57 protein-coding genes (2 of these 57 only partly in view) are annotated in these 55891 nt (G+C 71.0%); 33 read left to right on the forward strand and 24 right to left on the reverse strand.

What is annotated here, in order from left to right:
* Positions 1 to 338 carry the 3' end of an NAD(P)/FAD-dependent oxidoreductase gene (locus RM445_RS20260; protein ID WP_311558347.1) on the forward strand. 1126 nt of this gene lie to the left of the window's left edge, so only the last 338 of its 1464 coding nucleotides appear in the window; its start codon lies off the left edge, out of view; its stop codon occupies positions 336 to 338.
* Positions 335 to 2554: a cytochrome P450 gene (locus tag RM445_RS20265; protein WP_311558348.1), complete on the forward strand. Its 2220-nt coding sequence runs from the start codon at positions 335 to 337 to the stop codon at positions 2552 to 2554. Before RM445_RS20260 ends, RM445_RS20265 begins: the two co-directional genes overlap by 4 nt.
* A gap of 300 nt (positions 2555 to 2854) precedes the next feature.
* On the opposite strand, the gene RM445_RS20270 is transcribed toward RM445_RS20265, so the two are convergent.
* On the reverse strand, positions 2855 to 4267 hold the full coding sequence (locus RM445_RS20270) for a sugar porter family MFS transporter (protein ID WP_311558490.1): 1413 nt from the start codon (positions 4265 to 4267) through the stop codon (positions 2855 to 2857).
* Between the two features lie 225 nt (positions 4268 to 4492).
* The gene (locus tag RM445_RS20275; RefSeq protein ID WP_311558350.1) at positions 4493 to 5509 is read right to left on the reverse strand and encodes a LacI family DNA-binding transcriptional regulator; all 1017 of its coding nucleotides are present in this window, start codon (positions 5507 to 5509) and stop codon (positions 4493 to 4495) included.
* Between the two features lie 172 nt (positions 5510 to 5681).
* Between RM445_RS20275 and RM445_RS20280 the strand changes: the two genes are divergently transcribed.
* The 3 genes from RM445_RS20280 (at position 5682) to RM445_RS20290 (ending at position 8411) form a co-directional block, all read left to right on the forward strand.
* The gene (locus RM445_RS20280) at positions 5682 to 6047 is read left to right on the forward strand and encodes a helix-turn-helix transcriptional regulator (protein ID WP_311558351.1); all 366 of its coding nucleotides are present in this window, start codon (positions 5682 to 5684) and stop codon (positions 6045 to 6047) included.
* 92 nt (positions 6048 to 6139) lie between these two features.
* Positions 6140 to 7381, forward strand: coding sequence for a Gfo/Idh/MocA family protein (locus RM445_RS20285; protein WP_311558353.1), 1242 nt, complete (start codon positions 6140 to 6142; stop codon positions 7379 to 7381).
* A gap of 31 nt (positions 7382 to 7412) precedes the next feature.
* Positions 7413 to 8411, forward strand: coding sequence for a sugar phosphate isomerase/epimerase family protein (locus tag RM445_RS20290; protein ID WP_311558354.1), 999 nt, complete (start codon positions 7413 to 7415; stop codon positions 8409 to 8411).
* Between the two features lie 88 nt (positions 8412 to 8499).
* On the opposite strand, the gene RM445_RS20295 is transcribed toward RM445_RS20290, so the two are convergent.
* The 3 genes from RM445_RS20295 to RM445_RS20305 form a co-directional block, all read right to left on the reverse strand.
* Complete coding sequence (locus tag RM445_RS20295) at positions 8500 to 9285, reverse strand: SDR family NAD(P)-dependent oxidoreductase (protein ID WP_311558355.1); 786 nt, start codon at positions 9283 to 9285, stop codon at positions 8500 to 8502.
* Between the two features lie 161 nt (positions 9286 to 9446).
* Positions 9447 to 9929, reverse strand: coding sequence for a heme-degrading domain-containing protein (locus RM445_RS20300; protein WP_311558356.1), 483 nt, complete (start codon positions 9927 to 9929; stop codon positions 9447 to 9449).
* A 32-nt stretch (positions 9930 to 9961) separates the two neighbouring features.
* Positions 9962 to 10369: a DUF2000 domain-containing protein gene (locus RM445_RS20305; RefSeq protein ID WP_311558357.1), complete on the reverse strand. Its 408-nt coding sequence runs from the start codon at positions 10367 to 10369 to the stop codon at positions 9962 to 9964.
* A 50-nt stretch (positions 10370 to 10419) separates the two neighbouring features.
* On the opposite strand from RM445_RS20305, the gene RM445_RS20310 reads away from it, so the two are divergent.
* Positions 10420 to 11193, forward strand: coding sequence for a helix-turn-helix transcriptional regulator (locus tag RM445_RS20310; protein WP_311558358.1), 774 nt, complete (start codon positions 10420 to 10422; stop codon positions 11191 to 11193).
* A 105-nt stretch (positions 11194 to 11298) separates the two neighbouring features.
* Here RM445_RS20310 and RM445_RS20315 read toward each other — a convergent pair whose 3' ends face one another.
* The 7 genes from RM445_RS20315 to iolC form a co-directional block, all read right to left on the reverse strand.
* Positions 11299 to 12117, reverse strand: coding sequence for an ATP-binding cassette domain-containing protein (locus RM445_RS20315; RefSeq protein WP_311558359.1), 819 nt, complete (start codon positions 12115 to 12117; stop codon positions 11299 to 11301).
* A 32-nt stretch (positions 12118 to 12149) separates the two neighbouring features.
* Positions 12150 to 13139: an ABC transporter permease gene (locus tag RM445_RS20320; RefSeq protein WP_311558360.1), complete on the reverse strand. Its 990-nt coding sequence runs from the start codon at positions 13137 to 13139 to the stop codon at positions 12150 to 12152.
* Between the two features lie 154 nt (positions 13140 to 13293).
* A complete protein-coding gene (locus RM445_RS20325; protein WP_311558361.1) occupies positions 13294 to 14295 on the reverse strand; it encodes a substrate-binding domain-containing protein in 1002 nt (333 codons plus the stop codon).
* Between the two features lie 215 nt (positions 14296 to 14510).
* Positions 14511 to 16007, reverse strand: a complete 1497-nt coding sequence (locus RM445_RS20330) for a CoA-acylating methylmalonate-semialdehyde dehydrogenase (protein ID WP_311558362.1) — start codon at positions 16005 to 16007, stop codon at positions 14511 to 14513.
* Positions 16004 to 16939: a 5-deoxy-glucuronate isomerase gene (iolB, locus tag RM445_RS20335; protein WP_311558363.1), complete on the reverse strand. Its 936-nt coding sequence runs from the start codon at positions 16937 to 16939 to the stop codon at positions 16004 to 16006. The genes RM445_RS20330 and iolB overlap by 4 nt, the downstream gene beginning before the upstream one ends.
* On the reverse strand, positions 16939 to 17820 hold the full coding sequence (locus tag RM445_RS20340) for a Cgl0159 family (beta/alpha)8-fold protein (RefSeq protein WP_449619188.1): 882 nt from the start codon (positions 17818 to 17820) through the stop codon (positions 16939 to 16941). Before RM445_RS20340 ends, iolB begins: the two co-directional genes overlap by 1 nt.
* Positions 17807 to 18829 carry a 5-dehydro-2-deoxygluconokinase gene (iolC, locus tag RM445_RS20345; RefSeq protein WP_311558365.1) on the reverse strand — a complete coding sequence of 341 codons (1023 nt, stop codon included), beginning with the start codon at positions 18827 to 18829 and terminating at the stop codon, positions 17807 to 17809. Before iolC ends, RM445_RS20340 begins: the two co-directional genes overlap by 14 nt.
* Positions 18830 to 18983: 154 nt before the next feature.
* Here iolC and RM445_RS20350 point away from each other — a divergent pair, with 154 nt between their 5' ends.
* Complete coding sequence (locus RM445_RS20350) at positions 18984 to 19742, forward strand: GntR family transcriptional regulator (RefSeq protein WP_311558366.1); 759 nt, start codon at positions 18984 to 18986, stop codon at positions 19740 to 19742.
* A 279-nt stretch (positions 19743 to 20021) separates the two neighbouring features.
* On the opposite strand, the gene RM445_RS20355 is transcribed toward RM445_RS20350, so the two are convergent.
* Positions 20022 to 20963: a pseudouridine synthase gene (locus RM445_RS20355; protein ID WP_311558367.1), complete on the reverse strand. Its 942-nt coding sequence runs from the start codon at positions 20961 to 20963 to the stop codon at positions 20022 to 20024.
* A gap of 135 nt (positions 20964 to 21098) precedes the next feature.
* On the opposite strand from RM445_RS20355, the gene RM445_RS20360 reads away from it, so the two are divergent.
* The gene (locus RM445_RS20360; RefSeq protein WP_311558369.1) at positions 21099 to 21908 is read left to right on the forward strand and encodes an IclR family transcriptional regulator; all 810 of its coding nucleotides are present in this window, start codon (positions 21099 to 21101) and stop codon (positions 21906 to 21908) included.
* A gap of 18 nt (positions 21909 to 21926) precedes the next feature.
* Here the strand turns inward: RM445_RS20360 and RM445_RS20365 are convergent, their stop codons facing one another.
* The 3 genes from RM445_RS20365 to RM445_RS20375 all read right to left on the reverse strand — a co-directional run bounded on the left by RM445_RS20365 (position 21927) and on the right by RM445_RS20375 (position 23555).
* A complete protein-coding gene (locus tag RM445_RS20365) occupies positions 21927 to 22691 on the reverse strand; it encodes a hypothetical protein (protein WP_311558370.1) in 765 nt (254 codons plus the stop codon).
* A gap of 116 nt (positions 22692 to 22807) precedes the next feature.
* Positions 22808 to 23038 (reverse strand): DUF2795 domain-containing protein, encoded by a 231-nt coding sequence (locus RM445_RS20370; RefSeq protein WP_311558371.1) that lies wholly within the window; start codon positions 23036 to 23038, stop codon positions 22808 to 22810.
* 130 nt (positions 23039 to 23168) lie between these two features.
* On the reverse strand, positions 23169 to 23555 hold the full coding sequence (locus RM445_RS20375; RefSeq protein WP_311558373.1) for a hypothetical protein: 387 nt from the start codon (positions 23553 to 23555) through the stop codon (positions 23169 to 23171).
* 223 nt (positions 23556 to 23778) lie between these two features.
* On the opposite strand from RM445_RS20375, the gene RM445_RS20380 reads away from it, so the two are divergent.
* The 3 genes from RM445_RS20380 to RM445_RS20390 all read left to right on the forward strand — a co-directional run bounded on the left by RM445_RS20380 (position 23779) and on the right by RM445_RS20390 (position 27228).
* Entirely contained in the window at positions 23779 to 25188 is a 1410-nt protein-coding gene (locus tag RM445_RS20380; RefSeq protein ID WP_311558375.1) for a cytochrome ubiquinol oxidase subunit I, read from the forward strand.
* Positions 25185 to 26294, forward strand: coding sequence for a cytochrome d ubiquinol oxidase subunit II (locus tag RM445_RS20385; RefSeq protein WP_311558376.1), 1110 nt, complete (start codon positions 25185 to 25187; stop codon positions 26292 to 26294). Before RM445_RS20380 ends, RM445_RS20385 begins: the two co-directional genes overlap by 4 nt.
* Positions 26295 to 26478: 184 nt before the next feature.
* Positions 26479 to 27228 carry a class I SAM-dependent methyltransferase gene (locus RM445_RS20390; RefSeq protein WP_311558377.1) on the forward strand — a complete coding sequence of 250 codons (750 nt, stop codon included), beginning with the start codon at positions 26479 to 26481 and terminating at the stop codon, positions 27226 to 27228.
* 23 nt (positions 27229 to 27251) lie between these two features.
* Here the strand turns inward: RM445_RS20390 and RM445_RS20395 are convergent, their stop codons facing one another.
* A complete protein-coding gene (locus RM445_RS20395) occupies positions 27252 to 28124 on the reverse strand; it encodes a shikimate dehydrogenase (protein WP_311558378.1) in 873 nt (290 codons plus the stop codon).
* Positions 28125 to 28263: 139 nt separating this feature from the next.
* Between RM445_RS20395 and RM445_RS20400 the strand changes: the two genes are divergently transcribed.
* Positions 28264 to 28911, forward strand: a complete 648-nt coding sequence (locus RM445_RS20400) for a hypothetical protein (protein WP_311558379.1) — start codon at positions 28264 to 28266, stop codon at positions 28909 to 28911.
* Positions 28912 to 28927: 16 nt separating this feature from the next.
* Here the strand turns inward: RM445_RS20400 and RM445_RS20405 are convergent, their stop codons facing one another.
* Complete coding sequence (locus tag RM445_RS20405; RefSeq protein WP_311558380.1) at positions 28928 to 29767, reverse strand: IclR family transcriptional regulator; 840 nt, start codon at positions 29765 to 29767, stop codon at positions 28928 to 28930.
* Positions 29768 to 30041: 274 nt separating this feature from the next.
* Here RM445_RS20405 and RM445_RS20410 point away from each other — a divergent pair, with 274 nt between their 5' ends.
* The 9 genes from RM445_RS20410 to RM445_RS20450 all read left to right on the forward strand — a co-directional run bounded on the left by RM445_RS20410 (position 30042) and on the right by RM445_RS20450 (position 38560).
* Positions 30042 to 30557 carry a MaoC family dehydratase gene (locus RM445_RS20410; RefSeq protein WP_311558381.1) on the forward strand — a complete coding sequence of 172 codons (516 nt, stop codon included), beginning with the start codon at positions 30042 to 30044 and terminating at the stop codon, positions 30555 to 30557.
* 70 nt (positions 30558 to 30627) lie between these two features.
* Positions 30628 to 31497 (forward strand): alpha/beta fold hydrolase, encoded by an 870-nt coding sequence (locus RM445_RS20415; protein ID WP_311558382.1) that lies wholly within the window; start codon positions 30628 to 30630, stop codon positions 31495 to 31497.
* 21 nt (positions 31498 to 31518) lie between these two features.
* The gene (locus tag RM445_RS20420; protein ID WP_311558383.1) at positions 31519 to 32520 is read left to right on the forward strand and encodes a thiamine pyrophosphate-dependent dehydrogenase E1 component subunit alpha; all 1002 of its coding nucleotides are present in this window, start codon (positions 31519 to 31521) and stop codon (positions 32518 to 32520) included.
* 28 nt (positions 32521 to 32548) lie between these two features.
* The gene (locus RM445_RS20425) at positions 32549 to 33553 is read left to right on the forward strand and encodes an alpha-ketoacid dehydrogenase subunit beta (protein WP_311558385.1); all 1005 of its coding nucleotides are present in this window, start codon (positions 32549 to 32551) and stop codon (positions 33551 to 33553) included.
* Between the two features lie 13 nt (positions 33554 to 33566).
* Positions 33567 to 34982 (forward strand): dihydrolipoyl dehydrogenase, encoded by a 1416-nt coding sequence (lpdA, locus tag RM445_RS20430; RefSeq protein ID WP_311558387.1) that lies wholly within the window; start codon positions 33567 to 33569, stop codon positions 34980 to 34982.
* Positions 34983 to 35004: 22 nt separating this feature from the next.
* Positions 35005 to 36708: a 2-oxoglutarate dehydrogenase, E2 component, dihydrolipoamide succinyltransferase gene (gene sucB / locus RM445_RS20435; protein ID WP_311558388.1), complete on the forward strand. Its 1704-nt coding sequence runs from the start codon at positions 35005 to 35007 to the stop codon at positions 36706 to 36708.
* Positions 36705 to 37289 (forward strand): antibiotic biosynthesis monooxygenase, encoded by a 585-nt coding sequence (locus RM445_RS20440; RefSeq protein ID WP_311558491.1) that lies wholly within the window; start codon positions 36705 to 36707, stop codon positions 37287 to 37289. The genes sucB and RM445_RS20440 overlap by 4 nt, the downstream gene beginning before the upstream one ends.
* 64 nt (positions 37290 to 37353) lie before the next feature.
* Positions 37354 to 37926, forward strand: coding sequence for a hypothetical protein (locus tag RM445_RS20445; RefSeq protein ID WP_311558389.1), 573 nt, complete (start codon positions 37354 to 37356; stop codon positions 37924 to 37926).
* Between the two features lie 133 nt (positions 37927 to 38059).
* Positions 38060 to 38560 carry a hypothetical protein gene (locus RM445_RS20450; RefSeq protein ID WP_311558390.1) on the forward strand — a complete coding sequence of 167 codons (501 nt, stop codon included), beginning with the start codon at positions 38060 to 38062 and terminating at the stop codon, positions 38558 to 38560.
* A 230-nt stretch (positions 38561 to 38790) separates the two neighbouring features.
* On the opposite strand, the gene RM445_RS20455 is transcribed toward RM445_RS20450, so the two are convergent.
* Positions 38791 to 40083, reverse strand: a complete 1293-nt coding sequence (locus RM445_RS20455) for an MFS transporter (RefSeq protein WP_311558391.1) — start codon at positions 40081 to 40083, stop codon at positions 38791 to 38793.
* 79 nt (positions 40084 to 40162) lie between these two features.
* On the opposite strand from RM445_RS20455, the gene RM445_RS20460 reads away from it, so the two are divergent.
* On the forward strand, positions 40163 to 41185 hold the full coding sequence (locus RM445_RS20460) for a LacI family DNA-binding transcriptional regulator (RefSeq protein ID WP_311558393.1): 1023 nt from the start codon (positions 40163 to 40165) through the stop codon (positions 41183 to 41185).
* A 3-nt stretch (positions 41186 to 41188) separates the two neighbouring features.
* Here the strand turns inward: RM445_RS20460 and RM445_RS20465 are convergent, their stop codons facing one another.
* On the reverse strand, positions 41189 to 42223 hold the full coding sequence (locus RM445_RS20465) for an amidohydrolase family protein (protein WP_311558395.1): 1035 nt from the start codon (positions 42221 to 42223) through the stop codon (positions 41189 to 41191).
* 151 nt (positions 42224 to 42374) lie between these two features.
* On the opposite strand from RM445_RS20465, the gene RM445_RS20470 reads away from it, so the two are divergent.
* From RM445_RS20470 to RM445_RS20480, 3 genes are read left to right on the forward strand one after another with little or no spacing between them, the layout of a single operon-like run.
* A complete protein-coding gene (locus RM445_RS20470) occupies positions 42375 to 42668 on the forward strand; it encodes a hypothetical protein (RefSeq protein WP_311558397.1) in 294 nt (97 codons plus the stop codon).
* Positions 42656 to 43549: a DODA-type extradiol aromatic ring-opening family dioxygenase gene (locus tag RM445_RS20475; RefSeq protein WP_311558398.1), complete on the forward strand. Its 894-nt coding sequence runs from the start codon at positions 42656 to 42658 to the stop codon at positions 43547 to 43549. The genes RM445_RS20470 and RM445_RS20475 overlap by 13 nt, the downstream gene beginning before the upstream one ends.
* 33 nt (positions 43550 to 43582) lie before the next feature.
* On the forward strand, positions 43583 to 43879 hold the full coding sequence (locus RM445_RS20480; RefSeq protein WP_311558400.1) for a hypothetical protein: 297 nt from the start codon (positions 43583 to 43585) through the stop codon (positions 43877 to 43879).
* Between the two features lie 96 nt (positions 43880 to 43975).
* Here RM445_RS20480 and RM445_RS20485 read toward each other — a convergent pair whose 3' ends face one another.
* The gene (locus tag RM445_RS20485) at positions 43976 to 44875 is read right to left on the reverse strand and encodes a 3-hydroxybutyryl-CoA dehydrogenase (RefSeq protein WP_311558402.1); all 900 of its coding nucleotides are present in this window, start codon (positions 44873 to 44875) and stop codon (positions 43976 to 43978) included.
* 253 nt (positions 44876 to 45128) lie between these two features.
* Between RM445_RS20485 and RM445_RS20490 the strand changes: the two genes are divergently transcribed.
* The 6 genes from RM445_RS20490 (at position 45129) to RM445_RS20515 (ending at position 52002) form a co-directional block, all read left to right on the forward strand.
* Positions 45129 to 45962, forward strand: a complete 834-nt coding sequence (locus tag RM445_RS20490; protein ID WP_311558403.1) for a shikimate dehydrogenase family protein — start codon at positions 45129 to 45131, stop codon at positions 45960 to 45962.
* A gap of 54 nt (positions 45963 to 46016) precedes the next feature.
* The gene (locus RM445_RS20495) at positions 46017 to 47027 is read left to right on the forward strand and encodes an MBL fold metallo-hydrolase (protein WP_311558492.1); all 1011 of its coding nucleotides are present in this window, start codon (positions 46017 to 46019) and stop codon (positions 47025 to 47027) included.
* Positions 47028 to 47100: 73 nt separating this feature from the next.
* Positions 47101 to 48579, forward strand: a complete 1479-nt coding sequence (locus RM445_RS20500) for an NAD(P)/FAD-dependent oxidoreductase (protein ID WP_311558404.1) — start codon at positions 47101 to 47103, stop codon at positions 48577 to 48579.
* Positions 48580 to 48582: 3 nt separating this feature from the next.
* Positions 48583 to 48762: a hypothetical protein gene (locus RM445_RS20505; protein ID WP_311558405.1), complete on the forward strand. Its 180-nt coding sequence runs from the start codon at positions 48583 to 48585 to the stop codon at positions 48760 to 48762.
* 183 nt (positions 48763 to 48945) lie between these two features.
* Positions 48946 to 50442, forward strand: a complete 1497-nt coding sequence (locus tag RM445_RS20510) for an MFS transporter (protein WP_311558406.1) — start codon at positions 48946 to 48948, stop codon at positions 50440 to 50442.
* A gap of 156 nt (positions 50443 to 50598) precedes the next feature.
* Positions 50599 to 52002 (forward strand): MFS transporter, encoded by a 1404-nt coding sequence (locus RM445_RS20515; protein WP_311558408.1) that lies wholly within the window; start codon positions 50599 to 50601, stop codon positions 52000 to 52002.
* A 68-nt stretch (positions 52003 to 52070) separates the two neighbouring features.
* Here the strand turns inward: RM445_RS20515 and RM445_RS20520 are convergent, their stop codons facing one another.
* On the reverse strand, positions 52071 to 52337 hold the full coding sequence (locus RM445_RS20520; RefSeq protein ID WP_311558409.1) for a hypothetical protein: 267 nt from the start codon (positions 52335 to 52337) through the stop codon (positions 52071 to 52073).
* Positions 52338 to 52349: 12 nt separating this feature from the next.
* The gene (locus tag RM445_RS20525) at positions 52350 to 52841 is read right to left on the reverse strand and encodes a DUF3043 domain-containing protein (RefSeq protein ID WP_311558410.1); all 492 of its coding nucleotides are present in this window, start codon (positions 52839 to 52841) and stop codon (positions 52350 to 52352) included.
* A gap of 158 nt (positions 52842 to 52999) precedes the next feature.
* On the opposite strand from RM445_RS20525, the gene RM445_RS20530 reads away from it, so the two are divergent.
* Entirely contained in the window at positions 53000 to 53209 is a 210-nt protein-coding gene (locus tag RM445_RS20530) for a dodecin family protein (protein ID WP_311558411.1), read from the forward strand.
* A 9-nt stretch (positions 53210 to 53218) separates the two neighbouring features.
* Complete coding sequence (locus tag RM445_RS20535; RefSeq protein ID WP_311558412.1) at positions 53219 to 54238, forward strand: MBL fold metallo-hydrolase; 1020 nt, start codon at positions 53219 to 53221, stop codon at positions 54236 to 54238.
* Positions 54239 to 54337: 99 nt separating this feature from the next.
* Here the strand turns inward: RM445_RS20535 and RM445_RS20540 are convergent, their stop codons facing one another.
* Positions 54338 to 55891, reverse strand: partial view of a bifunctional sugar phosphate isomerase/epimerase/4-hydroxyphenylpyruvate dioxygenase family protein gene (locus RM445_RS20540; RefSeq protein WP_311558413.1) — the 3' portion only. The gene runs 339 nt beyond the window's last position; the window shows 1554 of its 1893 coding nt (coding positions 340–1893); its start codon lies beyond the right edge, outside the window; its stop codon occupies positions 54338 to 54340.

Below are 55891 nucleotides of genomic sequence, written 5' to 3' on the forward strand. Positions count from 1 at the left end.
CGATCGGCTACCGGTCGGCGGTGGCGGACGCGTTCAAGTTCAAGGTCACGGGCGTGATCGCCTACGCGATGTGGGCGTTCATCCACGTGCTCTACCTGGTCGGCTGGGGCAACCGCCTTCTCACGCTGTACCAATGGCTGCGGAACCTGGTGTTCACCAAGAATCGCAACCACCGGATCATCACCTACAGCCGCGCGAAGAAGGACATCAACACGGGTCGCATCTACAAGACCGGACGCCTGTCGGCGATCCTGCCCGCGGTGAGCAGGCCGGACGACCTGAACCGTCCGCTCGCGGTGCCGACCCGGCCGGCCTCGGAGACGCGCTCGGGGGCGTGACGGCGCCGGAGTACGACCCGTTCAGCGCCGCGTTCCAGGCCGATCCGTTCCCGGTGTACCGGTGGATGCGCGACGAGGCGCCGGTGTTCCACAGCCGTAAGTGGGGCTGGTGGGCGCTGTCGCGGTTCGACGACGTCCGTGCGGCGGCCACCGACGCGGAGACGTTCCTCTCCTACGAGGGGATCGACATCGACGACACGGCGAAGGACCAGAGCGGGCCGGGCTTCCTCCCGGACATCGACAACCCCCGGCACGACCAGATCCGCCGGATCGTGCAGCCGCAGCTGTTGCCCAACCGGATCGCCGAACGCGAAGACGCGGTCCGCGCCGTCGTCCGCGGGCTCGTCGACCGCTGGCGGGACCGGGGGAGCGTCGACCTGGCGCAAGAGCTGGCGTGGCCGATGCCCAACGCGGTGTTCTTCGACCTGCTGGGGCTTCCCGCGACGGGCCCGGACCGGGCGCAGCTGGAGCGCTGGGTGCACGAGCTCAAGGACCGCAAGCCGGACGACTCCCGCCTGACGCCCGTGGCCAAGGCCGCGACGGCCGGCATCCAGTCCTACTTCGTCGATCTACTCCACGAGCGCCGACGGGAGCCGCGTGCGGACCTCGTGACGCACCTCGTCCGGGCCGACATCGACGGGGTGCCGTTCGCCGAGGAGCACATCGGGCCCGCCTCGGAGATCCTCGGCCTGATGATGGTGCTGTTCCTCGGCGGCGTGGAGAGCACCGCCGGCCTGACCGGCACCCTGTTCAAGCTGCTCGCCGAGAACCCGGACCAGCGCGAGCTGCTGCGCGCGGATCCCTCGCTCATCCCCGACACCGTCGAGGAGGCGATCCGCGTGGCCACGCCGCTGCAGCTCGTCGGGCGCACGACCTCCCGCGAGGTCACCCTGCACGGCGTGACCATCCCGGCCGGCGGTCGGGTCGTCCTCGTCTACGGCGCCGCGAACCGCGACGAGCGCCGCTTCCCCGAGCCCGAACGGTTCGACGTCACGCGGGGCAGGCAACGCCACCTCGGCTTCGGCGAGGGCCTGCACGGCTGCCTCGGCGCGCCGCTGGCCCGGCTCGAGGCGAAGGTGGCGCTGGAGGAGGCGCTGCCGGTCCTGGGTGACTACACGATCTCCGCACCGCCGGAGCGCTACCGCACCACGCCCAACATGTACGTCTGGGACCGCCTGCAGCTGTCGTTCCCGGTGACGGCGGCACGTCGGCCTGCGCCTCCCGTCACCCGGCTCGAGACCGGCGGTCATCACACCGACGTCACCGTCGTCGGCCGGGAGCTCGAGGCCACGGTGCGCCTCACCGCGAAGACGGTCGTCGCCGACGGCGTGGTGGCGCTGACCCTCGAGCCGGCCGACGGCGGCGCTCTGGCTCCGTGGACGCCCGGCGCGCACGTCGATCTCATCTTGCCGGACGCCCCGACGCGGCAGTACTCGCTGTGCGGGGATCCCGGCTCCGGCACGTACCGGCTCGGCGTGCTCCGTGACCCGGGCGGTGGCGGCGGGTCACTGTACGTCCACGACACGCTGCAGGAAGGTGACACCGTCCGGATCCGCGGCCCGCGCAACAACTTCGCCCTCGCAGCCTCGCCCCGCTACCTGTTCCTCGCCGGCGGAGTCGGTATCACCCCGATCCTTCCGATGATCGCCGAGGCGGAGGCCGCCGGCGCGCAGTGGCGCCTGGTCTACGGCGGGCGGCAGCGCGCGTCCATGGCCTTCCTTGACGAGCTGGCCCGCTACGGCGACCGCGTGACGATCGCGCCGCAGGACGAGACCGGCCTCCTCGACCTCGACGCCCTGCTCGGCACGCCCGAGCCCGACACCCTGGTCTACTGCTGCGGCCCGGAACCGCTGCTCGCGGCCGTCGAGCAACGGTGCGCGTCGTGGCCGTCGCGCACCCTGCACGTCGAACGGTTCGCCCCGCGGTCGGTCGGCGCGCCGGTCCGTGCAGAGGCGTTCGAGGTCGAACTGGCCCGTAGCGGAATGACCCTGACCGTCCCGCCGGACCGCTCGATCCTGGACCTCGTCGAGGAGGCGGGCATCGGGGTGCTGTCGTCGTGCGCCGAGGGAACCTGCGGCACCTGCGAGACGCCCGTGCTGAGCGGGCGGCCCGACCACCGCGACTCCGTGCTCACCGAGGAGGAGCGACGGGCCGACGACTGCATGCTCATCTGCGTCTCCCGGTCGTGCACCGACCGGTTGGTCCTCGATCTCTGATCAGCCCCCGATCCACGGCATTCCTTGTCGTATCGTAAAGTAAGTGGGGACCACGGACCGACGTGGAACCAGACGAGGAGCACCGACATGACCGACCTGCTGCACCGCACCCTGCGTCGTCTCGACGCCTCCACCGCGAAGGCGCTCCACTCCGCCTTCGCCCCGCTCGGCCGGCGCTACCTGGATGTAGCGCGCCGCCCGTAGTCGACGACCTCGCAGTGAACGAACCGGCCGGCACACCCAGAGGGTGTGCCGGCCGGTTCGTGTCGTCGCCCGCCGCTGGTGCGGCGACCGGAGGAACTACTTGAACTGGCCGGCCGCGAACCTCTCCTCGAGCTCCTCCAGGGAGCGGTCCTTCGTCTCGGGCAGGAACACCTTGAGGAAGGCGATCGCGATCAGTCCGAGGACGACGAAGACCAGGAAGGCCCCTTCGATCCTGATGGCCTCGACGATGATCGGGAAGAGGAACGCGATGACCGCGTTGGCCACCCAGAGACACAGCACGCACACGCCCATCCCCAGGCCGCGCAGCCGTAGCGGGAACATCTCCGAGATGATGACCCACACCGGGATGTTCAGGGCCAGCTGCATGCAGAAGACGAACAGCACCATGAAGAACAGGATCACAAACGCCTTCGTCAGGCCCTCCGGCAGCAGGAACGCGGAGATCACGATGAGCGCGTGGGCCGACGTGGTGGCGATGAAGCCACCGATGATCAGCGTGCGCCGCGGCACCCGGTCCATCAGGAAGAACAGGCAGATGGCCGACCCGACGACGGCCAGTACGCCGTTGGCGACGTTCGCGATGAGCGCTGCGCTGGCCGAGAAGCCGGCCCGGGTCAGTACCTGGGTCCCGTAGTACATGATCGAGTTGATGCCGGTGGCCTGCTGGAAGATGGCCACGCCGATCCCGGCGATGAAGATGCGGCGGATCCACGGGACCTTGAGGTCGCTCCAGCCCCCGAGGTGTGCCTCTTCCTCCTCCGCGGCGAGGAACTCGACCTCCTCCATCTCGGCACGCGCCCGCTCCGGGGACCGGACCTGCATGAGGACGGAGAGCGCCTCGTCGTGGCGGCCCTTCGAGATGAGCCAGCGCGGCGACTCCGGCATGGACATCATGCCGACGAACAGGGCGATCGCGGGGAGGGCGGCGACGGCGAGCATGTAGCGCCACACGCCCTCGTGCTCGCCCCAGACGTTGCCGATGATCGCGTTCATGATGAAGGCGAGCATCTGCCCGATGACGATCGCCAGCTCACCTCGACCGGCGAGGCTGCCCCGGCGTTCGGTGGGGGCCAGCTCGGCCAGGTACACCGGCACGGTGACTGACGCGCCGCCGACCGCGAAGCCGAGGATCACGCGCGACGGGATCATCACCTCGAGGTTGGGGGCGAACACACCGCCCAGGGTGCCGACGAAGAAGAGGACCGCCAGGATGATCAGCGTCTTCTTCCGGCCCAGGACGTCGTTGAGCTTGCCGCAGACGAGCGCCCCGATCGCCGCTCCGAGCAGCAGGGTGCTCGTGACCAGGCCCTCGCCCGTGGCGTTCAGCCCCAGGTCGGCCTTCATCGGCTCGAGCGCGCCGTTGATCACGCCGGTGTCGTAGCCGAAGAGCAGACCGCCGAACGTCGCGACGATCGTGACGAGGTCGAGCCGCCGCTGATGCGGACCGGCGGTGAGTGGTGGCAGCTTCACGCTGCCGGGTTTGTGCATGTCCACAGACGCCTCCGTTGGCCTTTGCCCACCCCGACGAGCCACCGAACGCCCAAGGAATAGTGATCCGTTCGCGCGGCGGAGAATTGCGATGCTACGTAGGGGAGTTTCAGCAGGTTGGGAGATCCTGCCCAGTGGGAAGGTGTGCACGGCGGGTCTGTGCGTTGATCTCCATCTCGGGAGTGGACGATTCCGCACAACAAATGGTCGAAATCTCACCCACCGTCAGCCGGGCGGGGGAGTCGTCGTCCCCCGCACCATCAACCGGGGCCGCACGACGACCTCGCGCGGTTCGGTACGGCCGCCGTCGAGCCGCTCGACGACCGCCGCCATGGCGTGCTCGGTGAGCTCCGGGGTGTTCTGGCTGACGGTCGTCAGGTCGACGTGGGCGAGCCGGGAGAACGGGCTGTCGTCGTAGCCGACCACCGACACGGCGCCAGGAACGTCGACGCCGGCCCGGATGAGCGCGTCGAGCAGGCCCATCGCCGCCCGGTCGTTGAAGGTGAGCATCGCGGTCGGCGCCGGGCCGGTGTCGAGGACGCCGCGCGCCGCCAGCGCGCCGGACTCCTCGGTGTTGCCGCCCCTGATCACCCGGACCTGCTCGCCCAGGCCGTGTGCGCGCATCGCGCGCTGGTAGCCGTGGCGGCGCAGCAGCGGTATCGCACCGCGGCCGCCGTCGACGTAGGTGATGTCGCGGTGGCCCAGTCCGATCAGGTGCTCGACGGCGAGGACGACGCCCTCGTCGTCGGCGGCCCGGACGACGTCGACCTTCGCGGCCGGGAGGGGGCGGCCGACCGCCACCACGGGAAGCTGCCGGTCCAGCTCGGCGAGCTGCTCGGCCGGAGCCTGCGGGCCGATGAGGATCAGTGCCTCGCAGCGGGAGTCGAGCAACGTCTCCACGGCCCGTTGCTCGTCGCGGCTCCGGGTGAGGGTGCTCAGGACGAGGTCGTAGCCATGGCGCTCGGCTGCGTCCTGCACGTCCTGCACCAGTTGGGTGTGGAAGGGGTTGGCGATGTCCATGACCACGCCCACGAGCCGGCTCCGGCGGCTCGCCAGCAGGCTCGCCGCGCGGTCCGGCCGGTAGCCCAGCTGCGACGCCGCCTCCAGCACGCGCTCCCGGGTCGCGGCGCTCGGTCCGGCGACCCCGCGGAGGACGAGCGAGACCGTCGCCGGTGACACCCCCACGGCCGCGGCGACGTCGTCGAGCCGCGGGCGGCGGGCCGCGGATTCTCCTGCGCTCAAAAGATCACGCTCCATGTCTTGACAAGAACTGGGCAACTCTCCCACACTATTGAAGCGCTTTAAAGCAGGTCGACCAGGAAGTTTGAGGGAGCAGGACTTGACCCACTACGGGGTTGCGGGCACCGACCCGCTGACGGCGGAGGCCGTCGGTGCCGGCGGTCAGGGCCTGCACGTGCTGGAGACCCTCACGCACGTCACCCTCGCGCTTTCGCGGCATGTTCGTCAGTTGCAGTCGGAAGGCATTGCGGTGCCGCGGGAGGTCGAGGAGCTGACCGCGTTCCTCGTGCACCTCGCCAGGATCCGCCATGTCCCGCCAGCGGTGGCGGTCAAGAACGGGAGCCACCACGATCCGAACGTGCCGGACCGGATGTTGGTCACGAAGCACGAAGCGGCACACCTGTTGGGCGTCTCGGTCAGGACGGTGGAGCGCCTGGTCGCTGCCGGGCGGCTGCAGCAGGTGCAGGTCGAGCGCCTCGCCCGCTTCCGGATCGGCGACCTCGAGGCGTACGTGCACGGCCTGGCCGAAGCAGCCAACTGACAATCCGCGTTTCCCGACGGACGGCTATGCCGCCGTCTACAGCTCAACGACTACTCAGTGCAACACCTCAGTGACGAGTGAAGGGTGAGAACATGCCGGAGCAGATCTCCGTCGCAGTCATCGGTGCCGGGATGGCCGGCCGCAGCCACGCGGCGGCCTACCGGATGGCCGGCTCGGTCTCGGGGCCCGGGCTGCCCCAGATCCGGCTGGCGGCGATCGCGGATGCGAACGTCGCGCTGGCCGAGGACGGTGCGCGGCGCTACGGCTACGAGAAGGCGCTGCCGAGCTGGGAGGCCGTCGCCGAGGACCCGTCGATCGACGCGGTCAGCATCGTGGTCGGCAACGCGCTGCACCGCCCCATCGCCGAGGCGCTGGTGGCCGCCGGCAAGCACGTGCTGTGCGAGAAGCCGCTGGCGGGGTCGATGGAGGACGCCCAGGCGATGGTGGCGCTGGAGAAGCAGGGCAAGGTCGTCACCGCCGTCGGCTACTGCTACCGGCGTTCTCCGGCGATCGCCGCGATCCGCGACCACATCCGCAACAACGAGCTGGGCGAGCTGACCACGCTGCACGCCCGCTACTGGTGCGACTATGCGTGTGACGCGCGTGGCCCGCTGAGCTGGCGGTTCAAGGGCGGCATGGGGTCGGGTGCGCTCGGTGACATCGGCGCGCACATCATCGACCAGGGCGAGTACTTGTGCGGCCCGATCGCATCGGTCTCCGGCGGGAACGTGTCGATCCAGATCGCCAAGCGCCCGCTACCGCTCGGTGCGGTCGTCGGGCACGGCTCCGCTCCGGTGAGCAGTGAGATGGGCGAGGTCGAGAACGAGGACACCGCGACCTTCACCGCCCGGTTCCAGTCGGGCCTCGCGGCCACCTTCTCGGTGTCGCGTACCGCCTTCGGCATGCCGAACGGCCTGGGCTTCGACATCTACGGGACCGGGGGCCGGTGCTCGTTCGACTTCCACCGTCCGGCCGAGTACGAGATCGACGACGCGCAGCCCGAGGCCCGCACCCGGGGCTTGCGGAGGGTGATCGTCGGCCCGCAGATGCCCTACTTCCGCAACGGCTACCCGATGGAGGCTCCCGGCGTCGGCATCGGTAACCAGGAGCAGTTCAACTACCAGGCCCGGGCGTTCCTCGACCAGATCGCCGGGGTCGCCGACCCGCTGCCGCCGAACGCGACGTTCGCCGACGGCCTGCGCAGCATGGAGATCATCGAGGCGGTCGTGCAGTCGTCCCAGAACGGCGGGGCCGAGGTCGCCATCAACCCGCCCGCCTCGGACGCTGCGTCGGCCTCGGCCGGAACTGCCACCGTCCCGGCCCCGCCCGCCTGACCCTCGTCCCCTCGCCCCGGAAGGATTCGCAATGGCTCTCAAGCTCGGCGCCTACACCGCCTGTCTGCACGACCGCCCCCTGGCCGAGGCCCTCGACGTGCTCAAGGGCAACGGCCTGACCTCGGTGGAGGTCAACACCGGCGGGTTCATCCCGTCCCCGCACTGCCACGTCGACCTGCTGCTGTCCTCGGAGCAGGCTCGTGCCGACTACCTCGGCGAGTTCTCCTCCCGCGGCATGGAGCTGACGGGGCTCAACTGCAACGGCAACCCGCTCAACCCGCTGCCCGGCGTCGGTCCCAAGCACGCCGACGACATGCGCCGCTCGATCGAGCTCGCCGGCGCACTCGGGATCAACAACATCGTCTGCATGTCGGGCACCCCGGGTTCGGACCCCGACGCGAAGTACCCGTCCTGGGTGGTCAACCCCTGGGACGGGGTCTACATGGACGTGCTGGACTACCAGTGGGACGTCGCCGCGAAGTTCTGGAGCGAGATCGACGGTCTCGCCCGGGCCAACAACACGCGGATGGCCATCGAGATGCACCCGCACAACCTGGTGTTCTCCCCGGTCACGCTCAAGAAGCTGGTCGACCTGGTCGGGGCCACGAACGTCGGCGCCGAGATGGACCCGTCGCACCTGATGTGGCAGGGCATGGACATCGTCGCGTCGATCAAGTGGCTGGGCCCGCTGGTGTTCCACTCCGCAGCGAAGGACGCCGCCATCACGCCGGGTGTCGACATTCGCGGCGTGCTCGACACCTCCTTCGAGCGCGTGCCCGCCGAGGCCGAGGGCAAGGTGCCCACCGGCTACGGCTTCTGGTGCAACTCGTGGCCCGAGAATCCGGGCTGGCGCTTCGTCGCGGTCGGCATCGGCCACGACGTGGAGTACTGGACGGAGTTCCTGCGCGCCCTGGCCGAGATCGACCCGGACATGGCGGTCAACATCGAGCACGAGGACGCCGACTACGGCCGGCTGGAGGGCCTCGCCCTCGCCGCGGAGAACCTCCGCGCGGCTGCAGCCAAGATCTAGCGGCCGGCTCCTCGCAGAGTGGCGGTCGTCGTCGCACAGGCGACCGCCACTGCGAGGTGCGCACGTTCTCTGCGAGGTCGGCGTCGGCTCAGCCGGTGATCGGTCTCGGCGTACCCACCGACGCGGTCGTGCCGCCGTCGACCGGGAGTACGACACCGGTGATGTAGGCGGCGTCCGGACTCGCGAGGAACAGGGCGGCGCGGGCCACGTCCTCCGGATGAGCTGCTCGGTCGAGCGCCAATCGGTCGCGCAGGGCAGACCAGAAGGCGGGGTCGTCGAGCCGTTCCTGGGTCTGTCGGGTCGCGGTGAACGCCGGCGCGATCGCGTTCACGCGTACGCCGTCTCGTCCCAGGTCCAGCGCCATGCTCTGCACGAGAGCGTTCACCGCGCCCTTGGTGGCGTTGTAGCCGGCTTGGTTCCAGTCCCCGCCGAGGCCTGCGATCGAGGAGATGGCGAGGAAGTTGCCGCGCGATTCGCGCAGTCGCGGCGCGCTCGTTCGGGCCAGTCGGATGAGCCCGTCGAGATTGATCGAGCGCATTGCCTCCCACGAGGCGTCGTCGAGGGTGTCGACGGTGCCCGGGGTCGACAGGCCGGCGTTGGCGACGACGACATCCAGCCGGCCCCACCTCTGGATCAGATCGTCGACGGCCGCTGTCACACCGTCCTGAGTTGCCATGTCACCGACCACCACGGCCGCCCGGTGGTCGGGAAAGGAGGAGATGGTGTCGTGGAGAGGTTCGGGGTGTCGGCCCGCAACCAGTACTGAGGCTCCTTGTTCTAGGAAGCCCCGAGCGATCGCCCGCCCGATGCCGGAACCGCCACCGGTCACCAACACCGTCGTGCCTTCGTAGGGGTACCGCGCCCAGGCGATCATGCCGGGCCTGTGTTCTCGTCCATGAGGATCACCAGCCTCGAGTAGTGGAATCGATCTGCCGGGCAACGACGGAACCGGTAGTACGCATCTCACAGGGCGGCGGTCGTTGTCGCAGGGGGAATGACCTCTGCGAGGCTGTCCCGCCCTCTGCGAGGCCGGCCTCAGCTCACCCGGCGATCGGCCAGAAAAGTCCGCAGGACCTCGACGACGAGCCGGTGGTCGTCCTCCTGTGGAAGTCCCGAGACGGTAACGGTCCCGACCACACCGACGTCGCGGACGATGATCGGGAACGCGCCACCGTGCGCCGCGTACTCGCGGGGGTCGACGGACTCCGACGCGGCGAAGTCGGTGCCGTCGATCCTGTGCCGGGTACCGACGTAGAACGAGCTGTGCCCGAATCGGCGCACGACCCGGTTCTTGCGCTCGATCCAGATGTCGTTGTTGGCCGCGGTGCCCGGCAGAGCGGCGTGGAAGAGCTGTTGGTCGCCGCGCCGGATGTCGATCGTCACCCCGACCCCGTCGCGACGCGCGGCGTCGACCAACGCGCAACCGAGGTCCCATGCCGCGTCGTTGCTGAAGGCCGCGAACTGCAATTCCTCCTCCTGGAGGAGCAGTTGCGCGAGCTCGGGGTTCTCGGATGTCATGCGGCGGAAACTATCGCTCGGGGGATCACCCGTCACCGGTGCAGCGCCGCGCCCTTCGTGATCTTGTCGACGGCGTTGCGCTGCCCGTGCACGGCCACGCCCACCAGGTCGAGGTCGGCGCCCGGCACGGCCGCGACCACGGCGCGGTTCGCGGCGTCGTGCCCGGTCGAGAACATGTCGGCGGTGAACACCGCCGTCGGCACCCCGCGCCGCACGGCGCGCTCGCGCGCGGCCGACACCACCGTCTTGTCGCCCTCCATCACCAGCACCGGCTGCCGGAACAGCGGCAGGTAGCGGGTGCCGTCGGCGTCGGCGTAGGGCTCGCCGAGCAGGTCCGGGTTCGCCGCGATCCCGCTGGCGAGGAACGCGGTGACGTTGAGCCGTTGCCAGGGCTCCAGGTCGTCCCGCACGATCACGACGATCTTGGTCTCGAAGCGCATGACGTCGAGCGTGCCGGGGGAGTGGCCGCACGTTCTTGTACGTTCGTGACGTGAGCCAGGTCCGTGCGTGGGTGCCCGGTGTACCCGGGATCGCCGAGGCCTTCCACGCGCGCTTCACCGACCACGTCTATCCGCCCCACGCGCACGACACGTGGACGTTGATGGTCGTCGACGACGGTGTGATCCGCTACGACCTGCACCGGCACGAGCACGGCGCTCCGACGGGCACCGTCCTGCTGCTGCCGCCGCACATCGCCCACACCGGTCGCGCCGCCACAGCGCACGGCTTCCGGAAGCGGGTGCTCTACCTCGAATCCGACGTCGTCGACACGACCCTGGCCGGCCGGGTGGTCGACGAGCCGACGCTGCTCGACGACCTGCTGCACCGACGGCTCGACCAGCTGCACCGCAGCCTGGACGAGCCCGGCGGGGCGCTCGAGGCCGAAAGCAGGCTGGCCCTGATCACCGACCGGATCGCGCGGCGGTTCGGGATGCCCGCGCCGTCGGGTCCGTCCGGGCTGGCCGGCGAGCTCCGCGACCTGCTCGACGCCCGGCTCGTCGAGGGCATCACGCTGCGGGAGGCCGGCTCGCTGCTGCACGCCGACCCGGCCCACCTCGTGCGGAGCTTCGGACGGGAGTTCGGCCTGCCACCGCACCGCTACCTCGTCGGCAGGCGGGTGGAGGCGGCCCGGCGCCGCCTGCTCGACGGCGAGCCGATCGCCGACGTCGCAACGGCTGTCGGCTTCCACGACCAGTCGCACCTGCACCGGCACTTCACGCGCATGCTCGGCGTCACCCCGCGGAAGTTCGCCGCAGGCCCCTGACCGCTCGGAACGCCGACGGGCCGGTTCGGAGGAGGTCTCCCCGAACCGGCCCCGTCGTGGGCCTCTCGCCGTGGCGCGCCGGCATCGCCGCCGCGCCACGGGCGGTCAGCGGCCCTGCAGCTCGTGGCTGAGCTCGGCGAGCTCGCGTCCGCCTGCCATCTCGGCGGTGAGCTCCTCGAGGGTGGCGTCCTCGCGGGTCTTGTCCAGCACCCGACGACCCAGCTTCAGGATGATGAAGTGGTTGCCGACCATGAACGCGTGGTGCGGGTTGTGGGTGATGAACACGACGCCCAGCCCGGCGTCACGAGCCGCGGCGGTGTACTTGAGCACCACGCCGGACTGCTTGACCCCGAGCGCCGCGGTGGGCTCGTCGAGGATCAACACCCGGGCGCCGAAGTACACGGCGCGGGCGATGGCCACGCATTGGCGCTGCCCGCCGGACAGGGTGCCGATGGGCTGGTTGATGTCCTTGACCGTGACGCCCATCTTCTTGAGCTCGCTGTCGGCGATCTCGCGCATGGCCTTGATGTCCATCGGGGCCAGCGGGTAGTTGCCCTTGCGCAGCTCGGAGCCGAGGAAGAAGTTGCGCCACACCTCCATCAGGCTCACCACCGCGAGGTCCTGGTAGACCGTGGCGATCCCGTGGTCGAGGGCCTCGCGCGGCGAGCCGAAGGTGACCGGCTTCCCGTCGACCTTGACCGTGCCCTCCGAGTGGGGGTGCAACCCGGCCATGATCTTGATCAGCGTGGATTTGCCGGCGCCGTTGTCACCCAGCACGCAGGTCACCTCGCCGGCGTTGACGGTGAGGTTGATGCCGGACAGGGCGACGATCGGGCCGAACGACTTGCCGACGTCGGTCATCTCGATCAGCGGCTCACCCCGGCTGAGGGTGGGGTCGGCGTGGTCCGCGAGCGTGTCAGTCATGGTGTGTCTCGTCTCGTCGAATCAGCGCCAGCTCAGCGGCGGGTGGAGGCGTAGTTCTTGACGTACAGGTTGACCAGCACCGCGAGCAGCAGCATCGCGCCGAGGAAGGTGTAGAACCAGTTCGGGTCGAACCCGGCGAACACGATGCCCTGGGTGGTCATGCCGAAGATGAACGCGCCGACCGCCGCGCCTGCCGCCGAGCCGTAGCCACCGGTGAGCAGGGCGCCGCCGACGACCGCGGCGATGATGTAGATGAACTCGTTGCCGACACCGAGGCCGGACTGCACCGAGGAGAAGTTGAACAGCAGGTGCATCCCGTAGAACCAGGCCAGGAACGCCACACCCATGAACAGGCCGATCTTGACCTTGGGGACGGGGACACCGACGGCGCGGGCGGAGTCGGCGTTGCCACCGGCGGCGAAGATCCAGTTGCCGATCTTGGTGCGCAGCAGGATCCACGACCCGATGGCGACGAACAGCAGCCACCAGATCACCGTGATGTTCACGGTGATGAACCCCAGGTTCACGGGGCCGGCGAACACGGCCTTGGCCGAGGCGAACCCGTCGAGACCGGAGACGTTGGCGGTGGCCACGGTGCCGGTGGTGGCCTTGGTGACACCGAGGTTGATGCCGCGGAGCATGAAGAACGTCGACAGCGTGATCAGGAACGAGGGGATCTTGGTCCGGACCACGAGGTAGCCGTTGATGAACCCGATCGCCAGGGCGACGATCAGCGACAGGAACACCCCGACCCACATGTTCAGCGACAGCTGGTAGGTCACCAGGGCTGCGGCCAGCGCGGAGGTCACCACGTTGACCCCGGAGGACAGGTCGAACTCTCCGCCGATCATCAGCAGCGCCACCCCGACCGCGACGATCCCGATCGTCGAGGAGGCGTAGAGGACCGTGGAGAACGAGGGCAGCGTGCGGAACGCCGGCGCGATCGAGAAGAAGAAGATGAAGATCGCGATCGCCGCGGCCACGGCCCCGATCTCCGGACGGGTCAACACCTTCGACGCCATCGACCGCTTCACCGGTGCCGGTGCCTCAGGGGTCTTGGTCGATTGCGTTGCTGGTGTCGTTGCGGGAGAGCTCATGATCTGCTCCAGAGAGGGTGGCGGACCCGAGGCCGGCGCCGCCCACGACGGGCGGGGGCAGCGCCGGCCCCGGAGTGGTTCAGCGCCGGTTGTTGGCGGTGTAGGGCAGGATCTGGTCGATGTTGGTGCTGTCGACGATCGACGGGCCGGTGAGCGTGGGCTTGCCACCACCGATGTCGTTGCCGTTGCTCAGGTTCAGCCACAGCGACGTGACCGCCATGTAGCCCTGCACGTACGGCTGCTGGTCGACCGAGAACTGGATCTTGCCGTCCTTGATCGCCTGCGCGGTCTCCTGGTTCAGGTCGAACGTGGCCAGCTTGGCGGTCTTACCGGCGGCCTCCTCGGCCTGCAGCGCGGCCAGGGCGATCGGCGCACCCAGGGTCACGATGTTGGTGATCGAGGAGTCCTGGGCCAGCTTCGACTGGATCGTCTGCTGCACCGACGGCAGGTCCGCGCCGTTGACCTGCAGGTTCTCCGTGTTCGCGTAACCCGCCTTCACGCCCTGGCAGCGGGTCTCCAGGGCGACGGAGCCCTGGGCCTGGATGATGCAGAGCGTCTTGCCGCCCGGGTCGGCCGCGGCCAGCTTCTCGCCGACGGTCTGTCCGGCCAGCGCCTCGTCGGAGCCGAAGTACATCTTCGCGCCGGCGTCCTGGTACTGGTCGATGCCCTGGTTGAAGGCGACGACGGGGATCCCTGCCTCGGCGGCCTTCTTGGCCACCGGGACGACCGCGTCCGCGCTGGACAGCGTCACGGCGATGCCGTTGACCTTGCTGTCGATCGCGTTCTGCACCAGCGTGGCCTGCTCGGGGCCGTTCTCGTTGTTCGAGTACTTCAGGTCGATCCCGTGCTCGGTGGCGGCGTCCTGCGCGCCGGCCCGGATCTTGTCCCAGAACGTGTCACCCGCCTGCTCGTGGGTGATCATCGCGATCGTGTACTTCGTGCCGTTTCCACCGGCGGCGGGCGCACTGCCACCACTCGACGCCGGCGCGCCACCCTGACTGCTGCAGGCCGCGAGCGCGGCCGATGCGGCTGCCACGACGGCCAGCGCACGGAGTGATCTCCGCGAACGGTCGATCTTCATCGATCTTTCCTCTCTCCAGGCAGCCGACCAGGAGGCGGACTGCAATGTCCTGCGGGGTACTGCCCTTGTGGTGCCGGGGAACTGGGGCGCATCAGGGGCCGGCCCGGGGGCCGTGGTTCGTGCTCACCCCTCGTTCCCGAAGGAGTGACCACGAACACGTTAAGAGGCATCTGGCCGTCTTGCAGTCGATCGATACGTGATCGTCACTGCCCGTGTCAGTTCGACGTGGGGAAGTGGAAGCTCGAGCCGCTCGCGCCCTCGACGTGCGGCCAGCGCGACGTCACGACCTTCGCCCGGGTGTAGAAGGCGACGCCCTCCGGCCCGTGGATGTGGCTCTGGCCGAACAGCGAGTCCTTCCAGCCGCCGAAGGAGTAGTAGGCCATCGGCACGGGGATCGGCACGTTGATGCCGATCATCCCGACGTTCACCCCGCGCTGGAACGTGCGGGCCGCCTCGCCACTGGAGGTGAAGATGGCGGTGCCGTTGCCGTACGGGTTGGAGTTGATCATGTTGATGGCCGCGTCGACCGAGTCGGCCCGGACCACCGAGAGCACCGGCCCGAAGATCTCCTCCTTGTAGACGTCCATCGACGTGGTGACCTCGTCGATGACCGTCGGGCCGACCCAGTAGCCGTTGTCGTGGCCGGGGACGGTCAGCCCCCGCCCGTCGACGACCAGCTTGGCGCCCTGCTCCTCACCACTGCCGATCAGGCTGCGGATGCGGTCGCGGGCCGCGCTCGTGACGACCGGGCCCATCTCGCTGTCCGCCTCGCGGCCCGGGCCGACCTTGACCGCGCGAGCCTTCTCGCTGACCGCGGCGATGAGGTCGTCGGCCGCGCTGCCGACCGCCACCGCGGCCGAGATCGCCATGCAGCGCTCGCCCGCGGAGCCGAACGCGGCCGCGACGAGGTGATCGCTGGTGTAGTCGATGCCGGCGTCGGGGAGGATGATCGCGTGGTTCTTGGCGCCCCCGAGAGCCTGCACCCGCTTGCCGTTCGCGGTGCCGGTCTGGTGGATGTAGCGGGCGATGGGCGTCGAGCCGACGAACGACACCGCCGCCACATCGGGGTGGTTGAGCAGGGCGTCGACGGCGGTCTTGTCGCCCTGCACGACGTTGAAGACGCCGTCGGGCAGCCCGGCCTCGGCCCACAGCTCAGCGATGATCAGCGAGGCGCTGGGGTCGCGCTCGCTGGGCTTGAGGATGAAGGTGTTGCCGGTCGCAATGGCGACCGGGAACATCCACATCGGCACCATCGCCGGGAAGTTGAACGGCGTGATGCCGACGCACACCCCGAGCGCCTGGCGGAACGAGTAGACGTCGACGCCGGTGGAGACCTGGTCGGAGAAGCCGCCCTTGAGCAGCGTCGGGATGCCGCAGGCGAACTCGATCACCTCGAGGCCGCGCTGCACCTCGCCGCGGGCGTCCGACACGACCTTGCCGTGCTCGTCGGAGATCGCCTCGGCGAGCCGCTGGACGTTGGCGTTCACCAGTTCCCGGAAGTCGAACAGGACCTTGGTGCGCTGCGAGAGCGACGACTGGCCCCAGCGCTCGAACGCGGCCTTCGCGGTGCGGACGGCGGTGTCGACGTCGTCGACGCTCGCCAGGGCCAACTCGGCCTGTTGCTCACCGGTCGCGGGGTTGAAGACCGGGCTCGTGCGGTCCGTGGACCCGGTGACCGGCTTGCCGCCGATCCAGTGTGTGATGGTCCTCAACGGACCTCCTCCTTCTCAGTCCGGGAATTCTCGACGGTGGTGGTCAACGGGAGGCGGGAGTCGATCTCCTGGTCGTCCCACAGGGTGCGGACCCAGGCATGTGCCGGGTCGTCGCAGATCTTCCAGACCCGCTCGGGGTCCGGGCCCGCCATGACGTTGAGGTAGTAGAGGTCGTAGCCGGGCGCGGCCATCGCCGGGCCGTGCCAGCCGTAGGGGATGAGGATCGCGTCGCCCGTGCGCACCTCGGCGCAGACGTCGATCTCCTTACCAGGGCCCGAGCTGTACACCCGCTGGTAGCCGCAGGCGCCGGCCTGACCGGCGGGGTACGCGGAGTCGGCCTCGAAGTAGTAGACCTCTTCCAGACGCGACTCGCCCTCGCCCGCCTCGTCGTGCTTGTGCGGAGGGAACGACGACCAGTTGCCTCCCGGGGTGATGACCTCGACGGCGATCATCTTGTCGGCCTCGAAGGTCGCCGGGGTGCAGAAGTTGTTGACCTGCCGGCTGGCCTGGCCCGCTCCGCGGAGCTCGACCTGCACGCCCTCGGCGGGGCCGTAGCGGGCGGTCAGTCGCCGGTTGGCGCGGGCACCGCAGAGGGCGAACCGGCCGCCGGCCTCGGACGACACCGTGGCGGTGGCGTCGCGGGGCACGTAGGCGAAGTCGGTGACGCGGGTGAAGACGCCGCGGCGCCCGGCGAGGGTGAAGGTCTCGTCCCGTCCTTCGGCATCCCGGCAAGCGACCGTGCACGATCCGGTGAGCGGCAGGACCACCCACTCGCTCTCGCCGGTCTCGAAGGTGTGCGTCCCACCCGCGGCCAGTTCGAGGACGTTGAGGCTGCTGTGTGCCCAGCCGGCGCGTTCCGGGGTGATCGAGAGCGAGTAGTCGCCCTCGCCGCCGGTGCCGGCCGGGACGACGACCTCCAGCTTGTCGACCATCAGAGGAGTCCCACCGCCGTGTCGACCGCCGCCGCGACGTCGTCGCCGGGCGGGTAGAGCAGCGACCGGCCGATGACCAGGCCCTGCACGGTGGGCAGTGCGAGCGCCTTCTGCCAGTTCGCGAACGTCGCCTGCTGGTCTTCGGCGACCTCACCGCCCAGGATCAGCGCGGGCAGCGTGGTGGCGGCCATCGCCCGCTCCATCTCGTCGACGATCGGGACCTTGAGCCAGGTGTAGGCCGACGTCGAACCGAGGCCGGCGGCGATCGCATTCGCGAGCACCATGGCGTCCGCGGTGAGCTCGTTGCGCACCCGCCCCTCGGCGCGGTGGGAGATGAACGGCTCGACCATGGCCAGCAGCCGGTGCCGGGCGAGGTCGCTGACCGCGTCGGCGCACGACTCGAGCGTCGCGACGGTGGCCGGGTCGTTCGGGTCGATGCGGGTGAGCATCTTCCCGCCCTCGAAACCGGCGTCGGCGATGGCCTGCGCGTCGTAGGCGGTGAACCGGTCGTCGAGCTCGAAGACCGTGCCGGCCAGGCCGCCGCGGTTCATCGAGCCGATGACGACCTTGTCGTCCAGCGCGCCGAGCAGCAGCAGGTCTTCGAGGACGTCCGGGGTGCCCAGCACGCCGTTCACCCCCGGCCGCGACAGCGCGAGCACGAGCCGGTCGAGCAGGTCGACGCGGTCGCCCATGGCGAACGGGCGGCTGCCGGCGGCCAGCGCCCCGCGGGCCGGGTGGTCCGCGGCGATCATCATCAGGCGGCCGTGGTCGGCGAGCAGGGAGGTAGGGCGCCGCCGCTTCGCCGCGGCTTCGGCGATCGCGGCAGGCCGGCTCACCCGGGCGGTGATCAGCTCACGGAAGCGGTCGTCATCCACGTGCAGCCTCCTCGTTCCCCGCTTCGAGTAGCTTCGCCTCGACCTCGTCCACTGTGGGCATCGCGTCGGCGCACGCCAACCGTCCCGCGACGATCGCACCGGCCGCATTGCAGAACCGCATGCTCCGCTCGAGATCCCATCCAGCGAGAAGGGCGTGACACAGTGCCCCGCCGAACGCGTCACCCGCGCCGAGGCCGTTCACCACGTCGACCGGCACCGGCGGCACCTCGACGTGGGTCTGGCCGTCGTGGGCGAGCACGCCCTTCGGGCCCTGCTTGACGACCGCCAGCGGGACCCCCCGCTCGTGCAGCGCCCGCGCCGCCGCGTAGGGCTCGCGCTCGCCGACCGCGGTCTCGCACTCCTCGAGGTTGCCGACCGCGGCGTCGACGTAGGGCAGTGCCTCCTGCACGAACTTGCGCGCCTCCTCCTGGGACGACCAGAACATCGGCCGGTAGTCGAGGTCCAGGACGGTGTATCCGCGGCCGGCGCGGGCGCGCAGCGCCGTGAGCGTGGCCTCCCGGCTCGGCTCCTCGGACAGGCCGGTCACGGTCACCCAGAAGATCTTCGCGGCACGGATCGCGTCGAGGTCGAGCTCGTCGGCGTTGATCTGCATGTCCGGCGCGCTCGGGCGGCGGTAGAAGTACAGCGGGAAGTCGTCCGGCGGGAAGATCTCGCAGAACGTCACCGGCGTCGGCAGGTCCGGCACGGCGGTGACGTAGCGGTCGTCGACACCGAAGCCCTGCAGCGCGTCGTGCAGGAACTCACCGAACGGGTCGGCCCCGGTGCGGCTGATGATCGCCGCGCGGCGCCCGAGCCGGGCCGCGGCGACGGCGACGTTGGCCGGGCTGCCGCCCAGGAACTTGCCGAAGCTCTCCACGTGGCGCAGGGACGTGCCGACCTGCAGGGGATAGATGTCGACCCCCATCCGCCCGATCGTCAGGACGTCGTCGGCGTGTGCCGTCGTCGGGAGCGCCCCTTCCGGGGTGCCGTGGGGCCCGGTCCCTGCTGCAGTCATTCCTGCATCAGCCTCTCCAGCCTCGTCGCCGTGATGATCGTGTCGCCCGGCCGGATCATTGGTGACCCCGGCCACGGGTTAAAGGTGTACCGTCCGCGTTACTGGGACGTCAACACTTTGTCCTAACATAGTCTCAAAGTGGTGGGGGTGTGCGGTGCCGGACAAGCCGCTCAACGGAGTGCTCGTCCCGAAGGTCGCTCTCGACCGATCCAGTCCCGTTCCCCTGTATTTCCAGGTCGCGACGCGCCTGCAAGAGCAGATCGAGGGCGGCGAGCTGCCGGTCGGTGGCCGGCTGGAGAACGAGGTGGAGCTCGCCGACCGCTTGGGTGTGTCGCGTCCCACCATGCGCAAGGCCATCGCATATCTGGTCGAGCGTGGCATGCTCACCCGCCGCCGCGGCGTCGGGACGCAGATCGTCCACCCGAAGGTGCGTCGTCCGGTGGAGCTGACCAGCCTCTACGACGACCTCGCGAAGACGGGTCGCGCGCCGCGCACGGAGATCCGGTCGCTGGAGGTGGGGCCGGCCACCGACACGATCGCCGAGACGCTGGGCATCCCGGTCGGTACTCCCGTGACCACCATCGAGCGGATCCGGTACGCGGGCGACGAGCCGTTGGCGCTCATGCACAACGCGGTGCCGGTGGACGTCGTGGCGCTGCAGGTCGACGACCTGGAGCAGCGCGGGCTCTACGAGATCCTGCGGTCCGCCGGACACGTGCCGCGGATCGCGACCCAGGTGGTGGGGGCGAAGGCGGCCACCGCGGTGGAGGCCCGCTTGCTCGGCGACGCACGCGGGGCTCCGATGCTGACGATGACCCGGACGGCCTGGGACGAGAGCGGGCGCGGGGTGGAGTACGGCTCACACGTCTACCGGGCGAGCCGCTACTCGTTCGAGCTGACGCTGACCTGCTGAGACGGCGCCGGGCCCCGTAGTCGACCGGCCACGACGCGGCGCCGTCGCACACCTTCGGTTGCCGTCGCACGGCCGGTGCGGCGGTCGCACCCGGGAGCGGCAGGCGTGACGGCTTCTACGCGGGTTCGAGCGACTCGTCGGCGGCCCTGTCGTTGCAGCATGGTGGCTTTGCTGCACCCGGACCGCAGCAAAGCCACCATGCTGCGAACCCCGGCGAGCCCGCCGGCGACAGTCAGCGTCGCTGTGCGACAGCGCGGCGGGCGGAGCCCGGGGGGCGGATCAGGGACCCGCGGTCCAGCCGGCGGGGTCGGTCCAGGCTTGCAGGGTGCGGCGGCTGGCGAACCGCCGGAGTTCGCCCGTCGCCGGATCGGGCAGCTCCAGCGTGGCCGCGAGCAGTTGCAGCGGCCGCGTCCAGTCGTCGAGCGGGGTGTCTTCGGGGTCGCCGGACGCGGTGCCGTAGAACCGATCACCGAGGATCGGCAGCCCGAGGCCGCGCAGGTGCAGCCGGAGCTGGTGGGTCCGCCCGGTCAGGGGGGTGAGCCGGTAGCGCGCGAGCCCGCCGCGGTGCTCGAGCAGCTCGACGTTTGTCTCGGCGTTCGGCGGTCCGGGCACCTCGCGGGCGAGGATCACGCCGCGCTCCTTGACGATGCGGCTGCGCACCGTCTGCGGGAACCCGAGCGCCGGGTCGTACGGCGCGACCGCCTCGTAGGTCTTACGCACCCGCCGGTCCCTGAACAGCGTCTGGTACGCCCCGCGCCGCTCGCGGCGCACCACGAACAGCAGCACGCCGGCCGTCACCCGGTCCAACCGGTGGGCGGGCGACAGCTCCGGCAGGTCCAGCTCGCGACGCAGCCGGACGAGGGCGGTCTCCACGATGTGGCGGCCCCGCGGGATCGTGGCCAAGAAGTGCGGCTTGTCCACCACGAGCACGTCGTCGTCGCGGTGCAGGACCTCGATCGCGAACGGCACCGGCACCTCGACGGGCAGGTCCCGGTGGAACCAGAGGAACTCGCGCGGCTGGTACGGGTCGTCCGGGCCCACGGGGCCGCTGCGGCCGACGATGCGGCCCTCGCGCAGCATCGCGTCGAGCCGGGTGGCCGGGAGCCGGGGGAGCCGGTCGACGAGGTGGTCACGCATCGTGACCCACAGGCCGTCGTCGGGAGTGCGCAGCCGGACGGCGTCGAGGCCGTGCCGCTGTGGCAGCGGCGAAACGGGGGCCACCGTTCCATCGTACGGGTGAGCCCCGGGCTTCCGGTGGACGGGAGCAAGCGCGTGCACAAGCCGCTCCGGCCAGCATCCCGACTCACCGTGTGCCTACGGTCACGGTGATGACGGGGGCCGGCAGATGGGAGTCCGATGGCGGGCAACTCGATCGAGCCGGGACGGTCGGTGACCAGCAAGATCGCCGCCATCCTCATGTCGTTCACGAACGGTCGCGGGCATGCGCTCGGTGACCTCGCGCGCCAGGCGGGCCTACCCACCTCGACCGCGCACCGGCTGGCCCGCGAGCTCACCGACCGTCATCTCCTCGAGCGGACCGACGACGGCGAGTTCCGCGTCGGCCTGCCGCTCCGCATGCTGTGCGGGGAGACCGCCGCGCGGCCGACGCTGCGCGAGCGGGCCCCGTTCGTCGTCGACGACCTGTGCGAGGCCACGCGGCGCCCGGTGCGTCTCGGAGTGCTCGACGACCTGGAGGTCTCCTACATCGAGCGGCAGCCCGGGCACCATCCGGTCAGTACGTTCTCCACGGCCGCCCGGCTGCCGATCCACGCCACCGCACTCGGGAAGGCGCTGCTGGCGTTCGCGCCGTCGCAGGTGGTGCGCATGGTCGTGACCCCGTCGCTGCCCACCTACACGCAGGCGACGATCACCAATCCCGAGCAACTGCACCGTGCGCTGCAGTGCGTGCGGCTGCACGGCATGGCGACGAGCTGCGGCGAGCTGCAGGCCGGCCGGTGCGGGGTGGCGGTGCCGGTGCTGTGCGGGAGCGGCACGGCGATCGCCGCGGTGGGAATCGCCCTGCCGGACCTGGAGCAGGCGACGCTCGGGCGGGTGGTGCCGGCGCTGGTGCTGGCGGCCCGCGGGCTCGCCCGGGAACTGGCCGTCGACGTCCGCGACCGGACCACGGATGCTGAAGCGACCGCGGCAAGCCGCGCCGCGGGCTGACGCCGGCCCGAGCGGGCCTCAGCTCCTGGTCGCCTGTGGGTGGCGCAGCATCGCGTCGACCGCATCGCGCAGGGCGACGGCCCGGGCGATGTGCCCTGGAACGTCGAGGTCGGCGCTCGCACCCGGCTCGGCACCGCCGAGCGCCACCGGGACCTGCGGGGGGAGCGTGGCGAGCAGCCCCGGGGCGGCGGTGTGCGCGAGCGCGCGGGCGGACACCCGGACGTAGCCCAGCAGGTCGCCGAGCTCGACGACCATCTCGTCGACCGCCGCGCGATCGTCGCGGCCGGGCACGATGTCGAGCACTACGCCGCCCCCGGTTCCGTCGACGGTGGCGATCGCCTGCTCCAGCGTGGCCACGGCGGTGCCGGCGGCGGGGGAGAGCAGGGGGCGGAGGTGATAGCGCGCGGCCAGCTCGGCCAGGCGGGCGAAGAATTCGACGGGGTCGTCGGCGGGTTCGCCCGCGCGCACGGTGACGAACTGGGCGCCCAGACGCGTGCCGAGCTCCAGGACCCGGCTGTAGGGGTGGCCGATGTCCATCACGCACAGCTCGGGGCCGAGCGGAACCCGGCCGACGTCGAGGACGGTGACCCGGTGGGTCAGCAGCGCGTCGACCAGGTCCGGCAGCATCGGCGAGCCGATGCCGCGCGACCACCAGGGCTCGACGTCGGCCACCGCGGCGACCCGCAGCCCGATCGAGTCCAGCCCGGCTCCGCGCGCGACCTCGACCAGGCCCACCGGGTCGAGTGGGTGGACGGTGGACTGGTGCAGGGCGATCCGGTTCACGCCGACACGCTATCCATCCCGCGACGATCAGGTGCGGCACAGGAAAAGCAAAAGCGGCGCCGGTGCAGTGGATGCACCCGACGCCGCGTTCGCGTGGAGCGGAAATCGTGTGGGGCTCAGGCCGACCGGCGGTTCTGCTCGCGGTCGAGGGTCTCCTTGCGGACGCGCTCGACGGCGTGCAGGACGTCGGCCAGGCTGCGGAACCGCACCGCGGGAAGCGCGTGCAGCTCGGACTTGCTCAGCGCGTCGGCCCCGTAGAGATCGGCGACGACGATGAGCTCCCAGCGCTCGGCGGGGAACTGCTGAGCCGCGAGGACCTGTTGCAATCTCAGCCTGGGGTCCATCACGGCGGCCTCCCGACGTCGTCGATCATTTCGCTTGGGATAGTACGCAGTGTAGCCTACGTCACGCAGCATGGCGAGCCTGATTTCGCTGAACCTGATCCGGGGCGGCGTACGGCCCGCCCTGAAGATCAGTTCAGACCGAGACGCCGTTGCGCGCGGTGGTGGCGGTGCGCCGGGTGGTCTCGGAGGCGAAGTCGATGACGCGCTCGGTAGCCTGCTCGGTGCGGGCCTTGAGCGTCTCGCCGGCGGCGGACGCCTGGGCGGTGACGGAGTCGCCGGCCTCCTTGACGAGGGCGATCGCCTTGACGGCGAACGTGCGCTGCGCGGTGAGGAGGCGCTCGGCGAGGTCGAACGCGGCGACCGTGGCGGCCTGCGGGTCGACCGGGCGCGGGCCCTGCGGGATGACGGCGTCGGCGTAGGCCTTGAACGCACCGGCGAAGCTCTCGGCGGCGGCGGTCGTGATCTCCTGGCCCCGACGGGCGAGCGAGACGTACTGGTCGGTGTTGACAGCGGCGGTCATGATTCCTCCTTGCGTGGTGTGTCGTGCGACTGCTCACTAAGTTACGCAGTGATGATAACTATGTCAAGCGTCGTGGGTCAGGGGTTGTGCGACGCACGGAACATGTCCGCTGGCCGGACACCGGCGGACGCGGCCGGATGTCCGTGGCAGGGTGGAATCAGCAGGGTGAATCAGCAGGGTGGAATCACCGGCCCCACCGGGTCGCGGACACATGGAGGTGGACGTGGCAGCCGTGGAGATCGTGCTGGCCGACGCGGCGGAAAATCTCTATCCCGCCCGGATGCAGATGGCGGTCTCGCTGGGCTGGCACATCGTCTTCTCGTGCCTGGGCGTCGCCTTCCCGGCGATGGTGATGTTCGCCGAGTGGCGCGCCCACAAGACGGGCGACAGCGCCCTGCACGAGCTCGCCCACACGTGGGCGAAGGCGATGGGCGTGCTCTTCGCGGCGGGCGCGGTGTCGGGCACCCTGCTCACCTTCGAGATGGGCATCCTGTGGCCCGGCCTGATGAACACCTACGGCGAGATCTTCGGATTCCCGTTCGTGCTCGAGGGCTTCTCGTTCTTCATCGAGGCGATCTTCGTCGGGATCTACCTGTTCGGCTGGAACCGCATGTCGGCGCGCGCCCACATCCTGTGCGCCTTGCCGATGGTGCTCGCGGGCATGGCCGGCACGTTCTTCGTGGTCGCCGCGAACGCCTGGATGAACAACCCCGTCGGCTTCGACGTCGCTCCGGACGGCTCCCTGACGAACGTCAACCCCATCCGCGGCATGTTCTCCCCGTCGATGCCGCCGCAGGTCGCGCACATGTGGATCGCGGCGTTCATGGTCACCGGGTTCGGCATCGCGTCGGTCTACGCCGTGGGCATGCTGCGCGGGCCCAGGGACGGCGGGCACAGGGACCGCTACCACCGGATGGGCATGCTCATCCCGCTGACGGTCGCCGCGATCTTCACACCGATCCAGATCGGCGTCGGCGACTGGATCGCCAACACCGTCGCGGAGCTGCAGCCGACGAAGCTCGCCGCGATGGAGGCGCAGTACGAGACGCAGTCCGCGGCTCCGCTGTCGCTCGGCGGCATCTACTACGACAACGAGCTGCACTACTCCCTCGAGGTCCCCTACGGGCTCTCACTGCTGATCCACCACGACCCGAGCGGCGTCGTGCCCGGGCTCGTGGAGACCCCGGAGGCGGACCGGCCACCGGTCAACGTCGTCCACCTGGCCTACAACACGATGGTCGGTGCCGGCTCGGCGCTGCTGCTGCTCGCGATGGTGTACGGCTTCGCGATGTGGAAGCGGCGCCACTGGATCGAGAACAAGTGGTTCCTGCGGGCCGTGGCGGTCTCCGGGATCGCCGCCGTGGCCGCGCTGGAGACCGGCTGGATCACCACGGAAGTCGGGCGCCAGCCCTGGATCGTCTACGGACACATGCGGACCGCGGACGCCGTGAGTCCGGCACCCGGGCTTTTCCTCGGCTTCTACGCGGTGGTCGCGATCTACGCGGTGCTCACCGTCTTCACGGTGTACGTGCTGCGCCGCCTGGCCGGGCGGCACGACGTCGTCGCGCCCTACGAGGGCGCGGCCTACGGTGAGGAGACCGCGCACGCCGACGAGAGGTCGGGCGCGCGATGACCTCCTCCGGGCTGACCCTGGCCGAGGTGCTCCTCGGCGTCATGTTCGTCGGGCTCATCGCCTACGCCCTGTTCGGCGGCGCCGACTTCGGGGCCGGCATCTGGGACCTGCTCGCCGGGGGCACGAAGCGGGGCTCCCGGCAGCGCGACCTGATCGAGCACTCGATCGCGCCGGTGTGGGAGGCCAACCACGTCTGGTTGATCTTCGTGCTGGTGGTGCTGTGGACGGCGTTCTCCACCGGCTTCGCCGCAGTGGTGACCACCCTCTACCAGCCGCTGACGCTCGCGGCCTTCGGCATGATCGCGCGCGGGGCGGCCTTCGCGTTCCGCAAGAGCATCAGCTCGCTGCCCATGCGGCGGTTCTTCGGCGCCTGTTTTGCCGCGTCGTCGCTGGCCACGCCGTTCTTCCTCGGCACGGTGGTGGGCGGGGTCGCCTCGAGCCGGGTGCCGCCGGGCATCGCGACCGGCGACGTCGTCACCTCGTGGCTCAATCCCACCTCGATCCTCGGCGGCGTGCTCGCCGTGCTGGTGTGCGCCTACCTCGCTGCGGTGTTCCTCTGCCTCGACGCCCGGCGGGAGGGCCACGACGACCTCGCCGACCAGTTCCGCACCCGTGCGCTGGGTACCGCCGCGACGACGGGACTCGTGGGCGTCGTGGGCATCTTCGTGCTGCAGGCCGACGCCCCGCTGCTGTTCGAGGGCCTGATCGGCCGGGCGTTGCCGGTGATCGTCGTGTCGGGGCTGGCCGGGGTGGCCTCCATCGTGCTGCTGATCGTGCGCCGCTACGGGGTCGCGCGGATCACGTCGTCCGTGGCCGTGGCAACGGTCCTCATCGGCTGGGCCGTGGCCCAGTACCCGTACCTGCTCCTGCCGTACCTGACCATCGAGGAGGCGGCCCGGAGCCGGACGACGCTCGTCACCATGACGGTGGTGCTGGTGCTCGGCTCGCTCGTCCTCGTGCCGGCTCTGATCTACATGTTCGTGCTGTTCTCCCGGTCGCCGCACGAGGCGCCGGCCGACGGACACGGCGACGACGGCGCTCGTGCGAGCGGCGCCGGTGTGAACACGGCCTCGACGTCAGGGGGAGCGGGGACGGGCCGCGTGTGACCACGCGGTGAAATCTCGGCGCACCGACGGATCGGCGCGGTCCGGGGGTTCCGTCGCGCGGCGCGACGAGTCACACTGGATGCGTCACCAATTCGGCAATCCGCGCCGCCGCACACAGGGTAGGCGTGGCCGCTTCGTCCGGCCGTCCGACCGTACCGCTGTCGGCCCGAGAGGTTCAGACGCAATGCCCTCCTTCGGTTCGTCCCTGCTCGTTCCTTCTCTTCCGGTGGGCTGGGGATCCACCGGCGCACAGACCGCCTACACCCGTGACGCCTCCGCCTACGAGACGCGGACGTCCGCGTTCGAGACCTACCGGCGCCGCCTCGTGGACCTGCTGCCGCTGCGCCGCGGCGACGTCGTGCTCGACGTCGGCTGCGGCACCGGCCTCTGCTTCGAACGGGTCCGCAGCCGCATCGGCGCCGAGGGCGTGATCGTCGGTGTCGACGCCTCGCGCGACATGCTGGCCGTCGCCGCCGACCGGGTGGCGGAGCGCGGGTGGCACAACGTCATCCTCGTGCAGTCGCCGGTCGAGGAGGCCGAGCTGCCGGTCATCGCGGACCACGCGATGTTCTGCGCGACGCACGACGTGCTGCAGTCCGGCGACGCGCTGGACAACGTGGTCGGCCACGTCCGCGACGGCGGCACGGTCGCCGCGGCGGGTGGCAAGTGGGCGGCGCCGTGGGCCGTGGCCCTGAACGCGGGCATCCTCGCGCTGCACGCGCCGTACGTGCGCGACTTCGCCGGCTTCGACCGCCCGTGGGCTGCGCACCTCGCACCGCGGCTGAACAGGCTGCGGGTGCAGGAGGTCGCGATGGGCGGCGGCTACCTGGCGTCGGGCACCGTGCCGCCGCGGGCCGTCCCGCTCGTGGCGGGCCCGATCGACCGGGGCGACCAGGAGTCGGCCGACGACCGCGCCGACGGCACGCGGGGCTGACCTCCGCACCCCGCGGGCGGGGATCAGGGGCGGCGGTCGCCTGCGGCCTTCGTCAGCGCCGCCGCCATCGCCTCCGTGGGGCCCGGTAGGCCCGTCATCAGCTCCACCTGGACGACGGCCTGGTGCAGCAGCACCTCGAGGCCACCCGCGACGCGGCAGCCTGCCGCGGTCGCGGCGACGGCCGGGGCGGTCGGCCACGGCGCGTAGATGACGTCGAGGAGCACGGTCGCCGGGTCCCACGCCCCGTCGGTCAGCGCGTCCGCGGCGCCCGCGGGCACCGTGGAGATCACGACGTCCGCGGCGGGCAGGGGGGTGTCTGGGAACCCGCCGACGATCCGGGGTGCGACGCCCAGCCGCTCGGCGGTGTCGCGCAGCACGCCGGCCCGCGCGGGGTCGCGGACCAGCACCGTCGGCGCGGATTCACCGAGCCGGTGCAGCGCAGCCAGCGCCGCCTGAGCGGTACCGCCCGCGCCGACGATCACCGCGCGGGCGACGGACGTCACCCCCACGGCCCGCAGCGCCTGCTCGATCCCGGCGACGTCGGTGTTGGCGGCGAGCCAGCCCGTTCCGCGGCGCACCAGCGTGTTCGCGGCGCCCACCGCCGCAGTGTCCGGCGTGACCTCGGTCGCCACGTCCAGCGCCACGCGCTTGAGCGGCATCGTCAGCGACAGCCCGACCCACTCGGGACCCAGGCCCGCCACGAAGCCGGGCAGCCCGTCTTCGTCCACCGCGTGCTTCCCGTAGTGCCAGCCCGCCAGCCCCAGCGCGGCGTACGCCGCGGTGTGCAGCACCGGCGAGAGCGAGTGCTCGATCGGCATGCCCAGCACGGCCGCGCGACGGGTCACGACGGTGGACGCCGGGGGAGCGGGTGGGGACTGCAGGCGGGGCTCGAGCACCGCGCCAGTATGACCCGCCGGGGACGGGCCTCCCGGCCGCCACGGTGCTGCGCGGCCACCGGTGATAGCGGCGCGTCACTGGGCGAGTACGCTCCGCCGCCGTCGGGGCGGGGGTCCCGGATCGTCTCGGGGGGAGACCATGGACGTTCGACGCAACCGGCAGCAGCGGCGCGCGGTGGTCGCCGCCGGAGTGGTCGGCGCAGTCGTGCTCGGGGTGCTCACGGGCTGCGGTGCAGGTGCGGACGAGCGGGTCGCGGCGCCGTCGCCGGCACCGGTGGGCACCCCGGAACCCCTTCCGCCTGCGCTCGCCCTGCCCGGCCTCGTCGGAAAGGGCCTGCAGCAGGCCGAGGACGAGGCGCAGGCGGCCGGCTTCTTCGCGCTCACCTCCCACGACGCCCTCGGTCAACGCCGTGACCAGGTCCAGGACCGCGAGTGGACGGTGTGCTTCCAGGATCCTGCCGCGGGGCCGGCGCCGAGTTCGACGCTGGTCGACCTGGGTGCGGTCCGGCTCGGTGAGGCCTGCCCAGCGACCGATCAGGGCGCCGCGACGGCGTTGGACCACGACGCCGCCGACGGCACGACCCTGCCCGACGTCGTCGGCCTCAGCGTCGCGCAGGCGACGCGGTCGCTCGGGTCGGACCCGGTGACGCTGCGCGACGCGACCGGAGCCGGCCGCAGCGTCGACGCCGCACGCAACTGGCAGGTCTGTGCCCAGGAGCCGGCCGCGGGTGCCCCGCGCGGCGGCATGGTCACCCTCGCGGTGGTCACGCTCGCCGAAGACTGCTAGGTCCTAGGCGGCGGGGTCAGTCCCCGCCGAGCGGGCCGCCCGGGCCGCCGGACACCGCCACCGCGGTCCGCTCCCCGCGGTCCCGGGTGAGCAGCGCGCGTTCCTGCATGCCCCGGGAGACCGAGATCGCCGCGGTGTGCACCGCCGGGCCGAGCCGCCGCAGATCGCCCTGGCCGGACCGCAGGGTGACCGACAGCGCCGCGATCGGGCCGCCGTCGGGGTCCAGGACCGCCGAGGCCACCGACTGGGTGCCGACCGTCAGTTCCTCGCGTGCGTAGGCGATCCCGGTGCGGCGGATCTCCGCCAGCGCCCGCCGCAGGTGCCCCGGCGCGATGATGGTGTGCGCGGTGTAGCGGGCCAGCCCGTCGGCGACGGCCTCCCGGAACAGGCTGTCAGGGCCGTAGGCCAGCAGCACCTTGCCGACGGCGGTGGCGTGCAGCGGCAGGCGGCCGCCCCGGCGGGTGCGCACCGGCATCGCGCGGCGCCCCGACAGCTTCTCCACGTAGAGCGCCTCGGTGCCGTCGAGCACCGCGAGGTGGACGTTCTCGTGGGTGGCCTCGTACAGGTCGTTCATGAAGGGCAGCGCGACCTCGCGCAGCGTCTCACCGCGCGGGGCGAGCGACCCGATCTCCCACAGCCGCAGCCCGATCCGGTACCCGCCGCCCTCGACCCGTTCCAGGCCGCCCCAGGCCACCAGCTCGGAGGCGAGGCGGTAGGTCGTCGACACCGGCAGGCCGGTCAGCGACGCGAGCTCGTTGAGCGAGAGCTCCGGGGCCGTCGGGGTGAACGCGTCGAGCAGGGCCACCACCTTGCTGATGACCGATCGGCCCCGCCACTCGGTACTGCCTCCCGCCATTCCGACCCCCATGCGCCGTCGTGTCCGGTGCGCGTACCGCCGCCTCGCGAGCCCTCCCGGGCGACCCATCGTGACCCGCCGCGAGGCCGTGTCGCCATGCCCTCCTGGGCACTCCCACTCAGCAGGAAACCTGGACCTGCGCGTAGGAGGCCGCCCCACGGCGGTGCTTGACTCGGCCGCGACCAGGACGGGGGCCCTGGTGGCCTGTCGCCAGCACGGAGTCCTGCCGACGCACAGCCCGAGGCAGGGCCGGACCTAGAGGAGATGCACCCGGATGACCGAGCCCAGCGGTGACGGTGTCGGCGCGACCCAGGTCTCGGAGGCGCACGCCTCCGGGCCGGTCGTCATCACCGGTCTGGAGGGGCTCGAGGCCCACGTCGGACAGAAGGTCGGCGTCAGCGACTGGAAGCCGGTCGTGCAAGAGGAGATCACGGCGTTCGCCAAGCTGACCGGCGACGAGCAGTGGATCCACGTCGACCCCGAGCGGGCCGCGGAGGGTCCCTTCGGCACGACCATCCAGCACGGCTTCCTCACCCTCGGCATGTCGACCGGTCTGCTCTGGTCCGTGTGTGTGGTCGAGGGCTTCGGCGTGATCCTCAACTACGGGCTCAACAAGGTCCGCTTCCCCTCGCCGCTGCCCGTGGGCAGCCGGATCCGGATGCATGTCGAAATCGCCGAGGTCAAGCAGCTCGAGGGCGGCGCAGAGGTCGTCTGGCGACTGACCTACGAGGTCGAGGGTAAGCCCAAGCCGTGCTGCGTGGCGGAGCTCGTCTTCCGGTACTACGGCTGACGGCCCGCCCCCGCACATCGTCGAACCAGCAGCGAACGACGCAGCTCCGGCGTCGGGAGGAGACAGTCGCATGACCAGCACCCAGGACACGGACACGGGCACCCAGGACCCCGCGGCCACCAACCCCGCGATCGGCAGGGACGTCGACGCCAACGGCATCCGCACCAACTACCTGGAGGCCGGCTCCGGGGACCAGACCATCGTCTTCGTGCACGGCTCGGGCCCGGGCGTCACGGCGTACGCCAACTGGCGCGGCGTGCTGCCGGTGCTCGGCGAGCACTTCCGCTGCGTCGCCCCGGACATGGTCGGGTTCGGCTACTCGGAGCGGCCGGAGAAGCCGAACTACGGCCTCGACACGTGGGCCGACCAGACCCTCGGGGTGATGGACGCCCTGGGCATCGAGAAGGCGCACCTGGTGGGCAACAGCTTCGGCGGCGGCATCGCGCTGCGGCTGGCCACCAAGCACCCGGACCGGGTGGACAAGATGGTGCTCATGGGCTCCATGGGGGTCCCGTTCGAGATCACCGAGGGGCTCGACAACGTCTGGGGTTTCCAGGGGACGTTGGAGCACATGAAGTCGGTGATGGGGTACTTCGCCTACGACAAGTCGCTGACGAGCGGTGACCTGGCGCAGGCCCGGTTCGAGGGCGCGACGCAGCCCGGCTTCCAGGAGTCGTTCTCCTCGATGTTCCCGGCGCCGCGGCAGCGGTGGGTGGAGTCGATGACGGTCGCCGACGACGAGATCCGCAAGCTCGCGCACCGCACCCTGATCGTGCACGGCCGCGAGGACCAGGTCATTCCGCTGGAGACCTCGCTCAAGCTGCTGCAGCTGCTCGACAACGCCGATCTGTCGGTGTTCTCGCACTGCGGGCACTGGTCGATGATCGAGCGCAAGGACGACTTCAACCGCCAGGTCCGCGACTTCTTCCTGAGCAACTAGAGAGGGGCAGGGGCCGCCACGATGAGTAAGACGGACAAGAAGGCCGGGAGCGAGACGCTCGAGGGCCGCGACCCCGAGCTGCTGCGCCGCGTCTACGAGGTCATGGTGCTCACCCGGGCCGTCGAGGACCGCATGGTGGCGATGTATCGCGGCGGCGACCTGCTCGGCTCTCTCTACACCGGCCACTGGCACGAGGCGATCTCCGTCGGGGCCGCCTCGTGCCTGCGCCCCGACGACTACATGGCGCCGATCCACCGCGACCTCGGCGCGCACCTGTGGCGGGGCATGGAGCCGTGGCAGGTGATGGCCAGCTTCATGGGCAAGGCGACCTCGCCGACCGGCGGCCGCGACGGCACGCTGCACTACGGCCGATTGGACCTGGGCATCTACAACCTGCCCAGCCACATCCCGGCCAACTTCCCGGTGGCCACCGGGATGGCCTTCGCCGCGAAGTACCGCGGGGAGGACAAGGTGTGCCTGGCGTTCTGCGGCGACGGGTCGACCTCGCGGGCCGACTTCCACGAGGCGCTGACGCTCGCCAGCGTGCAGAGCCTGCCGAACGTGTTCGTGATCGAGAACAACCAGTACGCCTACTCGACGCCGCTGCGGCTGACCTCGCACTCCGCGAAGCTCTCGGACAAGGCGGTCGCCTACGGGATCCCCGGCGTCACGGTCGACGGCACGGACGTGCTGGCGGTGCGCGACGCCGTCGGCGAGGCCGTCGCGCGGGCGCGGGCCGGCGACGGTCCGTCGATCGTCGAGGGCGTGACCATGCGCATGCACGGCCACGCCGAGCACGACCCGGCGGACTACGTGCTCAAGGAGCTGTACGAGGAGTACAGCAAGAAGGACCCCGTGGAGCTGTTCGAGAACGTGCTCCTCAAGGGCGGCGTGCTCGACGACGACACCGTGAAGAAGGTCCGGGACGACGCCCGGCAGCTGGCCATCGCCGCGCGGCGCAAGGCGCTCGCCGACCCGATGCCGGAGCCCAGCAACATCGAGGAAGGTGTCTATGCCGACTGACACAATTCCAGGAACCCCTCCTGCTCCCGTGCTCAGGTCCGGCCCGGCGCAGGAGCTCTCCGCGAATCCCACCTACCTCGAGGCGGTCGGGGCAGCGCTGGACCACGAGATGGAGCGCGACCCGAACGTCTTCATCATCGGCGAGGACGTCGGCCAGTTCGGCGGCGCCTTCAAGGTGACCAAGGGCTTCCTCGACAAGTACGGGCCGCGGCGCGTGGTCGACACCCCGATCGCCGAGACCGGGTTCACCGGTCTGGCCGCCGGGGCCGCGCTCGTCGGTCTGCGACCTGTCGTGGAGTTCCAGTTCGCCGACTTCATCTCGTGCGCGTTCGACCCGATCATCAACGTGCTCGCGCGCCACCACTGGCGCACCGGCGACCCGATGCCGGTGACGATGCGGGCCCCGTTCGGCGGCCGGCTGCGGGCCGGACCCACGCACAGCCAGAGCGTCGAGTCGTACTTCGCGCACGTCCCGGGCCTCAAGATCGTGATGCCGGGCACGCCCGAGGACGCCGCCGGGCTGCTGATCAGTTCGATCCGCGACAACAACCCGACGCTGTACCTGGAGAACAAGTACCTCTACCGGCGGCTGCGGGCGACCGGTCCGCTGTCGATGGAGCCGATCCCGCTCGGGGTGGCGAAGGTGGTCCACCCGGGCAAGGACATCACGCTGGTGACCTACTCGGCAGGGGTCCACCAGGGCGTCGAGATCGCCCAGGAGCTGGACAAGGAAGGGATCTCCGTCGAGGTCGTCGACGTGCGCACACTGGTCCCGCTCGACGTCGAGACGATCGTGAACTCGGTGAAGAAGACGTCGCGGTGCGTGGTGCTGCACGAGGCGGCCAAGCGGTTGGGCTACGGCGCGGAGATCGCGGCGACGATCCAGGAAGAGGCCTTCTGGCACCTCGACCAGCCGGTGGTGCGGATCGGCGCGAAGAACACGCCGACCGCGACGAGCCCGCCGCTGGAAGACGCGATCATCCCGCAGCCGGCGGAGATCGCGGAGACGTTGCGAAAGGTGGCGCGGGCATGAGGATCGAACCCTGATGGCCGACTACGACATCGTCGTCCTGGGCGGCGGACCCGGCGGTTACGCGACGGCGCTCTACGCGGCGTCCGCGGGCCTGACGGTCGCCCTCGTCGAGGCGAACAAGGTGGGCGGCACCTGCCTGCACCGGGGCTGCATCCCGGCCAAGGCGCTGCTGCACGCCGCCGAGGTCTTCCGGACCGTCAGCCACGCGGGCGAGCACGGCGTGAGGCTGCCGGACGGCGTGAAGCCCGAACCCGACTGGCCCGCGGCCAACAAGCGCAAGGCCGGCATCGTCGGCAACCTCCACAAGGGACTTTCGGGGCTGCTCAAGCGGCGCAAGGTGAACGTCGTGTTCGGCTGGGGCCGGCTGACGGCCGACGGCGCCGTGGCCGTGACCGGCGAGGACGGCGGGACGCAGACGCTGTCCGGCCGCGCCGTGATCATCTGCGCCGGCTCCGCGCCGCGGGCGATTCCCGGCATGGACATCGACGGCGTCAAGGTCATCACGTCCGACCAGAGCACGAACAGCGACGCGGAGAAGCTCCCGGAGCGGGTCGCCGTGATCGGCGGCGGGGTGATCGGCGCGGAGTTCGCGTCGGTCTTCACCGACATGGGCGTGAAGACCACGCTCCTGGAGGCGCTGCCCAACCCGATCCTGCCGCTCGGCCCGGACCGCGACGTCGCGAACGTGCTGGCGAAGTCGCTGGCCCGGCGCGGCCTGACGGTGCACGGTGAGGCCCGGGTGGGGACGCTGGAGCACACCGGCTCCGGGGTCGTCGTGCCGTTCGAGACGCCCAAGGGTTCGGACAAGATCGAAGTCGACCAGGTGCTCGTGTCGATCGGGCGCCGCCCGGTCACCGAGGACATCGGTGCGGCGGAGGCGGGTGTCCGGCTCACCGACCGCGGGTTCGTCGACGTCGACCCCACCACGATGCTGACGTCGCGGCCCGGCGTGTACGCCGTCGGCGACTGCGTCAACACCCCCGGCCTGGCGCACATCGCCTACGCCGAGGCCGTCGTCGCCGTGGAGCACTTCCTCGGCGAGAACCCGGTGCCGGTCGACTACGGCAAGGTCCCGTGGGTCGTCTACACGCACCCCGAGGTCGCGTGGTCCGGCATGACCGAGGCCTACGCCAAGGAAGCCGGCTACGACGTCGAGGTGCACAAGCACTCGCTGGCCGGCAACGGGCGGGCGATGATCCTCGGCGAGACCGACGGCCTGGTGAAGATCGTCGCGCAGAAGAACGGCCCGGTCCTCGGCTTCCACATGGTGGGGCCGTGGGCGAGCGAGCTGATGCACGAGGGCTACCTCGCGGTGAACTGGGAGGCGTTGCCGTCGGAGGTCGGCCACCTCATCCACGCGCACCCGAGCCTGTCCGAGGCCATCGGCGAAACCATGATCACTTTCTCCGGCCGTTCTCTGCACGGCTGAGCGACGAGGCGGGAGACTTCAGATGTCCGAGCAGTGGACCGTCACGATGCCCAAGCTGGGCGAGACGGTCACCGAGGGAACGGTCGGCAGCTGGCTCAAGAACGTCGGCGACGACGTCGCGTTCGACGACCCGTTGTTCGAGGTGTCGACGGACAAGGTCGACTCGGAGATCCCGAGCCCGTACGACGGGGTGATCGTGGAGATCCTCGTGCAGGCGGGCGAGACGGTCCCGGTGGGCACACCGCTCGTGAAGATCGGCGAGCCCGGGTCGACGCCGGGCGCCGGAGGTGGCCCCGCGTCGTCCGACCCTGCCGCACCGACTACGGGCGGCTCCGAGGCCATGCCCGCCACCGCCGCCCCAGGGGCCGGCGTGCCCGGTTCACCGGCCGCGGCAGCACCTGCAGCGGCCGGTGGCGAGGTGCACGACATCACCATGCCCAAGCTGGGCGAGACCGTCACCGAGGGCACGGTCGGCAGCTGGCTCAAGAACGTCGGCGACGCCGTCGCGTTCGACGACCCGCTGTTCGAGGTGTCCACCGACAAGGTCGACTCGGAGATCCCCAGCCCGTACGACGGGGTGATCCTGGAGATCCTCGTGCAGTCGGGGGAGACGGTGCCGGTCGGCACGCCGGTCGCCCGCATCGGCGAGCCGGGTGCGGCGCCACCGGCGGGTGGCGGGGGAGCTCCCGCACCCACCCCGGCGGCAGCACCCGCCGCGACCGCCGCCGCTGCTCCGGCCACTGCTGCTCCGGCCACGGCATCGGCCAACGGCGGCGGCACGCCGCTCTCCCCGCTGGTGCGGCGGCTCGCGGCGGAGAACAACCTGGACCTGGCGAAGGTCCCGGGCAGCGGCGTGGGCGGGCGGATCCGGCGCGAGGACGTCGAGAAGGCGATCGCGGGCGGTGGCGCCACGGCGACCGCGGCCCCCGCACCTGCTGCGGCGGCCGCCGCTCCGGCGACCACCCAGCCGCGCCCGGCCGCGCCCGCGGCCGCCGCGGCGCCGAAGGCCGGCGGCGACCCGCGCGACCAGGTGCAGCCGCTCTCGCGGATGCGGCTGGCGCTCGCGAGCGGGCTCAAGGGCTCGCAGATGCTCGCGGCGAGCGTGTGGACCTCCATCGAGGTCGACTACGACAACGTCGACAAGGTGCGGGCCAAGCACAAGGACCGGTTCAAGAAGGAGACCGGCTCCTCGCTGTCGTACCTGCCCTTCGTCTCGCGGGCGGTGGTCGACGCGCTGCGGGCGTTCCCGACGGTCAACTCCTCGATCGACGTCGAGGCCAAGACCATGACGCTGCACCCCTACGTCAACCTCGGGATCGCGGTCGACCTGAACCAGCAGGGCCTCGTGGTGCCGGTGGTGAAGGACGCCGACCAGCTCAACATGCGGGGGATCGCCCAGGGGATCACCAAGATCGCCGCCGCCGCCCGTTCGGGCAAGGCCACGATGGACGACATGCGGGGGTCGACCTTCACGATCACCAACCCCGGCCCGTTCGCCAGCTTCGCCTCGGCGCCGATCATCAACCAGCCCAACGTCGGCATCCTGTGCACTGACGGGGTCAAGCGGCGGCCGGTGGCAGTGGGCGACGCGATCGCCATCCACCCGACGGGTGTCCTCGGCCTTGTCTACGACCACCGGGCCTTCGACGGTTCGACGGCGTCGATGTTCCTCATGCACATCCGCGACAGCCTGGAGAAGCGCGACTGGGAGGCGGAGGTCGGCTGAGCACTCCTGCCTCGAGCGACGCGGCGGGCAGTGGCGTCCCGGCCGGCGAACCGGTCACGGTCACCGTCGCCCGACGGGTCGCCCCCGGCCGGGAGGTCGAGTTCGAGGACTGGAGCGCGGAACTCACGCGCCGCGCCGGCCGGTTCCCGGGGTTCCTGGGAGCCGGCCTGCTCCGGCCCAGCCATGTGGGCGAGCCCTGGCACGTCGTCTTCCGCTTCGACAGCTCCCGGCACCTGCACGACTGGGAGGCCTCGCCGAGCCGTGCAGAGCATCTCGCGGCGGGGGAGGACCTCGTCCACGGTTCGTCGACGCACCGGGTGACGGGGTTGGAGACGTGGTTCGCGCTGCCCGGCCGGACCGCCCCGGCCCCGCCGCGGTGGAAGATGTTCGTCGTCTCGCTCGCGGCGACCTACGTCCTGCAGCTGGCGTGCAACCTGGCGCTCGGCGAGCTGGGCTGGGTCATGCCGCTGCGGGTCGGGGCGATCGCGGTGATTGTGACGTTCTTCATGACGTGGACGGTGATGCCCTGGATGGCCCGGGTGTTGCAGGATTGGCTCTACGCGCCACCGGGTCGCCACTGATCGTGATCGCCGGTGAGTGCGAGCGGGCCCGCCGCGACGACGACGTCCGAGGAGAAGGAGCTTCATGCCCACGAATGTGCTGGTTTCCGGAGCACCCGAGCGCATCGCCCAGGTCTCGCAGGTACTGCGTGCCCAGGACTGCACTGTCGTGGAGGTCGACGACCTCGCCAACGTCCCGGCGGCGTGCAAGGAGGCCGGCGAGAACGCCTTCGACGCCTACCTGCAGCTGCCCGCGACCTTCGGGATCGAGGGATCGACGGCGCTGGAGCGGCTGCACCACTTCTACGTGAAGGGCGTGCTCGCGCGCTTCCCGGCGATGGACGCGGCGGTGCCGTCGCTCAAGCCGGGCGGCCGGGTCACCGTCGTGGCCTGGTCGCTGCCTGCCGAGGTCGCCACCGACGACGACATCGAGGCCCGGCGCGCACTGTTCCGGGTGCTCGCCCACGCGGCGCAGGCCGACGCGGGCGACGACGTCGCGGTGCGGGTGCTCGGGTCCAGCGCGTCGGCCGAAGACATCGTGGCCGCCGGGCTGGGCAAGGAGTCGTCGTCGCGCCCCACCTCCGTCGAGACCCTGTCCGGGGTGTCGTACGCCGACTGGCGGGTCGAACTGCTGGGTCTGGTGTCGGTGGAGTCCTGATCCGGCACAGGGTCCCCGACAGGGCGACACTGGGCGCGCACGTCAGGGTCGGACGACACGGTCAGTGATGACACGGGTCAGGACGACACGGGTCAGAGACGACATGGGTCAGCGACGACATGGGGAGGACCGCATGGCCGCCGACGACGAGACACGGCGGCCGGATCCGGCGGGAGCCGCGGCCCGGTCGATGACGCAGCTCGCGCAGCAGATGCGCGAGATGGCGGACCGCATGCTCACCGGCGGTCTGCCCGGCTGGCCGGTCCCCGGCATCACGCCGGCGGCGAGCACCGGTTCGGGTGGTACAGGCGGCGCTGCGGGGAGTGCGAAGGCCGCATCGGGCGGTTCGGGCTCCGGACCGGCCGGTCTGCCCGCGATCCCCGGTATGCCGCCGATGCCGGGGCTCTCGGCCACCCCGGCGACGATGTCGGCGCGGCAGCTGCAGGCCGTCGTCGACGACATCGCGGCCCGCCGGTCGCAGGTGCAGGCGCTCGTCACCCAGCTGAACACCTTCGACGAGCAGCTGGCCGCGCTCGAGACCTCGCTGAAGCCGCTGCTGCAGTGGTTGCGGACGTGGTCGGAGCTGGAGGGCGCGGTCACGGACTTCTGGGCCCCGCGCCAGCCCCGCTCCTGACGGCGGTCGCGGCGGCTTGCCCCACCGGCCCTCCCACGTCCTCGCAGAGCCCGTGTCCACGTCGCAGAGGCAAGTGCCTCGGCGGGGAGTCGACGGGCTCTGCGAGGAGCCGGAAGTTCGGTGTCGGCGTCTCCACGCAATCGCCACTCCGCGCGGCGTTCGCGGCCCCGCGCCGGCTACAGCACATGCACCGCCGGGAACGCCGCGCGGAGTCGGGGGGCGCGGCCTGCTCACCGCGTGAGGACGCGAGCCGGTGACTCTTCAGCCGCCGGGTCGCCCGCCCCCTCGCGGCGCGCCGTGCGCCGGGCCAGCAGCAGGCAGACCACGCCGGCGACCCACACCGGGTACTGGGCCAGCCAGGCCAGCCGGAAGGCTTCCGGGGTGAAACCGCCGGAGAGGTTCAGGACCAGGCCCATCGCGGCCAGCACGACGAGCGACGCCGAGAACCCACCGAGGTTCACCAGCGCCTGGGCCACACCCAGGCTGGAGGTCGGGTTGCTGGTGCGGCCGATGTCGATCCCGACCACGGACGCCGGGCCACCCATGCCGAGAACCACGATCAACAGCACCAGGAGCCACAGCGGCGCGGGCCCGGGGAGCGACAGCACCACCGTCCAGATCGCCGCTGTCAGCGCCACGACCACCAGCACCAGACGCGACCGGCGCAGGGGCTTCCACACAGTGAGCGCACCGGCGACCGGCCCGAACGCGATCGTGCACACCACGAACAGGGTGACCAGCGCGCCCGCCGCCGTGGTCGACAGGCCCTGCGCCGACACCAGGTAGGGCACACCCCAGAGCAGCGTGAACACGTTCATGGAGAACTGCACGGCCATGTGGGAGAAGAACCCCAGCCGCGTGCCGGGCCGGCGCCAGACGGCCCGCAGCCGGCGACCGATCTCTTGAGGTGAGACGGCGGGACCGCGTTCGGGGGTGCCGCCCGGCGCGTCGCGCACTACGAGGAACGCCAGCACGGCCACCAGTGCGCTCGCCGCCGCGGCGGACCCGAACGCCGCGTGCCATCCCGCGACGTGCAGGAGCGCCAGGAACGGCAGCGCCGAGAGGACCTGGCCCGCCTGACAGAGGATCGTGGTCAGTTGCGTGATCATGGGGACGCGCCGGGCCGGGAACCAGCGCGGGAGCAGGGCCAGCACCGCGACGAACACGATCGCGTCGCCGATCCCCACCAGCACCCTGGCGAGCACGGCCACCGGCAGCGCGGTGGCCAGCATCAGCAGGAGCTGGCCGGCCGCGATCAGGGTCGCGCTGGCCACGAGCATGACCCGGGCGCCGAACCGGTCGGTCAGGAAGCCGGCGGGCACCTGCGTGAGCATGTACACGGCGACCTGGACGAAGACGAACAGCGAGAGCGTGCCCGGGTTCACGCCGAGGTGCTGCGCCGCCTCGAGCCCGGCCACTCCCAGCGTGGTGCGCTGCATGACCGTGAGCACGTAGGCCAGCACTCCGACGCCCCACACCACCCACGACATGCGGACGGGCAGGACACGGTCGGGGGTGGTCACGGGATCCTTCCGGTGGAGAACGTGGCTCCATTATGGCAAACGTTTGCCAAATCTGTGCCGGCAGACTACAACCGATGTCGTGACCTCTCCCACGCCGCGCTCCCCGGGGCGGGCGGGCCTGCAGAACGTCACGCTGCACGACGTCGCCCGTGAGGCCGGGGTCGCGGTGTCGACGGTCTCGCGCGCCCTGACCCAGCCGGACCGGATCAGCCCCGCGACGCGCGCCCGCGTGCAGGAGGTCGCCCGCCGGCTGGGGTACCGCCCGAACCGCATCGCCCGCGCGGTGGTCTCGGGACGCACGCAGATGCTCGCCGTGCTCGTTCCCGACATCACCAACCCGCACCACTTCGGGCTGATCCGCGGCGCGGAGGAGCGTGCCCGGGCCGCGGACCGCACCCTCGTGCTCGGCGACACCCGCGGCGACCCCGGGCTGGAGGCGGACCACCTCGACCGGCTGGGCTCGGTCGTCGACGGGATCGTGCTCGCCTCGAGCAGGCTCCCGGACGCTGACCTGCTGGAGCTCGCCCGCCGCCGCCCGGTCGTGCTGCACAACCGCGAGCTGCCCGGTCTTCCCGGAGTCGTCACGGACTTCGACGACGGGATCCGGCAGACGCTCGCGCACCTCGTCGCCCTCGGGCACCGCCGCGTCGCCTACCTCTCGGGGCCCCGGCGGTCGTGGAGCGAGGGCCGCCGCTGGGCGGCGCTGACCGCCGGGGCGACGCAGGCCGGCGTCACCGTGCAGCGCCTCGGTCCGTTCGCGCCCACCCTCGACGGGGGGCGGGCCGCGGCCGACGCCGGCCTGGCCTCCGGAGCGACGGCGCTGGTCGGGTACAACGACCTGCTCGCCATCGGCGTGCTGCGCCGCCTCGAGGAGTGCGGCGTGCCGGTACCGGGGACGGTCAGCGTGACGGGCTTCGACGACATCTTCGGCGCCGACTTCTGCCACCCGCCGCTGACCACCGTCACGGCCCCCACCGAGGAGGCCGGCCGGGCGCTCGTCGACGTGCTGCTCGACGACCGGTCACCCGACCCCGAGCGGATCGTCCTGCCCGTGCGGCTGCAGGTGCGGCAGTCGACGGGCCCGGCTCCACCTACCTCCTGAGCTTCAACTCGGAGCGGAGACGTCCATCGGCAGCCCGAGCAGCGGGGCCGCGTTGTCCCACAGGATCGCCCGGGTCGCGGCCTCGTCCAGCTCCAACGCCTCGACCGTCTGCACCGGCGTGAAGTCGGCCAGCTCGAACGGGTGGTCCGTACCCATCATCACGTGCCCGGCACCCACGTCCTCCACCAGCCGGCGCAGCAGCGTCGTGTTGAACACCGCCGTGTCGTAGTAGAGCCGGTCGGCGTACGCGCTCGGCGGCAGCGGCGTGGTGTGGGCGACCTCCTTGCGCTCCCAGCCCATGTCCATCCGGCCGCGCAGGGCCGGCAGGCAGCCGCCGCCGTGCGCCAGGCACAGGTTGATCGGGTGGCGCTCCAGCGTGCCGCTGAACACCATGCGGGCGATCGCGATGGCGGTCTCGGCGGGGTAGCCGACGAGCTGCGGCATGTACCAGTCGCCGACCCGCTTCGGGTCCGGCACGCCGCTGGGGTGCAGGAAGACGAACGTCTCGCGCTCGGCCAGAAGCGACCACAGCTCGCCGTTCACGGGGTCGTCGAGGTCGCGGCCGCCGCCGCGGCTGCCGATCGCGATCCCGGCCAGTCCCAGCTCGTCCAGACAGCGGCGGGCCTCGTCGGCCGCACCGGGGAACCCGAGGGGCACCGACCCCAGCCCGAGCAGGCGGTCCGGGGCGTCCGCGACGTAGACGGCGAGCTCGTCATTGCCCGGCCGCACGACATCGGCGACGAAACCCTCGTCGTCCGAGGTCGAGGCGAACAGGAACGGCGGCAGCGACACGGCGTGGCGGTCCACCCCGGCCCCGTCCATCTCGGACATGCGCACCGCCACGTCGTACTGGCTGCGCGCCAGCGGCAGCGGCGCCCATGGACCCACGCCGCTGACCCGTGGGTCCAGCCGCACGACGCCGTCGGGCACACCGTCGAGGTCGGCCAGTCCGCGATCGGCCAGGCGCGCCAGGAGCGGCAGCGGCATGGCATGGGCGTGAACGTCGACCGCCCGTCGCCCGCCGGATGGAGAGACCATCGGTGAAGCTCCTTTCGTCTCACCGCCACTCTGTCGCGGCGACGCCGGAGGCCACCATCGCCTCTCACTGGTCGGAACGGGCGACCCGCGGACGGGACGACGCACCGCCGGACGTGTCAGTCTGCGGGCGGGAGGAAGGTGACACGAGGTAGTGAGCCTGTATCAGCTGAACCGGGCGGTGTACGACTGGATCCGCGCGGGCGAGGTCAACAGCGATGCCGCAGGAGACGGGCGCGCCGGGTTCGACCTGTCGCGCTACGAACTGACCGACGACGAACGGAAGGCGTTCGACGACAAGGACGTCGCCGCCTTCTACACGATGGGCCTGCACGAAGTGCTCATCAACCGTTACGCGCGTGCCGCCGGGTACGCCCGCGACGACTACCGCAAGATCCTGGAGCCGTTCGGCAAGCCCGAGGAGAGGAGGGGCCGGTGGCAGAAGTAGTTCTCGCCTACTGTTCCTCGCACGCCCCGATGATGTCCTCCGCGCGCGAGGCCGCGCCGAAGGAGCAGCGCGAACACTTCATCGGCGCCCTCGATGCGATCAGGCAGCAGGCCCGGGACCTCGACGTCCAGGCGTGCGTGTTCCTGTCCAACGAGCACTTCACCAACTTCTTCCTCGAGAACTTCCCGCAGATCTGCGTCGGGGTGGGGGAGCGGAACTGGGGGCCCACCGAGGAGTGGCTGCCCATCGACAAGGTCTGGATCCCGGGTCACGAGGGCCTGGCGAACCACATCATGCGCGAGACCCTGGACAACGGGTTCGACCCGGCGTTCTCCCACCTGCTCGAGCTCGATCACGGGATCATGACCGTGTACTACGAGCTGGACCAGGACATGAAGCTCCCGCTCGTGCCGATCGTCATGAACTGCGCGGTCCCGCCGCTGATGCCGGTGTGGCGCTGGTACGAGTTCGGCAAGCAGCTCGGTGCGGCGATCCGGTCGTTCGAGGGTCTGGAGCGGGTCGCGGTGGTCGGCTGCGGCGGCTTGTCGCACTGGATCGGCAACCCCCGCGTCGGCGACATCAACGAGGAGTTCGACCGCTGGTTCTGCGAGCGGCTCGAGCGCGGTGAGATCGACCAGGTGCTCGACATGAAGGACGACGAGATCGAGCTCGCCGGCAACGGCAACCACGAGATGCGGACCTGGGTGGCGGTGGCGGGGGTCATGGGCGGAGCACCCGCCGATGTGCTCGCCTACGAGGCGATCGCGCCGTGGATCACGGGCATGGCCGTGGCACAGTGGGACACCGGACGGGGTACTGCCAGAAGCGTCGGGAACGCCTCCGGCGCGGCTCCGACGTCTCCCGTGACCGCGGGCGACTGAACCGCAACACCCGAAGAAGAGGAGACCACCCGCATGTCCACCCCCGGCATACCCACCCCTGATGTGAGCGCCGAGCTCGAGGCCGCCACGCAACGCGTCCGTGAGCTCGGGGAGCAGGTCGCCGAGCAGGCCAAGAAGAACGGTCTCGCCTGGCTGGAGGGCTACGAGACCGTCCTCAAGAACATGCTCGACCTCGAGGAGCAGGCGGCCAAGGGCACCGGTGCCGAGTGGGCCAGCACGCTGGCCACCACGCACGCCAACTTCGTCCGCTCCACCTCCGAGGTGGTCCTCGGGGCCCTGCGGCAGCAGCTCAAGGGCGGCGGCGTCTGAGCGTCGTCCGCGGGCGACTGCCACGAGGCGTGACCACGACGGCCCCGGTGCGGATGCATCGGGGCCGTCGCGTGTCTCTGTCTACTTCTCAGGCACCTACTTGGCCTGGTAGGTGAAGAACCCGCGGCCGGCCTTGCGGCCCAGCAGGCCCGCCTCGACCATCCGCAGCAGCAGCGGCGGCGGGGCGTACAGCGGCTCCTTGAACTCGGCGTACATCGACTGGGCCACCGCCATGGTGGTGTCGAGCCCGATGAGGTCGGTCAGCGCCAGCGGACCCATCGGGTGCGCACACCCGTCGACCATGCCCGTGTCGATGTCCTCGGGGCTGGCGAAGCCGGACTCGACCATCCGGATCGCGGCGAGCAGGTAGGGGATCAGCAGGGCGTTCACGATGAAGCCCGCGCGGTCCTTGCTCAGCACGGTGTGCTTCTTGAGCTGCTTCGCGGCGAAGGCGTCGGCGCGCTCCACGGTCTCCTGCGACGTCAGCAGGCTCGGCACCAGCTCGACGAGCGGCAGCACGGGGACCGGGTTGAAGAAGTGCATGCCGATGACGCGCTGGGGCTGGGGCGTGACCGCCGCCAGCTTCATGATCGGGATCGACGACGTGTTGCTCGCCAGCAGGGCGTCCGGGCGCACGACCTTGCCCAGCGCCTGGAAGATGGCCACCTTCTCGGCCTCGTCCTCGACGACGGCCTCGATCACGAGGTCGCGGTCGGCGAGCTCGGCGACGTCGGTCGCCGTCCGCAGACGTCCCTCCGCGACCTCGCGGTCCGCGGCCGACAGCTTGCCCGACTTCTCCGCCCGCGCGAGCGACTTGCGGATGCGCGCCAGTGCGGCGTCCGCCGCGACGTCGCCGACCTCGAGCAGGATCACCTCGCAGCCGTTGCGCGCGGCCACCTCCGCGATCCCGGAGCCCATGATCCCGCCGCCGACCACGCCGACGGTGGACACCTCCGGCCGGTCTCCACCGGTCTCGTCGGCCCGGTCCGTTGCCACTTGCGAAGTCATAACGCTCCGTTCCTCGACCGCCCGCGACATCGTCGCATCCCGGCACCCGCCCACTGTGACGCGCCTGCATGATTTACCGAACACGGTGGTCCCGGCCGAGCGGCTCGCGCGAGTCGGAGTGAAGCAGATCACCCGCTCCGGCCCGTTCCGCTGGACGGGAGCATCGGTTCCCTGCCGTCCGTCCGGCGTTTCCGCGGTCGAGCATGGGGCGAGCATCGAGCCGCCGCCGGGAGGATCGTCCATGATCAGCGGGAAGACCACGCTCATCGCCCATCTGGGTTTTCCCACGTTCGCGTTCAAGGCGCCGCTGATCTACAACCCGTGGTTCGACAAGAACGGCATCGACGCGGTCGTCGTCCCGATGGGCGTCAAGGCCGAGGAGTACCCGGACTTCTTCCGGTTCCTGTTCAAGCTCACCAACATCCGCGGTGCGCTGGTGACCATGCCGCACAAGGTCACCACGATCTCGTTGGTCGACGAGATCACCCCTACCGCGAAGGTTGCAGGCGCGGCCAACGCCGTGCTGCTGCGCGAGGACGGGTCGTTGCTGGGTGACCAGTTCGACGGCGCCGGGTTCGTGCGCGGGGTGCAGCGCAAGGGGTTCGACCTCGCGGGGAAGAAGGTGCTTGTCGTCGGCAACGGCGGTGTCGGCTCGCCCATCGCCGCCTCGCTCGCCGCGGCCGGCGTCGGCGCGATCAGCTTGTTCGACCCGTACCCCGCCGCCTCGGAGGGCCTGGCCACACGGCTGCGTGAGGCCTACCCGGAGCTCGTGGTCACCACCGGCTCCAAGGATCCGGCCGGGCACGACCTCGTGGTCAACGCCACGCCCCTCGGGATGAAGGACGACGACCCCCTGCCGATGGACGTCGACCGGATCGACCCGGGCACGTTCGTCGGCGAGGTCGTGATGAAGCAGGAGATCACCCCGTTCCTGCGGGAGGCGCAGAGCAAGGGCTGCCCCATCCAGGTCGGCAAGGACATGCTCTTCGAGCAGATCCCGGCTTATCTGGAGTTCTTCGGCTTCGGCACCGCCACGCCGGATGAGCTGCGCGCCGTCTCGAAGGTCGAGGGGTGACCCCCCGGGGTTGCGGAGCCGGCGCAGGGACGTGATCGTTCAGCCGTGACGGACATGGTGACCGAGGTGGCGCCCGGGCTGCACCGGATGGCGCTGCCGCTCGGCATCCACGGCGTCGAGACCGTCAGCGCTTATCTGCTCGCCGGCGGCGACGGGCGCGACACGCTCGTCGACTGCGGCATCGCGGCCGCCGCCACCCCGGACGGCGACCCGGGCCCGGACGGCACCGCGGCCCTCGAGGAGGCCCTGCTCGCCTGTGGCAGCGGGCTCGAGCGGATCGAGCGCCTCGTCGTCACCCACGCCCACATCGACCACTTCGGTCTGGCCGGGGAGGTGGTGCGGCGCAGCGGCGGGCAGCTCCTGATGCACCGCAGCACCGAGCTGGACCTGGCCAAGTACGCCGACCCCGAGGAGGCCGTCGACCGGCGCGAGCTGATGCTGGCCGATCACGGTCTCTACGGGCCCGAGCTGACCGAGAGCTCCCGCGGGCTGTGCGACTGGCTCCCGGTGATGCCGTCGATCGGCCGCCCGAGCACGCTGCTCGACGGCGGCGAGCGCATCGTGGTGGGCGACCGGAGCTGGGAGGTCGTCCACACACCCGGTCACTCACCCGGCCACATCTGCCTGTGGAGCGCGACGGACCGCCTGCTGTGCTCCGGTGACCACCTGCTGCAGGTGGTGTCCCCGCCGGTGACCTTCGAACGCGGCTTCGAGACCGACCCCATGGGGTCGTACCTGGAGTCGCTGGAGCGCGTGGGTACCCTCGCTCCTGATCTTGTGTTGCCCGGCCACGGTGCGCCGTTCCGCGACGGTGCCCGCAGAGCGGCTTCCATCTCGCGGAACAAGCTGCGGCGGTTGACGCAGATCCGCGAGATGGTGGAGGCGCGCGAGCGCACGGCCACCGAGCTCACCGCCGAGCTGTTCCCGACGGCCATGACGGCGGCGCAACGGCACTTCGCCATGGCCGAGATCCTCGCCTACCTCGCCCACCACGAGGTGCGGGGCGTTCTCGCCCGGGGTCGCAGGCCCGACGGCGTGTTCGTGTGGCGGGCGTCAGAGGTCTGACGTCGATACGGGGTAAGACTGATCTGGGTAAAGAGATTCGATGCGCGCAGTCGACGAGACCGGGGAGGGTGCCATGACCGAGCAGGCCGCCGCAGGAGGCGCTGTGAGCGCCGCGGGCACGACGGGTGCGCGACACCGCGTGGTCGTGATCGGCGGCGGGTTCGGGGGGTTGAACGCCGTCCGGGCGCTGGCCGCCGCCGACGCCGACGTGACCGTGGTGGACCGGACGAACCACCACCTGTTCCAGCCGCTGCTCTACCAGGTGGCCGCCGGTATCCTGCCGCCCGGACTGATCGCACCGGCGCTGCGCAGCATCATCAAGAACCAGGCCAACGCCCACGCGGTGCTCGCCGAGGTGACGAAGATCGACCTCGCGAACCGGGAGATCAGCACCGAGGCCCCCGACGGGCGCACGATCGCGCTGGGTTACGACACGCTGGTGGTCGCGGGCGGGGCCACGCACTCGTACTTCGGCCGCGACGAGTTCGCGGAGTTCGCCCCCGGCATGAAGACGATCGAGGACGCCCGGTACCTGCGCGACCGCATCCTGTCGGCGTTCGAACTCGCCGAGATCTCGACGGACCCCGTCGAGCGGGCCGAGCTGCTGACGTTCGTCGTGATCGGGGCGGGCCCGACGGGCGTGGAGATGGTCGGGCAGATCGCGGAACTGGCGCACACGGTGCTGCCGCGCGACTACCGGTCGATCGACACCCGGCAGGCGCGCATCATCCTCCTCGAGGGTGCGCCGTCGGTGCTGCCGCCGTTCGACAAGAAGCTGCAGGTCTACACGAAGCGGGTCCTGGAGAAGATGGGGGTGGAGATCCACCTCAACTCCCTGGCCGTCGGCATGGACGACGACTCGGTCACGGTGAAGGGCCCGGACGGCGTGCAGACGATCCGCTGCCGGACCCGGATCTGGGCCGCCGGCGTCGCGGCGTCGCCGCTGGCGAAGATGCTCGCCGAGCAGTCGGACGTCGAGACCGACAGGGCGGGACGTATCCCGGTCAACCCCGACTGCACCGTCCCGGGGCATCCCGAGGTGTTCGCGATCGGCGACATGATCTCGCTGAACAAGCTCCCCGGCGTGGCGCAGCCCGCGCTGCAGGAGGGCAAGTACGTCGGCAGGGTCATCAAGGCGCGGCTGGCGGGCCTCCCCGCACCGCCCCCGTTCAAGTACTTCGACAAGGGCTCGATGGCCACCATCGGCTACCGGGCGGCGGTGGCCGACGCGTTCAAGGTCAAGGTCACCGGCGTGCTGGCCTACCTCATGTGGGCGTTCATCCACGTGGCCTACCTGGTGGGTTGGGGCAATCGGCTCGGCACGATGTACACCTGGGCGCGGGCGCTCGTGTTCACGAAGAACCGGGGCCACCGCATCATCACCTTCGAGCAGGCGCACACGCAGGTCGAGCACCACCCGCAGCCGCCGAAGGACACCCCGGTGATCGAGCAGTCGGTCCCGCCGGCCACCGGCACGGTCGAGTCGGGTCCGCTGCCGCCCGGTGACCGCCCCGCGGAGCAGGTGCCGGCAGCGGGCCGGGAGACCGGCTGAGCCGTGGTCGCGATCATCGTCAGCCTGGTCGTCGTCGGGGCCGGGCTCTGGCTCGGCGTCGGCCAGGCCGGCACGGAGATGGCCTCGTTCGGATGGCTGCTCGTCGTGCTCGGGCTCGTCTTCCTCGCGGTCAATCTCTACCTGCGGCGACGCGGCTTCGGAATGCCGCGGCGCCGTAACTGAGCCGCATCACCCTTTTGTGTCGTCAGGCTTAATTGTCCGATTAGTGGTTTTCCTCGAATAGGTCCGCTTTTGGGGATGCCATTCAGTGGAAAGCGATCGAACCGTAGTTGACCCTGCCGCGACCTGGGGATGCACTTGCCTTCAGCGAGCACCGATGCCGGTGCGCGGTCCGGAGAGGGTGAGATGAGCGATCAGATCCTTGAGCCACCCGGCTCGCACGAACCCGGCGAGCACGCGAAGACGCCGAAGAAGGCTGCGGCGAGCGGCTGGATCGGCAGCGCGCTGGAGTACTACGACTTCTTCATCTATGCACAGGCCGCTTCGCTGGTCTTCCCGAACATCTTCCTCCCGTCGAACAACCCGCAGGTCGCCATCGTCGCGGCGTTCGCGACCTTCGGCGTCGGCTACGTCGCGCGGCCCATCGGCGCGTTCGTCCTCGGGCACTGGGGCGACACCCACGGCCGCAAGACGGTGCTGGTGTTGTGCATGCTGCTGATGGGCGGCTCGACCTTCCTCGTCGCGCTGCTCCCGACGTACGCCGTGGCCGGCGTCTGGGCCCCGATACTGCTGGTCGCCCTACGCCTGATCCAGGGCTTCGCGGTCGGCGGAGAGATCTCCGGGGCCAGTGCGATGATCCTGGAGCACGCGCCGTTCGGCAGGCGCGGCTACTTCGCCAGCTTCACGCTGCAGGGCGTGCAGGCCGGCCAGATCATCGCCGCCGCCGTCTTCCTGCCGCTGTCCGCGGCGATGTCGCCTGCCGCGTTCCAGTCGTGGGGCTGGCGGATCCCGTTCCTGCTCAGTGCCCTCGTGGTCGTCGCGGGGTACATCATCCGGCGCCGGGTCGACGAGACCCCGGCGTTCCAGGAGGAGGCCGAGCACGGCGAGGTGCCCGCGGCGCCGATCGTCCAGGCGGTGCGCGAGAACGGCATCGACATGCTGCGCGTCGCCTCCATGGCGCTGATGAACGCCATCCCCACCGCGGTGACGGTGTTCGGCGCGACCTTCGCCACGAACGCGGGTTACGGCGTCGGGCTGACGACCACGAACTACCTGTGGATCTCGGTGATCGGCAACGTGGTCGCGGTGATCCTCATCCCGTTCGTCGGCAACCTGACCGATCACATCGGCCGCCGTCCGGTCATCATCATCGGCTGCCTGGGGTCGGGCGTCCTGGCCTACCCGTACCTGTACTTCGTCGCCGCAGGAAACCTCACGATGGCGTTCGTCTTCGCCATCCTCATGTGGGGCATGGTCTACCAGGGCTACAACGCGGTCTTCCCGGCGTTCTTCCAGGAGCTGTTCCCCACCAAGACGCGCGTCACGGCGTTCGCCGTCTCGCAGAACCTCGGCACGCTGATCACCGCGTTCCTGCCGGCGATCTACGCGGCGCTCGTCGGTCCCACCCCGAACACGTGCGTCGTCGAGAAGAAGTTCTCGCCCGACACGCTGCTCCCGTCCGGTCAGACCTGCCGGGCGGCGGCGGACGCCATCGAGTCCGACGTCGTGTGGACGGTCGGCAGCATCACCCTCGGTCTGGCCGTCGTCGCCTCCATCGCGGCCTTCACGGCTCGCGAGACCTACCGCGTCCACCTGAACGACCTCGGCAACAAGGACGCGAGGCCGGTTCCCAAGGACGAGTACGACCGGATCCGTCGCGAGGGGATGAGCACGTCCGTGTGACCTCGTAGGACCACTCGAGCCGGAGGGCCGGGCCGACACCACGTCGGTCCGGCCCTCCGGTCGTTCCTGCCAGTGGAAACCGAACTTCGTCTGCTTTACCCCATATGCACGCCCTGCGACGATCAGGCGACTCGGCCCCGGCCGTCAGGAGGACGCATGCAGGACGAGATCCGCGAGCCAGATGGCTCGCACGAACCCACGGAGTTCGCCAAGCAGCCGAAGAAGGCCGCAGCCAGCGGCTGGATCGGCAGCGCGCTGGAGTACTACGACTTCTTCATCTACGCGCAGGCCGCCGCGCTGGTCTTCCCGAACATCTTCTTCCCGAAGGGCGACCCGCAGATCGCCATCATCGCGGCGTTCGCCACCTTCGGTGTCGGCTACGTCGCGCGGCCCATCGGGGCGTTCGTGCTGGGCCACCTCGGCGACACGCACGGCCGCAAGAACATGCTCGTGCTCTGCATGATGTTGATCGGCATCTCGACGTTCGGTGTGGCGTTCCTGCCCACCTACGAGCAGGTCGGGCTGCTGGCGCCGGCGTTGCTGGTGATCCTGCGGCTGGTCCAGGGCTTCGCGGTCGGGGGTGAGATCGCGGGGGCGAGCGCGATGATCGTCGAACACTCGCCGTTCGGCCGACGGGGCTATTTCGGCAGCTTCACCCTGCAGGGCGTGCAGGCCGGGCAGGTCCTAGCCGCCGCGGTGTTCCTGCCGCTGTCCGCGGTGATGGAGCCGGAGGCCTTCCAGTCGTGGGGCTGGCGGATCCCGTTCCTGCTCAGCGTGTTCGTGGTGATCGCCGGCATCATCATCCGCCGCAAGGTCGACGAGACCCCGGCGTTCCAGGAGGAGGCCGTCCACGGCGAGGTGCCCAAGGCACCCATCAAGCAGGCGGTCAGCGAGAGCGGCCCGGACATGCTGCGCGTGTTCTGCATGTCGCTGATGAACGTCGTCCCGACGACGGTCAACACGTTCGGAGCCACGTTCGCGACCAACGCGGCCTACGGCAACGGGTTCACCACCACCACGTACCTGTGGATCTCGGTGGTCGGCAACGTCGTCGCGGTGGTCCTCATCCCGTTCGTGGGCAACCTGACCGACAAGATCGGGCGACGGCCCTGCATGATCGTCGGCGCGCTGGGCTCGGGGGTGATGGGGTTCCTGTACCTCTACGCCGTCGACTCCCAGAACACCGTCCTGGCGTTCATCAGTGCCATGCTGATGTGGGGGATCGTCTACCAGGGCTACAACGCGACGTTCCCGGCGTTCTACCAGGAGCTGTTCCCGACCCGCACGCGCGTCACCGCGTTCGCGGTCTCGCAGAACCTGGGCACGATGGCGACCGCGTTCCTGCCGGCCGTCTTCGCGACCGTGGCGCCTCCCGGATCGAACGTCCCGCTCATCGTGGGCAGCATCGTCTTCGGCATCGCGATCGTCTCGGCGATCGCGGCGTACACCGCTCGCGAGACCTACCGTCTGCACATGAACGACCTCGGCGTGCCGGGCACCCAGCCCGTCCCGCTCGAGGAGTACAACCGCATCCGCGCGGAGGCCGTCGCCTCCCGCTGACCCACACCGACGGCCGGGTCGCCCGCACGACGGGCGGCCCGGCCGCCGGCGTTCCAGGAAGTCGGCGTTCAGGGACCGGGCGGCGAGACCTGCCCCGGTACCGCGTCGGCGGGCAGCAGGCGCCAGGCCAGCCACAGCAGCAGGGAGTCCACCCAACCGGCGAACGCCAGGGTGCTCAGCGCCCGTTCACGCCCGAGGGCGCCGTCGGGGACGTCCGCGATGTGCCGGATGGTGCTCTGCCGGTCGGCCGCCAGCGCGGTGGCGCTGCGGAGGAGGACGACGCCGATCTGCTCCCGCAGGCTGCCCGGACGGGTGGTGTCGTGGTGATCGGCCATCGGACGCCCTCCTCAGGGGACGGGTGTACCCGGCACCACCCGCGGCGGCGGGCGGCGGAGGCTGCGGTTGCGGTGGGCCCGCATGAACGCGTACCAGCCCGTGGGCAGGCCGTCGACGGTCTCGTCGGGGAACCGGGCGCGGGCCCGGCGGGTGACCGACCGGCCGAGGACCACCGCGTCGACGACCGCGACGGCGAGGAGCACGGCGCAGATCAGCAGCAGCCAGCGCTGCAGGTCGCTGCGCGGACCGAGCGCCGCGATCAGGGTGCCGCCGAAGCCGGGCGCGAACAGGCCCACGAGCCCGCGGCGGGCGTCGACGAGGTCCCGGACGTAGGCCCGCACCGGGCCGCGGTCGCGGGGCTGCAGGGTCTCGTCGGGCGGATCGGCGGCCCGGCGTGCTGTCGGCCCGGTCGAAGGGGACGCGGCCGAGGGAGGCGCGACGCGTGTCCAGCGATCGGCGTCGCGGGGGGCGCGACCCTTGCGGTCGCGCCGGCTGCCCGTCATCGCCCGTCCGATCGCACCTGCACCACGACCTCGGAGGATACGGGACCTCGGAGAGCACAGGGGGACGAGGCGTCGTCCGGGAGCGATCCGTCCTTCACTGAGCGGAACGCGTGCGACGGCCGGTTGTCGTCCGACGAGCGGTCGGCGACGCTCCCGAGGTGACCGTGGAGAAGGCCGTCGAGCTGATCGGCACCGGCGACTCGGTGCAGGACGCCGTGGCCGAGGCGCTCGACCGGGCCCGCATGTCGCTCGAGGGGATCACCGGGTTCGAGGTCACCCGCATCTCGGGAGTGGTCGACGGCGCCACCACCGAGTACCGGGTCGAGATGCGGGTGTGGTTCGTGCTGCGCGAGCGCATGCACGGCTGAGGGCCGGTCGTGAGCGAAGCCGCCGAGATCTCGCGCATCGTCCTGCCCGTCGGGGTCAACGCCGTCGAGACCGTGAACTGCTACGTGCTGCCCGACGGCGACCGCGTCACCGTCGTCGACTGCGGCGTGTGGCGGCCCGATCTGCCCGACGGCGGCCTCGCGGCCCTCGAGGCCGGGCTGCACGGCGCGGGCTACGGCCTGACCGACGTCGGCCGGATCGTGGTCACCCACGCCCACATCGACCACTACGGCCTGGCCGGGCGCGTGATGGAGCTGACCGGCGCCGAGCTCGCGATGCACGCGCTCACGGACCTGGACTGCGAGAAGTACCGGCACCCCGACACCGCGCGCGCCCGGCGCCGCGACACCTACGCCGACCACGGCGTCTCCGAGGCCGAGCGCGGCGACCTCGCCCACCACCTCACGCGGTGGCTGCCGTACCTGCACTCGGTGGTCGAGGCCTCGCACCGGCTGCGCGGCGGGGAGGAGCTGACGGTCGGTGGCGACGCCTGGCAGATCGTGCACACCCCCGGGCACTCGCTCGGCCACGTCTGCCTGTGGTCGCCTGCCAGGAAGACGCTGCTGTCGGGTGACCACCTGCTGCCGGGGATCACCCCGCCGGTCACCTTCGAGCGCGGCTTCGACGCGGACCCGCTGCGCAGCTACCTGACGTCGCTGCGGGCGATCGCGGACCTGCGGCCGCAGACGGTGCTGCCCGGCCACGGCACCCCTTTCGGGGAGCCGCAGGGACGGATCGAGGCGATCCTGCGCACCAAGGTCCGGCGACTGGAGAAGATCCGCCGGGCGATCGGGCAGCAGCCGCGGTCCATCGTCGAGCTCGCCGACCTGCTCGTCGCCAAGGCGGTGCTCGCCCACCAGCGCCAGCTCGCCATCAACGAGACGCTCGCGCACGTGGCGTACCTGCGGTGGTCCGGGGTCGTGGAGCGGCGCACCCGGCCCGACGGGGTCTACGAGTGGTACGCGACCGCGGACACGCCGCTCGACGTCACGGCCCTGGCCGCCTCCTGATCGTCTGGCCTGGACTTCGCTCGCTGTGCAGGGCGCCGCGCATGTCAGAACCCGAGCGCCGCCCCAGACACCGCGCGGTGTCGCCGGTTCGGCGCGCTGTTACCGCAGGCGCAGGCGGCGGTGCGCGGCCATCCGGATGGGGGCGTTGACCTCGCCGTAGCCCTCGTAGCCGCCGATGCGCTGCACCACCTCGAAGAACACCCGCCCGCCCAGCACCTCGGTGTAGAAGTGCAGGAACTCGCCGTGCTCGTCGCGGTCGAGCAGCACGTTCAGCTCCCGCATCTCGGCGAGCTGCTCCTCCGGCGGAGCCAGGCGCGCGTCGAGGTCGTCGTAGTAGTTGTCCGGGATCGGCAGCAGCGGTGCTCCCGCCTCCCGGGCGGCGCGGGCGGCGCCGAGCACGTCCGCGCAGGCGAACGCGACGTGCTGGGGCTCCGCGACGCCGGGTGCCCACTCGCCGCGGCGGAGCACGGACACGCTCAGCCCGAGCCGGAGCGTCCGTTCGGGGTCGGCGACCGTCCGGTTGCGGACGAGGCCGAACGGTGCCGCGACCTCCGACGCGTGCTGGGTGGCCAGCCCCAGCAGGCTGCGGTAGAAGAGCGCGGCCTCGTCGAAGTTGTCGAACGGCTGCGTCATGGCGACGTGGTCGATGGAGCCGATCGATCCGGACCCCGGGGCGGCTCCGTCGTCGGCGGGGAAGTCGGTGAGCCACCCGTCCTCGGCACCGGTGCGGCAGAAGAACACCGAGGTCCCGTCCGGTGCGGCGACCGCCGAGAGGTCCGCCTCGGCGGCCCCACGGGTGCGGGGGAGCACCGGGGCCAGCAGCGCCGTGGCCCGTTCCGCGGCCGCCGTCGGGTCGTCGACCTCGACGCCGACGGCCGCGACGGCCGCCCCGTGTGCCGAGGGCTGGGCGTTGAGCAGCACCCGGGCCTGGCCCTGCGACCACAGCTGCACCGGCTTCGTGCGGTGCGAGCCGGAGTGGGTGAACCCGAGCGCGGCCAGCGTGCGCGCGATCGCGGGCTCGCAGTCGTCGTCGACGGCGACCTCGGCGAAGGCGAAGCCGTGCAGCCGGGGTGTGGCCGGGAGCGCAGGGCCGCCCACCTCGACGCCCGGCGGGAGGTGACCCAGGTCGGGGTCGCGGACGGCCTCGGCCAGCGCGAGCAGCGAGCGCAGGGCGTCCACCCCGGCGCGGCGCGGGTCGGCCTGGCGGAACACGTCGTTGAAGACCTCGAGCGACAGCGGCCCGGTGTAACCCGCGGCCCACACGTGCCCGAGGAACGCCGGCAGGTCGAACGCCCCCTGGCCGGGGAACAGCCGGTGGTGGCGGCTCCACTGCAGCACGTTCATGTCCATGTGCGGGGCGTCGGCCAGCTGCAGGAAGAACAGCTTCTCGCCCGGGATGTCCCGGATCCCGGCGGGATCGCTGCCGCGGGAGAGGATGTGGAAGCTGTCGACGCACAGGCCCAGCGCCGGGTGGTCGGCCCGGCGGACGACCTCCCACGACCGCTCGTAGGTGTTGACGTGCCTGCCCCACGCCAGTGCCTCGTAGGAGATGCGCAGGCCCCGTGCGGCGGCGCGGTCGGCGAGGGCGTGCAGTTGCTCGGCGATCTGCCCGTCGTCGTCGACGGCGTCGGGGGCCACCGACGAGCAGACGAG

Source organism: Pseudonocardia charpentierae, assembly GCF_031845345.1.
In the GTDB taxonomy this organism is placed as follows: domain Bacteria; phylum Actinomycetota; class Actinomycetes; order Mycobacteriales; family Pseudonocardiaceae; genus Pseudonocardia; species Pseudonocardia charpentierae.

What these genes read in the sequence shown, in the direction of transcription:
- RM445_RS20270 (WP_311558490.1), bottom strand. Translation starts at nt 4,267, where the DNA reads ATGCACAAACCCGGCAGCGTGAAGCTGCCACCACTCACCGCCGGTCCG.
- RM445_RS20285 (WP_311558353.1), top strand. Translation starts at nt 6,140, where the DNA reads ATGCCGGAGCAGATCTCCGTCGCAGTCATCGGTGCCGGGATGGCCGGC.
- RM445_RS20290 (WP_311558354.1), top strand. Translation starts at nt 7,413, where the DNA reads ATGGCTCTCAAGCTCGGCGCCTACACCGCCTGTCTGCACGACCGCCCC.
- RM445_RS20295 (WP_311558355.1), bottom strand. Translation starts at nt 9,285, where the DNA reads ATGATCGCCTGGGCGCGGTACCCCTACGAAGGCACGACGGTGTTGGTG.
- RM445_RS20300 (WP_311558356.1), bottom strand. Translation starts at nt 9,929, where the DNA reads ATGACATCCGAGAACCCCGAGCTCGCGCAACTGCTCCTCCAGGAGGAG.
- RM445_RS20305 (WP_311558357.1), bottom strand. Translation starts at nt 10,369, where the DNA reads ATGCGCTTCGAGACCAAGATCGTCGTGATCGTGCGGGACGACCTGGAG.
- RM445_RS20315 (WP_311558359.1), bottom strand. Translation starts at nt 12,117, where the DNA reads ATGACTGACACGCTCGCGGACCACGCCGACCCCACCCTCAGCCGGGGT.
- RM445_RS20320 (WP_311558360.1), bottom strand. Translation starts at nt 13,139, where the DNA reads ATGGCGTCGAAGGTGTTGACCCGTCCGGAGATCGGGGCCGTGGCCGCG.
- RM445_RS20325 (WP_311558361.1), bottom strand. Translation starts at nt 14,295, where the DNA reads ATGAAGATCGACCGTTCGCGGAGATCACTCCGTGCGCTGGCCGTCGTG.
- iolB (WP_311558363.1), bottom strand. Translation starts at nt 16,939, where the DNA reads ATGGTCGACAAGCTGGAGGTCGTCGTCCCGGCCGGCACCGGCGGCGAG.
- iolC (WP_311558365.1), bottom strand. Translation starts at nt 18,829, where the DNA reads ATGACTGCAGCAGGGACCGGGCCCCACGGCACCCCGGAAGGGGCGCTC.
- RM445_RS20360 (WP_311558369.1), top strand. Translation starts at nt 21,099, where the DNA reads ATGGCGGGCAACTCGATCGAGCCGGGACGGTCGGTGACCAGCAAGATC.
- RM445_RS20375 (WP_311558373.1), bottom strand. Translation starts at nt 23,555, where the DNA reads ATGACCGCCGCTGTCAACACCGACCAGTACGTCTCGCTCGCCCGTCGG.
- RM445_RS20385 (WP_311558376.1), top strand. Translation starts at nt 25,185, where the DNA reads ATGACCTCCTCCGGGCTGACCCTGGCCGAGGTGCTCCTCGGCGTCATG.
- RM445_RS20390 (WP_311558377.1), top strand. Translation starts at nt 26,479, where the DNA reads ATGCCCTCCTTCGGTTCGTCCCTGCTCGTTCCTTCTCTTCCGGTGGGC.
- RM445_RS20400 (WP_311558379.1), top strand. Translation starts at nt 28,264, where the DNA reads ATGGACGTTCGACGCAACCGGCAGCAGCGGCGCGCGGTGGTCGCCGCC.
- RM445_RS20405 (WP_311558380.1), bottom strand. Translation starts at nt 29,767, where the DNA reads ATGGCGGGAGGCAGTACCGAGTGGCGGGGCCGATCGGTCATCAGCAAG.
- RM445_RS20410 (WP_311558381.1), top strand. Translation starts at nt 30,042, where the DNA reads ATGACCGAGCCCAGCGGTGACGGTGTCGGCGCGACCCAGGTCTCGGAG.
- RM445_RS20415 (WP_311558382.1), top strand. Translation starts at nt 30,628, where the DNA reads ATGACCAGCACCCAGGACACGGACACGGGCACCCAGGACCCCGCGGCC.
- RM445_RS20420 (WP_311558383.1), top strand. Translation starts at nt 31,519, where the DNA reads ATGAGTAAGACGGACAAGAAGGCCGGGAGCGAGACGCTCGAGGGCCGC.
- lpdA (WP_311558387.1), top strand. Translation starts at nt 33,567, where the DNA reads ATGGCCGACTACGACATCGTCGTCCTGGGCGGCGGACCCGGCGGTTAC.
- sucB (WP_311558388.1), top strand. Translation starts at nt 35,005, where the DNA reads ATGTCCGAGCAGTGGACCGTCACGATGCCCAAGCTGGGCGAGACGGTC.
- RM445_RS20445 (WP_311558389.1), top strand. Translation starts at nt 37,354, where the DNA reads ATGCCCACGAATGTGCTGGTTTCCGGAGCACCCGAGCGCATCGCCCAG.
- RM445_RS20450 (WP_311558390.1), top strand. Translation starts at nt 38,060, where the DNA reads ATGGCCGCCGACGACGAGACACGGCGGCCGGATCCGGCGGGAGCCGCG.
- RM445_RS20465 (WP_311558395.1), bottom strand. Translation starts at nt 42,223, where the DNA reads ATGGTCTCTCCATCCGGCGGGCGACGGGCGGTCGACGTTCACGCCCAT.
- RM445_RS20480 (WP_311558400.1), top strand. Translation starts at nt 43,583, where the DNA reads ATGTCCACCCCCGGCATACCCACCCCTGATGTGAGCGCCGAGCTCGAG.
- RM445_RS20490 (WP_311558403.1), top strand. Translation starts at nt 45,129, where the DNA reads ATGATCAGCGGGAAGACCACGCTCATCGCCCATCTGGGTTTTCCCACG.
- RM445_RS20495 (WP_311558492.1), top strand. Translation starts at nt 46,017, where the DNA reads ATGGTGACCGAGGTGGCGCCCGGGCTGCACCGGATGGCGCTGCCGCTC.
- RM445_RS20500 (WP_311558404.1), top strand. Translation starts at nt 47,101, where the DNA reads ATGACCGAGCAGGCCGCCGCAGGAGGCGCTGTGAGCGCCGCGGGCACG.
- RM445_RS20510 (WP_311558406.1), top strand. Translation starts at nt 48,946, where the DNA reads ATGAGCGATCAGATCCTTGAGCCACCCGGCTCGCACGAACCCGGCGAG.
- RM445_RS20515 (WP_311558408.1), top strand. Translation starts at nt 50,599, where the DNA reads ATGCAGGACGAGATCCGCGAGCCAGATGGCTCGCACGAACCCACGGAG.
- RM445_RS20520 (WP_311558409.1), bottom strand. Translation starts at nt 52,337, where the DNA reads ATGGCCGATCACCACGACACCACCCGTCCGGGCAGCCTGCGGGAGCAG.
- RM445_RS20525 (WP_311558410.1), bottom strand. Translation starts at nt 52,841, where the DNA reads ATGACGGGCAGCCGGCGCGACCGCAAGGGTCGCGCCCCCCGCGACGCC.